The sequence below is a fragment of the Actinomadura sp. NAK00032 genome, assembly GCF_013364275.1.
Lineage (GTDB): Bacteria > Actinomycetota > Actinomycetes > Streptosporangiales > Streptosporangiaceae > Spirillospora.
Genome location: NZ_CP054932.1, coordinates 3,840,218 through 3,895,321, shown reverse-complemented (window position 1 = coordinate 3,895,321; position 55,104 = coordinate 3,840,218). Strand labels below are relative to the sequence as shown.

Genomic DNA, 55,104 nt, shown 5'->3' with positions numbered 1-55,104 from the left:
CGGGCTTTCGTACGGACATGCGGCGAGCATGTGACCTGGAGCACGGCGCCACAAGGAAGCCGTTTCACCCAGTGAAAACGCGCCCTTGCCGGGGTGCGCGGGGTGGCGCACGCTGCGCTGCATGACCGATACGCCGTTCATGAGCGGCCCGCCGTCCGGCGGCGCGTCCGGCGGCACGTCCGGAGCCGGGACGCGGCGGGTCGCGCTCGTCACCGGCGCGGCGGGCGGGCTGGGGCGGGAGTTCGCGGTCGCCCTCGCGGCCCGCGGGCACCGGATCGCGGGCCTCGACCTCGCCGACATGTCGGGCACCGGGGAGCTGGTCGGCGACGCCTTCCATCCCGTGCGGGCGGACGTCACCGACCCAGAGGAGGTCGAGGCGGCGGTGCAGGAGACCGCGGACCGGTTCGGCGGCCTGCACATCGTGGTGAACAACGCGGGCATCTACCCGCCGCTGGAGTTCGAGGACACCGCGCTGGAGGACTGGCGCCGGATCATGCGGGTGAACCTGGACGGCCCGTTCCTGGTGGCCCGCGCCGCGCTCCCCCACCTGAAGGCCGCCGGCTGGGGGCGGATCGTGAACATCGCGTCGGCCGTGGTGTTCCTCGGCCCGCCCGACCTGGTCGCCTACACCACGTCCAAGGCCGGGCTCGTCGGGTTCACCCGGGCGCTGGCGAGCGCGGTCGGCGCCCACGGGATCACGGTGAACGCGATCGCGCCCGGCCTCACCCGGACGGCGACCGCCGCCCGTACGACCGGCGCCGACGGCGGGTTCGAGCGGGTCCGCGACCTGCAGGTCGTCCGGGCCGTGGCCGAGCCCGGGGACCTCGTGTCCACGCTGCTGTACGTGTGCGGCGAGGGCAGCGGCTTCCTCACCGGGCAGACGATCAACGTCGACGGCGGGTCCGCCATGCACTGAACCTCCGAACCCCCGAACCTCTGGACGTCGAAGCGAAGGGCGGGACATGAGGCCGATCGAGGCGCTGCTGGAGATCGCCCGCGACGAGGGCGTGACGCGGATCTTCGGCAACCCCGGCACGACCGAGCTCCCCCTCATGGACGCGCTGGCGGAGGCTCCGGGCCTGCACTACGTGCTGGGCCTGCAGGAGGCGTCGGTGGTGGCGATGGCGGACGGGCACGCGCGCGCGTCCCGGCGGACGTCCCTGGTCAGCCTGCACGTGGCGGCGGGCGTGGCCAACGGGCTGATCGGGATGCTGAACGCGCTGCGCTCCCGGACGCCGATGGTGGTCGTGGCGGGCCAGCAGGACCGGCGGCACCTCGTCCAGGACCCGATGCTGTCGGGCGACCTGGTCGGGCTCGCGTCGGCGGCGGTGAAGCGGGCGGTCGAGGTGCAGCACGCCCGCGACCTGCCGATCGTGCTGCGCCGCGCGTTCGCGCTGGCGGCGCGTCCCCCGGCGGGCCCGGTGCTGGTGTCGGTGCCCATGGACCTGCTCGCCGAGGACGCCGGCGTCGCGGTGCCGGCCCGGTCCCCGGTGACGGGCCCCGGCCCGGCCGACGCCGGGGAGGCGGCGGCGCTGCTGGCGAACGCGGACCGGCCCGTGGTGATCGCCGGCGACGGCGTCGGGCGGGCGGGTGCGGTCGCGGAGCTGGTGGCGGTGGCCGAGCGGCTCGGCGCGGCCGTCCACCACCAGCCGATGAACGACGGGATCGACTTCCCCACCGGGCATCCGCTGTACGCGGGGATGCTCGCGCCGCGCAACGCGGCCGTCCGGGAGGTGCTCGCCGGGCATGACGCGGCGCTCATCGCGGGCTGCCACGCGTTCATGCCGCACCACTACACGCCCGGCCCCGCCGTCCCGGACGGGCTGGCGGTCGTGCAGGTGGACGAGGACCCCGCCGAGATCGGGCGCAACTTCGCCGTCCGGCACGGGCTGACCGGAGACCTGGCCGGGACGCTGCGGGCGCTGGCCGAGCATCTGGACGGGCGCATTCCGGCGGCGCGGGAGCGGGCCGAGCGGCTCGGGGCCGCGCACGCCCGCGCGCGCAAAGCGACTGAGGCGGCCGCGCGGGCCGCCTACGGGCCCGCCCCGCTCGATCCGCGGGCCGCCGCGCACGCCGTCGCGGCGGGCCTGCCGGACGGGGCGGTGGTGGTCGAGGAGGCGATCACCGCCGGCCTGCTGCTGCGGGCCGTGCTGCGGCAGGACCTGCCCGGCTCGTACGTCCACACGGTCGGCGGCGGTCTCGGCTGGGGCATCGGCGCGGCGATCGGCACCCGGATGGCCGACCCGGACCGCCCGGTCGTCGCGGTGCTCGGCGACGGGTGCGCCATGTTCGGCGTCCAGGGCCTGTGGAGCGCGGCCCGGTACGAGGTCCCGGTCGCGTTCGTGGTGATGAACAACGGGGAGTACCGGACGCTCAAGGACACCCTGGACGAAGGCGGCGGGCCGTCCGCGCGGCACGGCCGCTACGTCGGGATGGACCTCGGTCCCCCGGCGATCGACTGGCGGAGCGCGGCCGGGGCGTTCGGCATCGGCGCGGTGCGCGCCGGTTCCGCGGACGAGCTGCGGGACGCGGTCGCCGGCGTCAAGGACCTGGCCGCGCCCCTGCTCATCGAGGCCCCCATCACCGGGCACGCCGCGGATCGCCGGGCGGCGCGCGGGGCGGGCCGGTGACGGGGGCCGTGACCCCGCCGCCGGCCCTTGCCGACCGGGGCGGGGGCGGACACCATCGGGACATGGACGGTCGTGCCGCGGGCGGGGAGCCGCCGAGGTCGGTGATGGCGCGCGGGCTCAGCCTGCTGGACGCCTTCGGCTCCGCCGACACCGAGCTGACCCTCACCGAGCTCGCCGCCCGCACCGGGCTGCCGAAGCCGACCGCGCACCGCCTGCTCGGCGAGCTGGTGCGCTGGGGCGGCGTCGAGCGGACGGACGCCGGCTACCGGCTGAGCATGCGGCTGTTCGTGCTGGGCCAGCGCGCGCCCCGGCCGCGGGGCCTGCGCGAGGCGGCGCTGCCCTACCTGGAGGACCTGTACGAGGCGACGCACGAGAACATCCACCTGGCCGTCCTGGACGGGACGGACACGCTGTTCCTGGAGAAGGTCAGCGGGCGGCGGTCGATGCCGATCGTGTCGCGGGTGGGCGGCCGCCTGCCCGCGTACTGCACGGCGACCGGGAAGCTGTTCCTCGCGCTCGGGCGGCCGGAGCGGCTGGACGACGTCCTGGCGGCCGGCCTCGCCCGGCACACCCCGCACACGATCGTCATGCCGGGGCTGCTGCGGCGCGAGCTGGCGCGGACCGCCGACCGCGGCTACGCCGTCAACCGCGAGGAGTCCGAGGCCGGGGTGTCCGCAGTGGCGGCGCCGATCCTCGACCGGCGGCGGCGCGCCATCGCCGCGATCTCGATCACCGGGCACGTGTGCCGGCTGGACCTGGACCGGCTCGCGCCGGCCGTCCGCACCGCGGCGCGGGCGCTGTCGAGGGAGCTGGCGCGGGAGGGCCCCGGAGAGCTGAAAACGGGGATTCCCCGGTGATCTCGCGATACCGGGGAATCCCCGTCCTCCATGCACCGGCAGCCCTGTGCCGGGTCTATGTGCGGCCGGACGAACGGAAGTGAGCGGGCTCACGACCCGGCCGCGGCCTTTTCCTTGTGTGAGCCGCTTCACGCATTACCGCGAAGCGGTTTCAATGCCTTCGGGTCAGGAGCCGAAAGGCCGGGGGGCGCCCTTCTTGCCGGCACCGTCGCCCCAGGAGAGGACCTCCCACTTGACGCCCTTCAGGTGGCCTTCACCCGTGCCGGCGTTGTACTTGCTCTTGGGCTTCTCGCCGTCCAGCAGGTAGCGGAAGGTGTAGGTGTCGAGGTCGAGCATGACGCCCCGGTGCGAGGGCTTGCCCGGCCCGCGGTCGCCGACGAAGCCGGTGACGCTGCGGTCCTTGTAGGTGACCTTGACCTTGGTGTGCATGGGCCAGCTCGGGCTGGCGAACAGGCCCTTCTGCATCGGCTTGCCGCCGGCCGGGGCGCCGGTGTCGCCGTTGACGCCCGACCCGTCGTCCCAGAAGTAGGACGCGGTGGTCTTGCCGCTCAGCAGCGCCTTGGGGCCGGTCTTCTCGCGCTTGGCGTCCGGCTTGGCCGCGGCCTTGGAACCGGCCTCGGAGCCGGCCTTGGCCTCGCCCTTCTCGCTGCTGTCGAAGGTCTTCTTCGGGGAGGTCTTGTGCTCCTGCGAGGCCACGGCCTGCTGCGACAGGAACTGCTTGTCCGGAGCGGAGTCATCACTGGCCGCTGCGACGCCGGCCACCAGCATGCCCGCGAGGGCGGTGCCGGTCACGCCGGTCAGGACGACGTTGATCGCTCGCTGCTGCATTGATTTCCTTCGTTCGGGGTACAGGGCTGCCGCTCCGCGCCGGGGGGCGCTCCGCCGGGTGGCGTCGCGCCCGTTTCCGGGCAGGGGGAAGCGGCTCCGAGACTCGGGACTCGGGAGGTGCCGCCGCGGTGAAGGACCCGCTTGGAACGATCCACGGGCATGGTGGACCGCGCCCGCGCTCAGATGCGCACGACCGTTCTCGGGCATGCGTGGACACGGGCTTGGATCAAACGGAAGGAACGCCGGGCCGGGGGCTCATGGGCACATCCCGGGTACGCGCGGCCGGTGCATGGGACGACCGCGGTTCGGCGCGAGGATTCCCGCCTGGCGGGCGGGAGGCGACGGCTATGCGATTGGCCAGGTCAAGGGTTCTTTGGCCTGACCTGCGGTTGACTATATACGGCATTACCGTACTTTCGCCAAACCGCCGTTTTCTTTACCTTTGCCCAGGTAGATCGTTTTCCCGGGAACTGGACCGGAGCCCCTTTGCCATCGGGCTTGCGAGGCGTCCGCCCCGCAAAGAACGATCTTTATGGTCCCGGATCGCGGCCGGCGCGAGCGCGCCGCACCGCCTCAGAGACCGGGCAGAGGGCCGAGGAGAACGCTGTAGCCGACTGCCACAGCATCACCGCGACACCCTAAAGAACACCCCCACCGCAACGGGCATTCCAAGCATCCCCCCAGCGCAGGTAAAGCCTGAGTGAGGTGGCCTGGAACGCCTGCGGGGCCGGGCGTCCGCGACGGCACCGGCCTGGTCGAGCCATGGCCGGGCACACGACGAACGCCGCGGGCGAGCCCGCGGCGTCGGAGGGACCGGCTGGATCAGTGCGTCGGGTAGACCGTCGGCACGAGCGGCGTCGGCCCGGTGCCGCCGGTGAAGACCGGAGCCCCCGGCTGCGGCGGGACGAACGGCCCCTCCGTGTAGACGGGCTCCGGGTAAGCGGGTGCGGGGTACGCCGTCTCCGTGTACGCCGGCTCCGGATAGGCGGGCTCGGGGTACGCCGGCTGCGGATACCCGGCGCCCGGGTAGGGGGCACCCTGGTGAGCGCCCTCACCGTAGGGGCCGGCCGCCGCCACGATGGGCCCCTGCGCCGCCGGGACGGCCTGGGCCGGAGGTGGCGGTACGTGGGAGCCGTCGGCTCGGCGCGGTTCGGGCGCCGGCAGGCCCTGCTGCCCCGCACGGCGCTCGGCCAGCAGGGCCATGAGCGCGTGGGCGGTCTCCGCGTCCATCTTCAGCAGGACGCTCGGCATCCCGGACTGGTCGACGAACGGGGAGACCGAGGGGGCGGCCGGCAGCTGCGGAAGCGCGGCCCGCATCTCCTCGCGGAGATCCTGGGCCAGCCGCAGCGCCTGTCGGTCACTGTCGCTCAAGTGTGCGTTCATCGCGATCTCCGGGGAGTTCACGTGCGGGGGTCCGGGATCATCCTGCTAGGGATGGCGTGCAGGTGCAAGGGCTGATGCACGTGCATTTCAAGAAATATCCCCCCGTAACCCCCGCCCCTGTCGATCGTTCCAGCGTCACTCCATCCCGCGCTTGCCGGGCGTCCAGAACGGCTTGACCAGCACGGATCCGCGGGGCCAGCCGCGGTCGCCGACGAGATGGGCGCTGACCGCCTGCACGGTGCGTGCCTCCCCGGCCACGTAGGCGATTCCCGGCTCGGCCGGGAGGTCGAGGTCCCGCACGGCCGCCACGAGCGTCGCGGAGGAGGCGGCCGAGGCGCCCCCGCGATGGCGCCAGGTCAGCTCGCCGGCGCGCGGCAGCGGCAGCCGGTCCGCCGGCCCGGAGACCTCGATCACACCGTGGACGGCCGCGTCCGGCGGAGTGGCCCGCAGCATGGCGCCGAACGGGACGGACGCCGTCTCCTCGCCGGCGAACAGGTGGAAGGCGGCGCCGGGGCGGAGGCCGAAGGCCCCTTCCGGCCGGCCGAAGACGACCTCCTGCCCCGGCCGCGCGGCCCGCGCCCAGCGCGCCCCCGGCCCGCCCTCGCCGTGGTCCATGACACAGAGTTCCAGCACGCCGGCGGAGGCGTCGTACTCCCACACCGAGTAGGTGCGCAGCGCGTTGCGGACGGCCCCGCTGACCCAGGTCCGGGCGGAGGTGATGTCCGCCACGTGCACCCGGACCTGCTGGCCGGGCGTCCAGTCGAGGCCGGGTACGCCGCCGACCCGGATCCAGCGCATGCGGCCGGGCGCGGGCCGGACGTCCTCGATCCGGCCGCGCACGAACATCAGGTCGAGCAGCCGCTCCCGGACCCGGCGGCCCTGCGCGCGTTGTTCCGCGGACATCATCGATCCTTCCCACTCGCGATATGTCGCGAAGTCACGATATATCTCTAGTGCGCGGCGAATCCAGCGGTTCCGTGATCGAGTTCGGGGCGGCGGGGCGCGGCGGCGGGGGCGGGTTCGGGGGCCGGTGCGCGCGGCCCGGGGATCCCGGCATGCTGGACGGGTGACGGAGACACTGAGCATCCGGGCCCTGAACCGGGCGACACTGGCGCGGCAGATGCTGCTCGCACGGGAGGCGGTCCCGGTCACCGAGGCGGTGGCGCGGCTGGGCGGCATGCAGGCGCAGGAGCCCAAGCCGCCGTTCCTGGGGTTGTGGTCGCGCCTGGACGGTTTCCAGGCGTCCGATGTCCATACGGCCTTGCACGAGCGTGCGCTCGTCCGGGCCACCATGATGCGGGCCACACTGCATCTGGTTACAGGCGACGACTACACGGCGTTCCGTACGACCCTCCAGCCGATGTTGGACGGCGCCCTGCGCGTCCTGGGCGACCGCGCCAAGGGGCTGAATCTGGACGAGGTCGTGCCCGCCGCGGGCGCGCTGCTCACGGACGGCCCTCGGACCTTCAACGAGGTCCGTGCGCTGCTCCAGGAGCAGTTCCCGGACGTCAACGACCGCGCCCTCGGCTACGCCGTCCGGCTGTGCGTGCCGCTGGTGATGGTCCCCACACAGGACAGATGGGGGTTTCCGCGTACGGCGCAGTTCACACTCGCGGGCGGCTGGCTGGGATCCGAGCCGTCCGCGGAGACGGCGCTCGACGCGTTGATGCTCCGGTACCTGGCGGCCTACGGGCCGGCCTCCGCCGCCGACGCCCAGACGTGGTCGGGCCTGGCGTCCGCCGGTGCGGCCCTTGAGCGCCTGCGGCCCGGCCTCCGCATCTTCGCCGACGACAAGGGCCGGGAGCTGTTCGACCTGCCGGACGCGCCGCGTCCCGGAGAGGACGTGCCGGCACCGGCGCGGTTCCTGCCCGAGTTCGACAGCCTCGTCCTGGCGCACGCGGATCGCAGACGCGTCATCTCCGACGCCGACCGGCCCATGCTCACCACCAAGAACCTGCGCGTCCGCGCCGTCTTCCTCTGGGACGGCTTCGCTCGCGGCATCTGGGACACCGAATACAAGCGAAAGGTCGCCACCCTGACGATGCGGCCTTTCGAGCGCCTCCCCCAGGCGGCCGTCAAGGCGCTGACCAAGGAAGGGGAGGCGCTCCTACGCTTCCTGGAGCCCGACGCCAAGGAGACTGTCGTCACCGTCGAGGCGTAGGCGGGCCAGGGGGCCGGGGCGGGCCGGGGCGGCGTTCAGGCGATCGTGCGGCCCAGCCCGTCCCAGTAGGGCGCGCGGAGGTCCTTCTTGAGGATCTTGCCGCTGGGGTTGCGCGGCAGCGCGTCCACGAAGTCGACCGAGCGCGGGCGCTTGAAGCCCGCGAGCCGCTCGCGCGCGTAGGCGAGCACCTCGTCCCCGGTCAGCGCGGCGCCCGGCGCGAGCACGACGACGGCCTTGACGGTCTCGCCCCAGCGCTCGTCCGGGACGCCGATGACCGCCACGTCCGCGATCGCCGGATGGGCCGCGAGGACCTCCTCGACCTCGATCGGGTACACGTTCTCCGCGCCGGTGACGATCATGTCCTTGATCCGGTCGGTGAGGAACAGGTAGCCCTCGGCGTCGAGGTAGCCGGCGTCGCCCGTGCGGAGCCAGCCGTCCCCGGCCCGCAGCCGGGCCGTCTCCTCCGGGCGGTTCCAGTATCCCGGGGTGTTCTGCGGGGAGCGCGTCAGCACCTCGCCGACCTCGCCGGGCGCGCGCTCGGCGTCCCCGCCCGGCTCGACGATCTTCACCTCGACCCAGTCGTAGGGGCGTCCGGCCGAGCGCATCAGCTGCGCGCGCGGGCCCTCGGGGTCGTGGTCCTCGGGTTCGAGCTGGACGATCGCGCCGGTCGTCTCCGTCATCCCGTAGAGCTGGAACAGCGGCGCCTTGAACGTGTCGAGCGCGCGGCGCAGCACCTCCGAGGTGATCGGGGACGCGCCGTAGGTGATCGCGCGCAGCGCCGAGTAGTCGCGTCCCGCCGCACCCGGCACCTGGCACATGAACTGCAGGACGGCCGGGACGATGAACGCGTTCGTGATCCGCTCCCGCTCGAAGGTGTCGACCAGCGCGGCCGGGTCGATGTCGCGGACGAGCACCTGCCGGCAGCCCGCGTACAGCCCGGCCAGCGCCCAGCCCGAGCCGCCGATGTGGAACAGCGGCATCGGGACGAGGCTCGCCGACGAGCCGTCCAGCCGCCAGCGGCGGGCCATCCGCTCGCCCACCTCGAAGTTGGCGTTGCTGAGCTGGACGCCCTTCGGAACCCCGGTCGTGCCGGAGGTGTAGAGCTGCACGACGATGTCGTCCGGCTCGCCCGTGAACCCGGGGTCGTCGGCCGGCTGCCCGGCCAGCCAGCGCTCGTGCTCGCCGCCGGTCAGGACGACGCGGCCGGGCAGCGCGTCCGCGAGGTCCGCGAACTCGGCGTCCAGCACGGTCACCGGCGCGCCCGCGTCCGCGACGATCGCCGCGATCTCGGCGGGGGTCAGCCGCCAGTTCACGGGGACCGTCACGGCGCCGATCTTCGCCGCGCCGAACAGCAGGTCGAAGAACTCCGGCGCGTTCTTGCCGACGTAGGCGGCCCGCGACCCGGGGGCGAGCCCCGCCGCCCGCAGGGCCTGCGCGGCCCGGCTGGAGCGCTCGTCGAGTTCGGCGTAGCTCACGGTCCGCCCGTCCCCAGTGACGGCGGGCGCCGTGCCCCGCTCGCGGGCGTGGTCTCGGACGATGGACACGACCCGGTACTCCACCCCGACCCCTTCCGAATCTCATTCGGTAACGTGCCGCCGACCTTATCGATCGGGACGCCGCCCGGGGAACCACTGGTCCGCCGCCAGATGCGGACATGACGCTGTGAGCCCGGACAACTTCGAATGGTGATCAATCCGATACCTGAACTGATTGAAAGATCCACCAATGGGGCGCAAGCTGTCTCCGACGTCTGGAATGCCCCGCCCGTTCCTTCCGACCGACCGCCGACAGGACACGATCAATGTTCGAGATCTGGGAGACGAGCGAGCCGGCCCGGCTCATCAGCGACGCGGGGAGCCTGAAGGTGGCGCTGGAGAAGGTCGACACGATGTGCCGCCTCCGGCACGACCAGGCCGTGGCGCACGTCGGCGACGCCGGCCGGGGCTACCACTTCGAGATCAGGGATCCCGAGGGCAAGGCCCTGGCACGGCTCAGCTACGTGCCCGACACCTCCCGCGCGTACCAGAGCGTCGTGGTGGAGGAGATGCGCGGCGACAAGCACGGCGGCCCGTAGCCGTCCAGCCGGAAGAGGCGGCCCCGGCCCCGGCGGCCGGGGCCCTCTCATGCCGTCTACGCTCCAGGCCGCCTCCGGTCTCCGCTCAATGCCGCGATTCGTCCCACTGGCGGCCGAGCGGGGCCGGCGCGGATGGCAGGATGCTGTGTGCCCGTGCAGTCAGACCGTGGGAGTGGCGGTGTGGAAGTCGTGGCGGCGGGGTGGTCCCGGATCGCCGGAGTCGTCCTCGGAGCCCGTTTCGGACTCGGCGGCCGAAGCCGCCGGCGCCGGTGCTCTGGTGACCGAGGCGGTCACCGCGCTGGCGCGGGGTGACGGCGCGGCCTTCCAAGACCTCGTGGCCGAGCTGGAGCACGGGCCCGGCACACCGCGGTGGACGCTCAGCGCCGACCGCCACCTGGCCGGCCGCCTGCGGCAGGGCGTCAGCACGGCGTGGAACCGGGGCTGGCAGCCCGCCGACGTGGTCAGGTTCGCCTCCCGCCGGTGCACCGCCCTGCACGCGGGGCTCGCGGCGGACGCGATCGCCGGTGAGATGCGCGCCTACTCCGCCACCACCGTGGACGCCCTCTGGCACGAGCAGCTCGCCTCCCTCGACGCCACCGTCTGGTGGACGGACGACGACGCGCACCCGGCCGAATGGTGCGACCGCGAAGGCGTGGAACGCGCCGACTACATCGCGACGGCGATCGAGCTCGTCCACCTACTGGAGACGCTGCCGAAGCTCCCGCCCCTGGCACCGCCGCCCGGCTCGGGCTCCTCCGGGACGGGCGCGCCCCCGTCGGAGCCGATGCGGGACGTCGACCAGCGGATGCTCGGCAAGGTCCGCGCCCTGCTCGCCAAGGCCGAGTCGACCGAGTTCCCCGAGGAGGCCGAGGCGCTCAGCGCGCGCGCACAGGAGCTCATCGCGCGGCACAGCATCGACCATGTGCTGCTGGCCGCGGAGACGGGCGACATGGGCGGGCCCGCCGGGCGTCGCATCGCGGTGGACAACCCCTACGAGGCGCCGAAGGCCGTCCTGCTGACGGTCGTGGCCGACGCGAACCGCTGCCGCGCGGTCTGGCATCGGGAGCTGGGGTTCTCCACGGTCCTGGGCTTCCCGGCCGACCTGGCCGCGGTGGAGATGCTGTTCACGTCGCTGCTCGTCCAGGCGACGTCCGCCATGGTGCACGCGGGTCCGCGGCGCGACGCGCGGGGACGCTCACGCACGCGGTCGTTCCGGCACGCCTTCCTCAACGCGTACGCGTCCCGCATCGGGGAGCGCCTCCGCGAGGCCGCCGACGGGGCCGCGGACCGGGCGGCCGCGGGCGCCGGCGGGAAGGATCTTCTTCCCGTACTGGCGGCGCGCGACCGGGCCGTCGAGCAGGCCGTCGACACGATGTTCCCGAACCTCGCCCAAGGGCGGGCGGGTTCCGTCTCCAACTACGAGGGCTGGGTGGCCGGGCGCGCCGCCGCGGACCTCGCCAGCCTGAACGGGCGCTCCGAGGTCACCGGGGCGTTCCGCCGTCCTTAGCGCACGGGGTCCCCCCGGGGGGCGAGGGGGACGTCCGTCCATGTGCTCTTTCCTTCTCGGCCTATCTTGTCTTGCCTGGTCTTTCCTGGTCTTCGGGAGCGGGTCAGGCCTTCTTGCGCCGGGTGTTGCCGCCGCGCCCGCGCAGCGGCACTCCCGCCTCCTTCAGCACGTTGTAGATGAACCCGTACGACCGGCCGGTCTCGGCCGCCAGGTCGCGGATGCTCTCACCGGCCGCGTAGCGCGGGGCGAGCTCGGCGGCGAGCTGCGTGCGTTCGGCACCGGTGACACGGGTGCCCCTCGACAGTGTTCGAGCCACGGGGACCTCCTGTTTCCAAGGCTGGGCGGCGGGGCCCGTCCCCGCAGCTCACAGCAGTGTTGATCTCCCCAACGTACACATTCCCCCTGATTACGCCGTCGATGCCGCGCGAATCACCGCGAATTCGGCCGAAGCTGGTCTTATCCGTGGTGAACGGCGTGTCGGAGCTAGACAGACGGGTCCGGAACCGCTGGCGGCCGCCCGTTCCGCACGATCACCGCCTGCAGCGGCACCCGGACCGGAACCCGCTCCAGTCGCGGCACGGGCGGTTCCGCGCCCTGGACCCGCGCCACGGCGGCCGTCGGGGAGGCGGCGGCCTGGGAGGCGGCGGTGGTCTGGGAGGCGGCCTCGCGGACGGACAGGTCCGAGCGGCGCAGCGGATGCCGCGGCGGCGCGAACGGGAAGAGCGACTCCTCGGCGAGCCCGTCGACCACCAGCAGCTCACCGGGCTCCAGGAGCCGCCAGCCGGGATCGTCGTCCATCGGCTCACTGGCGATGACGACGGCGGGCACGGGGCCGCCCTCCGCCGGGCCGGGGCCGCCGGAGGGGCGTCCGGGCTCGCTCACCCCGCCTCGCCCGGGGGAGAGCACCCACAGCTCGTTGCTCTCCGGGTAGCGCAGCGCCCACAGGCGGCCGGACTCGGCGACGAGCAGGTTGAGCGCGAACACCGGCAGCTCCGCGCCGATCCGGCGCACCGCCTCGACGATCCCGGCCGTCGTGTCGCCGCGGCGCCGGATCTCGGCCGTCAGGTAGGCGAACACCAGCTCCGAATCGGTCTCCCCGGCGACGTGGGCGTGCTCGACCTCGGTCAGCCACGTCCGGAGCACGTCCAGCCCCTTCACCACGCCGTTGTGGGCGAACAGCCGGTCGCTCATCACGAAGGGGTGGCAGTTGCGCACGGTCAGCCCGCCCACGGACGCGTCCCGCACGTGCGACACGAACGTGTGGGACGGGACGTTGCGCGCGTGCAGGTCGAAGTCGGCGTTCTCGAACGCGGCCACGGGCGCGCGGTCGCGGACGGGCTCGCCGCCCAGCGAGAACCAGCCGAGGCCCGCGCCGTGCTGCATGCGGTGGCTCTGGGCGCGCAGGCTCCGCGGCGCGTCCAGCAGCCAGTGCGCCGCCCTGACGCGGGGGCCTCCCGTACTCATCCCGAAAAGCCGGCACATGTCGTCACCTCTTGATGATCTTAACTGCGGGTGACGAGGATTTTACCGAACGTCGCGGCGGGCCGTCCGGTGAATCGCCGGTGTCCCGGCCAGGCAACGCCGGACGTCCGGCAGCGGGAAGACACGGCCGGACCTGCGCGGTTCACTGCCGACCAACGGACCGACGCAACTGGAGGAAGCCATGCCGGAGGACGCGACCACCGAGTTCTGGAAGAGCCTGAAGCCGATCCAGAACTCCCAGAAGCCGGACGCCCTGCCCGAGGTGTACCTGCCGAAGGTCGCCACCGACGACGACCGCTACTACGTGCCGTTCACCGAGACCGTCGGCTCGCGCCCGCTCTGGATCAACGTCAAGGACAACTCCTGGGCGGACATCCTGCGCGCCACCAGCGCCGGCCTGGTGAACAGGCACTACCACCCGCACGAGGTGTTCGCGTACACCATCTCCGGCAAGTGGGGCTACCTCGAACGCCCGTGGACGGCGACGGCCGGTGACTTCATCTACGAGGCCCCAGGCGAAGGCCACACGCTCGTCGCCTACGAGAGCGGCGAGCCGATGAAGACGATGTTCATCGTGAAGGGCCCGCTCATCTGGCTCGACGAGAACGGTGACACGGAAGGCTACTTCGACGTCCACGACTACATCGCGATGTGCCGCGAGCACTACGACAAGGTCGGCCTTGGCTCCGACTACGTCGACTCACTCTTCCGCTAAGGGACGCTGGCTAGACTCGACCTCCCACCTGCGAGGGAGGTCGGGATGGCCGCTTCCGTACTGGAGTCGCGCGTATCGACCGAGGACGTCCCGCCGGGCGACCGGGTCTCCTACTGGGAGCAGTACAACGCGCGTGCGCTGGTCGGGCTCACCTGCTCGTCCTACGCCGAGGGCGGCCTGCTCGCCCGGCAGACGAACCTGCGCGTCGGCGGGCTGCGCCTGGCCGACATCCGGGGGAACGAGCACGTCATCGAACGGACGCCCGGCATCTGCCGCGACTTCCCCAAGGACTCGGTGTTCGCGAGCCTCGTCCTCAAGGGCGAGGCCGTCTTCTTCCACTCCGGCGGTTGCCTGACGGTCGGCGCGGGGAGACATCGTCCTCTACGACACGGCCCGTCCGTACCTGTTCGGTTTCTCCACCCCGATGCGGAAACTCCTCCTGGACGTCCCGCGCGAGGTGTTCGCGGAGCACTTCCGCGCGCCGGCTCTGCCCGCTCCGATCGCTCTCAACGCATCGCGCCCCTCCCCCGCCTCCCGCACACTGCGGTCGCTTCTCCTGGGCCTGACGACGGGCAAGGGGCCCGGCCACGCCGACGACCTGGCCCTCGAACTCCTCGGCCTGCTCACCGCTGAGCACGCCGGTGACCGCCCCGCGTCCCCCACCCGCCTACTCCACCTCCTTGTGGCCAAGGACTACATCGACCGGCATCTCCACGATCCCGGGCTGAGCACCCGGCGCGTCGCGTCCGCTCTGGGCATCTCCGTCCGCCACCTCAGCCGCGTCTTCGAACCGGAGGGCCTCACACCGGTCCGCTACGTCATGGACCGTCGGCTGGCGAAGGCCAAGGCGGACCTGGCAGACCCGGCATCGTCCGCGGCGACCGTCGCGGAGATCGCGCACCGCCACGGTTTCGCCAGTCAGGCCCACTTCACCCGCGTGTTCCGCGAGCGCTTCGGCACCACCCCCGGCGCGATCCGGCCGCGCTGACCGCGGAGTTATCCCCAGAACCGGATTCTGGTGCTCCTTCCCGGGGCGGGCGCGCAAGCTGGCGATGTCCCCTCCCGGAAGGAGCGGCCCGATGGCCACGATCACGTTCCCGGTCCCCGCCACCACGACCTCGCGGTTCGCCGTCGCCACCGACGGCATCCCGCCCGATCTCCCGGGCCTTCTCCGCGAAGCGGCGGCCGGCCCCTTCCACGCCCACATCGCCGGCCGGCTCGGCTCGCCGCAGCTGCGGCTCACCCGGGAGGGCTCCGCCACCCTCCGCTGGGACCCGGGCGAGATCCGCGCGGCCGTCCCGGAGGACCGGCCGGCCGCTCACGCCTTCCGCGACGCCTCCGAGTTCGCCGTCATCACCGCCTACGCGCCGATCACCGACCAGCCCCGCAGCGCCCAGGTGGCCCGCGCCGCCGCGTACGCCATCGCCAGGGCCACCGGAGGCGTCCCCGCCGATCTCGTCACCGGCCACGTCCTCGCCCCGCCCAACGCCGAACGCACGCGCTTCGTCCTCGCCGACCGCTGGCTGGGCGACGCCCTCCCGCCGTTCCGCGCCAACGGCCGCTGCACGGCCGCCGACCCCGACCTGGACCCCGAGGGCGTCAACGGGTGCGCCTGCGTCCGCCTGCGCACCCGCGGCCTCCGCCGCTTCGGCCTCCCCGAACTCCAGATCACCGACGTCGCCTGCCCGCACGACCTGGCCGCCCTGAACGTCCTGCGCACCGCGGCGCGCCGCCTCCTGACCGACCACTGGTCCTGGCTCGCCACCGGCCCCGCCGGACGCGACCGCACGATCCCCGCCGCGCTCGACCTCACCCAGCGCGACTTCAACGACTTCTGGGGAACCACCCGCCGCGTCCCGCTCACCCCGCCGAGCCCGTTCCAGCTCACCCTCGCCCCGCTGACCGCACGCCTCCTCACCGTCGCCCCGCCCGCCGACTTCGACGGCACGATCAACGACTGGCTCTGGGGCGACACCCTTCCCATGGGCATGTACGACATCCTGAAGTCCCCCGCAGACCCCCCACAAGCCGCCTGACATCCCCCCAGCGGTATCTGGCGGCGCGCGGGTCGCCACGACGGAGCAGTCCAACGACGGCGCCGGCCGCGCCCGGCGCCAAGACCGTCCAACACCCTCACCACGCTCAACAGGCAGGAGGCTCAGCGAGCGCCGCTCCGGGGCCCAACCGGCCTTGAGGGCAAGCCCGCCATGCATCGCTGAGCCCGTCATGCAGTGGCAAGCCCGCCCCACCACAATGAGCCCACCCCGTCGCAGTGAGCCCGTCGTACGGCCGTGAGCCCGTCGCACGGCGGTGACGTGCGGCAGTGAATGCGTGGACGCACACCCTGTCCGCAACCGCGCTCACCACACCGGTGCGGGCCGGTGCGGGCCGGTGCGGGCCGGTGCGGGCCGGTGCGGGCCGGTGCGGGCCGGTGCGGGCCGGTGCGGGCCGGTGCGGGCCGGTGCGGTGGGCAACGGCGCGCGGCCGCCCCGTCGTCCCACGCATCGGCTTCCAGGTGCACCCCAGGAGGAGGCCGAACCGGCACTCACCACGCAACTCACAGAGGATGGGCGGCGCGCCTCGGGAGGCGAAATCACGGCCCACACCGACATCCGCCTTCTGCTCGCACCCGTCCGCCACCGAGCCTGCGCTCACGATTCCACCCTGCCGCCATGCCACACCACCGACCACCCTGGGCAGGGCATATGCCCTGGTCATCCGGCCGGTACAGACAACTCACGAACCGCACCTATCAGACACGTGCCCCCGAAGGGCAAATCACCCACGAGGGACAATCCGCCAAAGATCATTCCGTGTGCGCATTCCGTGACCCGATAACACCGAGTGAGACTTATAACACCGCGCGGTCACCCATGAATACCAGCTCGCCGCCTTCCGGAAGAGTCGACCTCTGGCACATCATCTGCGAACCCATCCCCGCGAAGTCCCGCCCCACGGCCAGAAAAGGCGCCCAGCAGGCCGAACCACCGAGGGTTCCCGCCATTTACGGCGCGCCGCCACGTCCTCTCGGCCACATCGCCTCTCTCACTTACATCCAGGACATAACGCGCATTTCCTCCACCATCCCGTTACCAAGGATCGTTCAGTCGAGTGTGAGCAATGTTCAACGCTCCGTAGCCAAATTGACTACGATCGGCATTCTCACGGTGACCGACGCGATCCCCCGGGGCGAAGATGAACCGCTTTCTGGCCCATCCCAGGCTGGCCGTCCTGCTCGGCGACTGGCTTCGCTGCACCTGCGGCGTGCTGGGCTGTACCGCGATGGCCGGCGCGATCTCCATCGGAGCCACCGCGTCTTCGGAGGCCGCCGCGCATCCCGAACCCGGGGCGCGCAGATCCGTGCCGCCGATCTGCCGTCACACCGTGAGCATGGGCGACTGGAAAAAGTGCAAGGAGGCATGGCGGTCGATGTACGAGAAGAGGTCTCGCAGAGGTCCGGGCCGCGGCCGGGACCTCCCCCGCTGGGCGGACCGGCGCTCCTGGAAGCCCGAGCCCGAGTCCAAGCCGCCCTCCCCCGTACCGCTCGAGAAGCCGAGCCCCCGCAGCACCCCTCCGAATCCCCCGCGCAGTGAATCCCCCGCCCCTGACCGGAAGTTCCCTCCTCCTCCCGCGGTCTCCGCCCCCAAGCCGACACGCACGCGTGGGCAGGCGGACGAGATGGACTCGCGTCCCCCCTCCCTGCAGCCCGTACTGCTGCTGAGCCTGCTCATCCCCGCCGCGGCCGCGATCTGCTACCCCTTCCGGCACCGGCTCTACGCCGTCGCCGCCGCGGGCATGCCCGCCCTCGGCCTCCCCGAGGAGGAGCCGCTTCACGCCTGCTTCGACTACCGCCCCGCCATCGACCCGTTCGCCGCCCCGGCCACGGGGTTGAGCGGCCCGGGCGCGGTCTCCACCGCGCGAGTCCTCGCTCTGGCCGCCCTCGACGAGCACGGCGACGACTCCCTGGTCGTGATTCCGCGTCCCGACGCGACCACCCTTTTCGGGCTGGCCGAAGACGAACTGCTCGACGACGACACGGCCGGCCTCTTCATCCCGGGCAACCTCGACGCCGCCCTCGCCTACCTGGAGACCGAACTCGCCATCCGCGAGAGCAACGGCGTGACGCAGGCGCGCCGGCTCCTCCTGGTGGCCGACTGCACCCAGGAGCCCGACCGGATCCAGGCGCTCCTCACCCGGCACCCCGGCGGCGCCTCCGCGATCCTCCTCGGCCCCTGGACGGGCGACCGGGCGACGATCGACGACACCGGCCTGGTCACCGCCCCGTCCAGCCTGGTCTCCGGCCTGCCCAACCACGTTCCGGCGCTCTCCCGCACCGAGGCGCGCGACCGCCTCCTCGCCGCCCTGGCACGCCACAAGAAGCTCGAAAAGCCCTCCTCCAAACGCCGCTCCTCCCCCCGCCGCTCCTAACCATGACCACCCCAGCCCCACCACACCAATACCCATCAAGCGCACCCACCTCAGGCCGCCGCCGACGCTCCCAGCCTGCACCCGCACCCACCAACGCCCCACAAGCACACCGTCGAACGGGCGATCCGAGCCTGGTACCTCGAGCTGCTCAGGCCCCGGGGGGACGGGTGTTCCACATGTGAAGGTGCCCTCCATTGCGCCGCGCCCCCACCAGGGCGAGCGACAGGGCCTGTCCCATCGTTTGGACCGGCTGCCGGACGCGGGTGACGTGCGGCGGGCAGGGTTCTTTGGGTGCCCAAGGGCACTTCCTTCATTCGGGCAGGCGCGGCAGGTGTCAGGAGGCGGCTCGTTCGTGGGTTGCCAGTTCGGCTCTGAGCGTGCCGAGGCTTCGCAGGGCCCGGCTCAGGAGGGCGATGTCGGGCGGCTGGTCGGCGTCGCCGTCCACGTAGGCGAAGCAGCGCAGCATCCAGCCGCGGACGACGTCCTCGACATGGGCCTCGGACTCTCGCTTCTTGACGAGGGTCAGGTGCCGTTTCTCCTCGGCGATCTCGCGTGCCAGGCCGTCGTCCGTCCTCAGTGCCTGGATGTCGGAGAGGGCGTACCGGCCGAGCCGGTCCGTCGTGAGGTCGCGTTCGCTCGCGACGCGGTCGAACGTCCGGCGGGGCCAGCCGAGAATCGCCATCGCGCCGCCCGCGTCGACGGAGTCCATGAGGGGACCCTTCCTCGTCGAGACGACGGCGCGGACGGTCTCCGGGTCGAGCCGGTCGAGGTCGCGCATGAGGTACACCGGATACCCGCGGAAGGTGCTGACGACGTTGAGGGCGCCCTGGGCGACCAGGACCTCGATGTCCCGCCGTTCCACGTCGAGGCTCACCCGGGCGGCCAGGCGGGCCGCCGCACGGGAGGAGCCGACCGGCGGTTCGTCGCCGAACCTGGCGATCACCTCCTTGCCGGCCTCCCCGGCCTTCTCGGCCAGGTCGGCGGACCACCGGCCGCCGTCCAGATCCGGGGCGGGCAGGACGCCGTGCTCCAGGCCCACGCGCAACTGCCACCGAGTGAGCCCCAGGCGACCGGCGAACTGGTGGGCGCCGTACTGTGTGCGGTCGATCTGCGCAGCCATTGCCGTGCCTTTCGTCGCGGGTTCGACTTGACGCCACTCAGCCTCGCGGACGCGAACTTCCGAGAGCCACGGAACGCGATTCTGTGGACAACCCCTGAGCACGAGGCGGATTTATCGGATAACTCGGACAATCGACCCGGTCTTCAAGAGAGAGCGCGGCATGCGAGGCTTGATCCATGGAGCGCTTGGGAATCGGGCTCGCGGCCTTGGGGCGGCCCGCTTACATCAACGTGGGCCGGGCCGGCGAACTGCCGCCGGAGCGGAGCGTGGACCTGATGCGCGAAGCGACCTGGGACGTCCTCGATGACGCCTACGCGGCCGGTATCCGATGGGTGGACACGGCACGCTCGTACGGGAGGGCGGAGGAGTTCCTCGGAGGCTGGCTCAGCGCACGCGAACCTGAAGACGTGACCGTGTCCAGCAAGTGGGGTTACACCTACGTCGGCGGGTGGAAGACCGATGCTGCGGTGCACGAGGTCAAGGAGCACTCTCTCGGCCGCTATCGCGCTCAGTACAGGGAGACTCGCGAACTGCTGGACGGGCACCTTTCGGTCTACCAGGTCCACTCTCTGACGGAGGGGAGCCCACTGTTCCAGGACATCCGCCTACAGGAGGCCCTGGCTGAGCTCAGCGCCGAGGGCGTCCGCGTCGGTTTCTCCACCTCGGGCCCTGGGCAGGCCGACACGATCCGCCGTGCGATGGCGCTGAACGTCTCCGGCCAGAGGCTCTTCACTTCCGTCCAGTCGACCTGGAACGTCCTGGAGACTTCGGCCGAGGACGCTCTGCGCGACGCGCATGACGCAGGGCTGCATGTCTTGCTCAAAGAGGTGCTGGCCAATGGGAGGCTCGCCGTCCAGCCGCCCGGCGCCATGCTGGCCATCGCGTCCGAGAACGACGTGCAGCCGGACGCGGTCGCGTTGGCGGCGGCACTCAGCCGGCCTTGGGCCGGCACGGTCCTGATCGGCGCGGTCAGCCCAGCCCAACTGGAGTCGAACCTGGCGGCGTCGGAGCTGTCCCTTGGTGAAGAGGAGCTGCGGGCGTTGGCGGAACTACGCGTCTCCCCGGAGCGCTACTGGGCCGAACGCAGCGCGCTGCCCTGGACCTGAACGCCTCGCACTGCCGGACGAGCGTCCGCCCATGGCACGATTGAGCGCGGCCCACCATGATCGGATCCTCCCCTTGTCCATGCAGTCAGAACTTCCAGATGTGATCGGCCCGTACCGCGTGGTCGCCCGGCTCGGTGCCGGTGGGATGGGCGAGGTGTTCCTCGGCGCGTCGCCCAGCAGGCGACTCGTCGCCGTGAAGGTGATCCGCCCGGAGTTGCTGGACGATCCGCGGTGGCGGGAGCGGTTCCGCCGTGAGGTGACGTCCGCGCGGTCGGTCAGCGGCTTCTACACGGCGCCCGTCGTCGACGCCGACCCTGACGCGGACCGGCCGTGGCTGGCGACCCAGTACATCCGCGGTGTGAGCCTGGCCAGGGTCGTCCGGGAGAAGGGTCCGCTTCGCGAGCGGGCGGCGTGCCGGCTGGGGGCGGGGCTCGCCGAGGCGCTGATCGCGATCCACCGAGCGGGCATCGTGCACCGGGACTTGAAGCCATCGAACGTCCTGCTGGCGTCCGATGGGCCGAGGGTCATCGACTTCGGTATCGCGAGGCCGCTGGACGCGCTGCCCCTGTCGCGTACCGAGATCCTCGGGACACCCGCCTATATGTCACCTGAGCAGGCCCTCGGCGACCCGGTCCACCCGGAGAGCGACGTGTTCTCCCTTGGCTCGACGCTCGTCTTCGCGGCCACGGGAGCCGCACCGTTCGGCACCGGCCACAAGGTCCGCGGGCGCATCGTGTACGGCGAACCGGACCTCACCCGCCTGCCCGCGCCCATGCTCGGGCTCGTGAGCCGCTGCCTGGGCAAGGACGCCGGGGAGCGTCCCACACCGGAGCAGATCCTCGTCGCCTTGTCCACGCTGCTGGACGCGCACTACGGCGAGGAGTGGCCGCCCGTGGACGTCGAACAGCTCATCGGCGTGCAGGAGCGGACCCTGGTCGACATCACCGCCGAGTTGCCCACGCTCAAGGAGTAGCTGGACGCCCTGTCACGGCAAGTCCTGCGCGAGTACGTCCCAGAAGGCGGTCTCGTAGGCGTGCAGGAGGCGGGCTGCGCGAGCGGCCTCGACCGGGTCGTCACCCGCCGCCAGCCCGGACGCGATCACATCCAGGGCCTGCTCTTCGAAGCCGGGCGGGGACTCGGCGAAGAAGTCAAAGAATCCGACCGCGTCCTCAGCAAAGCCGTACTGCGTCTGGAGGGCCCGCGCAGTGCGCGCACAGTACGAGCCCCACTCCTCGAGGTTGGCCAGCATGGCCAAGGCGACCTCGCTGGCCGTCCCGAACGCCGCCTTCTGCGCGAGAAAGGCCGGGTATGCCTGCGCCCAAGGTTTCGGCTCGTACGCCATGAGATTCTTCTCACTCTGTCCGAGTTCTGCGGCGAACTGCCGGAGCAGGCCCAGGGCCTGCGCCTCGCCCTGGGCGAGCCCCAGGAAGAGCTCACCGGACGACGAATCCGGAAACCGTGCTGCCAGCAGGGCGAAACTCCGCCGATCGCTACCAACGATCCGATACTCCTCCCCGGCCAGCCAGATCAGGCGTTCCCGGGGCATCTCGCCCGTCTCCAGCATGTCGACGAAGCGGTTGGCGCGCGCCGCGGCCGCGAGCTCCGCGCGAGTGCCCGCGACGAGCTCCGCGGCCCCGTGATCGGTCATGACTCCACCGGAACACCCGAGCCTCGCTTCCGTCAACCGGGACGGGCCGGATTAGCGTTGGTGATCACGTGGATACGATGAAGAGAAGAACGTCTACGCAGGTGTGGACCCAGTTGGGAGTGAGCGAGTATGTCGGATTTCGAGCTCGACCACGCGAGCGGCCGGATGCCTCTGGAGGTCGCCGAGGCGACCGAAGGGCCGTCAGGGCTGGTCGTAGGCAGCCTCATGAAAGAGACGGGGCACGTCACGCTCGATCCCGGCTTCACCAACACCGCGTCCACCACGTCGGCGATCACCTACATCGACGGTGAGGCGGGCATCCTCCGCTACCGGGGCTACCCCATTGAGGAGCTGGCGGAGAAATCGTCCTTCCTCGAGGTCGCCTACCTGCTGATCTACGGCGAGCTCCCGACGACCGACCAGCTCGACGTGTTCACCGACAAGGTGCGCAACCATACGCTGCTGGACGAGAAGTTCCGCGCGTTCTTCTCCGCCTTCCCGCGCCGGGCCCACCCCATGGCCGTGCTGTCCTCCGCGGTCAGCGCCCTGTCGACGTTCTACCAGGACAGCCTCGACCCGTTCGACCCCGAGCAGGTCGACCAGTCGAGCGTCCGGCTCATCGCCAAGCTGCCCACCATCGCGGCGTACGCCTACAAGACCTCCAACGGGCAGCCCCTGCTGTACCCGGACAACTCCCTCGGCTACGTGGAGAACTTCCTCCGCATGATGTTCGGCCTGCCCACGCAGGACTACGACGTCGACCCCGAGATCGCCCGCGTCCTCGACATGCTGTTCGTCCTGCACGCCGACCACGAGCAGAACTGCTCGACCTCGACCGTGCGGCTGGTGGGCTCCAGCCAGGCCAACCTGTTCTCGTCGGTGTCGGCGGGCGTGGACGCGCTGTTCGGTCCGCTGCACGGCGGCGCCAACCAGGCCGTCCTCGAAATGCTGGAGCGCATCCACGAGGACGGCGACGACATCGAGTCCTTCGTGGCGCGCGTCAAGAAGAAGGAGCCCGGCGTCAAGCTGATGGGCTTCGGCCACCGCGTCTACCGCAACTACGACCCGCGCGCCGCCGTCGTGAAGAAGGCCACGGGCAAGGTCCTGGACGCGCTCGGCAAATCCGACCCTCTCCTGGACCTGGCCATGCGCCTCGAAGAGGTCGCGCTCAGCGACGACTACTTCATCGAGCGCAAGCTGTACCCGAACGTGGACTTCTACACGGGCGTCATCTACAAGGCGATGGGCTTCCCGACCAACGCGTTCACCGTCCTGTTCGCGCTCGGCCGGCTGCCCGGCTGGATCGCGCAGTGGCGCGAGATGATGAACGACCCGGCCACCAAGATCGGACGTCCGCGCCAGGTGTACGTGGGCCCGGGCGAGCGCCACTACGTGGCCCCCTCCGACCGCTAGCGGCTCGCCCGGTCCGTCCGACCGCCCTCGGCGGCCGGACGATCCTCTATCCACAGAACGACGTTCTAGTGAAGGTGCGCGGCGGCCTCCTCGAAGCTGGACAGCGAACGCCGGTCCAGGCCACGAGGAGGCTGCAATGCGCGTCACCATCACGGTTCCCGAAGAGACGACCACCGGCTTCGTCATCGCGGCCGACAGGGACCCCGGCGACATCGCGTCCGCGCTCAGCCGGCATCTCCCGGTCCCGTTGGGCGCGGCGGCGGCGGTGCGCCTCGGCACGCCGCACCTCATGATCGCCTGTCATCCCGCCAAGGACTCCCCCTGGGACCTGAGCGACGTGGTCGGCGACGACGAGGACGACGCGGAGAGGCTCCTCCACGCCGCACGGCACATCGGTGTCACCTCCGTCCTACCGGTCGGTGACGTGCCGTCCGGGCCTCACGTCGCGCGGGCTACGGCCTGCGCGATCGCGGAATCGCTCTGCGGAGTGCTCGTGGACCTCGCCACCGGCCGGACACTGCCCGTGGCATCCCGCCGTCGCTTGGACGGCTTCGCCCTCGCCGACGAATGGCTCGGCACCGGCCTGCCGCCCTACCGGAACTCCGGCCGCTGCACCGCCGACGAGGACGACATCGACGGCTGCGCCTGCGTCACGCTTCAGACCTGCGGGCTGCGCCGCTTCGGCATCCCCGAACTGGAGATCACGGAAGTGGCGTGCCCACACGACCTGGCCGCGCTCAATCTCCTCCGCACGACCGCGCAACGGCTGCTCCCCCTGGGGCGGCACCCCGGCGAACACACGCTGCCGAGTGAACTCCTGCTGACGAGCGCCGACTTCTCCGCTTTCTGGGGCAATCAAGACCCCATGTGGGACGACGGCCCCATCGCGGTGCAGCTGGCCGAAGTCGCCCCCGACCGCCTGAGCGTCCGGCCGCCCAGCGGGTTCCCGGGCACGCTCAACGAATGGCTCTGGGACGATCTCCCTCCCGTCCTGCACGAACTCGTCACCTGTGAGCCGGACCGCACGACCACACCAGGCTGACCACCCGCGGAAAACCCCAGCACCACCACGAAATCCGAAACCGGGGAGTCGGACGGATAAGGCATGGGGGCGTGGATGGCTAACGTCATCAGGCATGGACGATGTTGAGGCGCCGGGGGCGCTGGAGAGCGTGCTGGCCGATGTCAGAAGCGAACGCCACGCCCAGGACCGCATGTGGGGAGTCCAAGAGTTCCCTGATGGCAGTGGCCCCGGGTTCAGCGACGAGGCGGAGCAGGCGAAGCGCGAATGTGCCGCCGCATGGACGCGCGGGGAACTGACCTGGCGGCACATCCTGGCCGAGGAGTTCTTCGAAGCCCTCGCCGAATCGGACCCGGTCGCCCTTCGGACCGAGCTGGTGCAGACCGCTGCCGTCGCCGTCAAATGGATCCAGTCGCTGGATCGGCGGCACGGCGCGATGGTCCATTCGGTCAAGGAGGGAGGCGCCGCCGAGAAGCTGGTCCGAGACCGGATACCCGAGATCATCCAAGCGTCCGGCGGCGAGCCGGAGACCCGTGTCGCCGCCGCGGGAGAACACGTCGCGTGGCTGCGCGCCAAGCTCCTAGAGGAAGTCGGCGAGTACATCGCGAGCGGCGACCCGGACGAACTCGCCGACGTTCTGGAGGTCGTCCACGCTCTCGCCGCAACCCACGGAATCACGCCTGCGGACTTGGAACGGCACCGTTCCGCCAAGGCGGCCGAGCGAGGCACCTTCAACGATCGGCTGGTCCTGCGCCTCCAGATCTGACGCCCCGGCCGGGAAGCGGCCGACGGTCTCCTTGACGGCCGAGCGCCAGGGCACCTCGGGACCGGGCAGCACTGCGGCCGCCTCGGTCAGGATCTCGTCCACGGCCAGGTCGTCTCGCGTGAGAAACGTCGCCGCACAGGTTCACCAACCGTACGGCCAGACCCTAACGCGACGTCCACGCGGCGAGTCGGCTGTGAACTGATCTGCCCCACGAACCCGAATGACGCCCTGACAAACCAGCAAACACCCGTAGAAGTGCGCGGTGACGGTGCCTCGTTGTGCGGGCAGTTCAGTCCGGTCTGCACGGTTCGGGGGTAACTCCGGCTAGGGGCCCGAAGCGTCGTCCGTGGTTTCTTTGTGAACGTTGCCGTGCTGGGTGTGGAGGATCCGGGCGGTCTGGCGTGTGCTGGTGGGTGGTATCCGGTCGGCGGTCGCGTGTCGCGGGCCTCGCTCGAACACTTGTTCGGGTAGCGTGGTGTCTCGTGCTGATTGATGAACCTGTTTCCGCGGAGATCACGTCCACCGGCCGTCCGGCCTGCATTACCGGGCGGCGAGGGCGTTACCGGGTGCGCCGGGTCTTGGAGGAGTGGCAGGCGCCCGGTCAGGCGAGGTACTACCGCCTCCAGGTCACCACGCCTGACGGGCTCGCCATCGCCGAGGTGCTCAGGCCGAGCGGCACGGCCCCGTGGACGCTTCAGCGGATCTGGTCTTGATCCTCCCGGTGACGGTGATGACGGCGGCGCGAACATCGGGGCCCAGACGGGGGTTCTAGGGCATTCCCAGGCGGGTGGCCAGGGGTGGGGGGACGGGGTACGGGCGTTCTCTGGGGAGGAGGGCCTTCGCCTGGGCGGTACGGCCCGCTTTGAGGAGGTCGTGAATCTTTCGGGCTAGCGGGGTGCGGTCCTCGATGCCGAGGATCCAGTCGTCGACGTAGCGGTCGACGATGTGGCGGCTCAGGCCGATCTGGATGCTGCGCGTCTGGAGTTTCTCGCCGCGGAGTGAGCGTTCGGGGTCCCACTGGACGTGGACGGCGGCGCCCGCGAACTGGCGGCGCCATTCGTCGGAGCTGCGGAAGACGCGGCGGTCCGGGTCCGTCGGGACGGCCAGGCTCAGGGCCTGCTCCCAGCCCGTCCGGCTGATCCGGACGGCGAGGATCGTCTCCTGGCCCGGTTTGCGCGCCCAGCCGCTGCGCGCCATGAGCCACAGGAACGACGGTTTGATCCACGTCATCCGCCGGCGGGAGAAGGGCGGGAGGAAGGTGCCGTGCTCGGCCGCGGGCAGGCCGATCCCGGGAGCGTACGCCTGGTACACCGTGATCGAGTCGCGGTCGTGGCAGGCCCGGATTTCGCGTGTGCCCATGGTCCGGTCAGGGTGCCCGAGGGGGTGGTGGGGCTCAACTGGTTTTCGGGGGGGTCCGCTTGCGCCGGTGGGCCTTCTGGCGGCAGGCGGCGCTGCAGAAGCGGGCGGGGCGGCCGGTCGGAGCCGGTGTGAGGGGGGCCGCGCAGAGTTCACAGCGGGCGAAGTTTGTTTCGTTTCGTTTCGTTACTTCGGGGCGGAGCGCGTCGTACGCGAGGGACGCCAGGCGGCCGTCGCCTCCGTGCCGGCGCTCCATGTACATCGCGGCCGTCATGAGTGCGCGCACGTCCTGGACGTCGACGTCGGCGCGCACGGCGCCGGCGGCCTGGGCCCTTCGCAGCAGGACGTCGACGGCCGCGGTGAACTGGGCGTCCATGCCGCACGCGTCGAAACTGCCGATATCGGCCGCCAGCGCCTCGCTCAGTGCGTGGTTGAACATGGCCCGCTGGACGACCTCCGTAACGAAACCATAGAAGGCCTCGCCCGGCTCCGCCGCGTCCCCGAGCGCCTTCGCCTCGGTCACGATCTGTTCGACGCGGTCGGTGACCACGGCCGCGAACAGGGCCTCCTTGGTGGCGAAGTTGCGGTACACCGTGCCGGCCCCCACGCCGGCGCGGCGGGCGATGTCGTCGAGCGGGACGAGGTGGCCCTCGGCGGCGAACGCCTCGAACGCCGCCCGCAGGATGCGCTCGCGGTTCCGGCGGGCGTCGGCGCGCCTGGGCGGGGTGCTCACGCCGTCCTCCTTCGGTGCGTTGACAAGCGGGGCGGTCGTTCCGGTAACGTCCTAAGCGGGTTGTACGTTCCGATTATAGGAGGACCGATGACGGCGGTACGGCTGATGCGGGAGCGGCTCGGCAGGGTCGGCACGGGGCTGATGACGCCGCTCGCCCCCGCCGAGGAGTGGCGGCGGGCGGCCCGGCGCATCGAGGACGCGGGCTACGGGTCGCTCTGGACGAACGAGGCCATCGGGGGCCGCGAGGTCTTCGCGCAGCTGGGCGTGCTGCTCGGGGCGACGGAGCGGATCGTCCTCGGGTCGGGGGTGGCGAACCTGTGGGCGCGGCATCCCGCCGCCATGCAGGGCGCGGCGTCGGTCCTCGCCGACGCCCATCCGGGCCGGCTCGCGCTCGGCGTGGGCGTCAGCATGGCCGCGTCCGTCGAGCGGAGCGGTCAGAAGTGGACGAGCCCGCTGGCCCGGATGCGGGAGTACCTTGACGGGATGGACGCGGCGGTCGCCGCAGCGCCGGTGCCCGAGGTTCCGTTCCCCCGGCTGCTGGCGGCGCTCGGCCCGAAGATGCAGGGCCTCGCGCGCGAGCGGGCGGACGGGGCGCTGCCCGCGGCGATGCCCGTCGAGCACACCAGGGCGGCGAGGGAGCGGCTGGGCCCGGACAAGCTCCTGGTCGTCACGCTGACCACGATCCTGGAGACCGACCCCGGGAAGGCGCGCGCCACCGCCCGGCAGATGCCGCTGCTCAGCCTTCCGGGCTCGCCCTACGCACGCGTGCTGCGGGAGCTGGGCTACCCGGACGAGGCACTGGCCGGCGGCGGTTCGGACGAGGTCGTCGACGCGTGCTTCGCCTGGGGCGATGAGGCCGCGATCGGCAAGCGGGTCCAGGACCATCTGGACGCCGGCGCCGACCATGTGGTCATCGCGGCCCTCGCCCCGGATCTGGCCTCGTCCGCCGATCTGTACGAGCGGCTCGCCCCGGCGCTGGTCTGACCGCTAGCCGGGCTGGACCAGGCGCGTCTCGTAGGCGGCGATCACCAGCTGCGCCCGGTCGCGGGCCTGCAGCTTGGAGAGCAGGTGGCCGATGTGGGTCTTCACCGTGGCGGGGCTGAGGTGCAGGTGCTCGGCCAGCTCGGTGTTGGACAGGCCCCGGGCGATGAGCGTGAGGACCTCCCGCTCCCGGTCGGTCAGCGCGTCCAGCGCGGCGGGCGGCTGCTGGACGGGGGCGGGGCGGCGGACGAACTCGGCGATCAGGCGGCGGGTCACCGTGGGGGCGAGCAGCGCCTCGCCGGCCGCGACGGCGCGGACGGCGGACAGCAGGTCGGCGGGCGGGGTGTCCTTCAGCAGGAAGCCGCTCGCCCCCGCCTTGAGCGCCGAGTACACGTAGGCGTCCAGGTCGAAGGTCGTGAGGATCAGCACGCGCACGTCCGGGAGGTCGGCGCAGATCCGCCGGGTCGCCTCGATGCCGTCCATCTCCGGCATGCGGACGTCCATGAGGACGACGTCGGGGCGCTCGCGCGCGGCCAGTTCGACGGCCTCGGCACCGGTGCCGGCCTCGCCGACGGCGCGGAGGCCGGGCGCGGTGTCGATGAGGACGCGAAAGCTGCCGCGCAGCAGGGCCTGGTCGTCGGCGACGAGGACGCGCAGTTCCAACGGTCTTCCTAGGGTTCGTACGGGAAGTCGGCGGACACGGCGAATCCGCCGCCCCGCCGGGGCCCGGCGGTGAAGTCGCCGCCGTACATCATGACGCGTTCGCGCATGCCGATGAGCCCGTGGCCCCCGTCGCCGCCCGGCAGGACGCGGACGCCGGGCCCGTCGTCGGTGACGTCGACGCGCACGCGCTCCCCGTCGGCCCTGACGCGGACGCGGCACCGGGCGGGCGCGGCGTGCTTGACGACGTTCGTGACCGCCTCCTGGACGATGCGGTAGGTGGAGAGGGCGACGCCTTCGGGGAGGACGGGGGCGTCCACGTCCAGGTCGACGTGGACGCCGGCCATCGCGGCGCGCTCCGCGAGGGCGGTGAGGTCGGCGAGGCCGGGGGCCGGGCCGAGGTCGGCGTCGGTGCGCAGGACGCCGAGGAGGTGGCGCATCTCCGCGAGGGAGCCGCGGCTGGTGGTCTCGATGACGCGCAGGGCGTCGAGGCCCTCCTCGGGGCGGGCCTCCGCGACGTGGACGGCCACCCCGGCCTTCACGGCGATCAGGCTCATGCTGTGCGCGACCACGTCGTGGAGTTCGCGGGCGATGCGGAGCCGCTCGTCCGAGACGGCCTGGTCGACGAGCCGGCGGGCGGACCGGTCGGCCTCGGCGCGACGCTCGCGGACGACGCGGCCGAGCGTCCAGGACGCCCCGAGGACGGCGAGCCCGAGCACGGCCTCCCCGGCCTTCCCGGCGTGCCAGTCGGCGGGGCCCAGGATGGCGCCGCCGAAGATCACGACGGCGCTGGCGACGCCGATCAGCGGGGTGGGGATCCAGCGGCGCCGCCGCCGGGCCAGCGCGACCGGGTAGAGCGCGTACGCGGCGGCGGCGTAGGAGTCGAACGGCAGCCCGAGGACGAGGGCGGCGGTGGACGCGGCCAGGACGGCGGCGAAGACGGGGACGGGCCACAGCCGCCGCACCGCGAGGGGCAGGCCCGCGGCGGCGGCGACCGGGACGGCGGCGAGCGCGGAGGCCTCCGGGGCGGCGGAGAGCGTCAGCATCAGGAGCGTGTAGACGACCGCTGCCCCGGCATCCAGCCAGATGAGGGCGCGCCGGCCGAACCGCATGAAGAACGGCGAGCGCAGTTCGGATTCGTCCACGTCACGACGGTAGCGGGCGGAGCGGGATGGCGCCTCCGACCGCCGGCCGTCATACCGGGGTCGGATGCGGGGCCCGTGCTCCGCGCACGGTCGGACGGGCGGGTCCCGCCCGCGCTCCGATGCGCGGCGGGCACGTCCGGCGGGAGCGTTGACGGCATGATCGAGGTACGCGAGCTGACCAAGCGCTACGGCGGGACGACCGCGGTGGACCGCCTGTCCTTCGTGGTGCGGCCGGGGACGGTGACCGGCTTCCTCGGCCCGAACGGCGCCGGGAAGTCGACGACGATGCGCGTCCTGCTGGGGCTGGACAGGGCGGAGTCCGGCGAGGCGCTGGTGAACGGGGGCCGGTACGCGGCGCTGCGGCGGCCGATGCGGGACGTGGGCGCCCTGCTGGACGCGGGCGCCGTGCACGGCGGCCGCCGCGCGTTCGACCACCTCGGGTGGCTGGCGCGCAGCAACGGGATCGGGACGCGCCGGGTGGCGGAGGTACTGGAGCAGGTGGGCCTGGCCGGGGTGGCGCGCCGGCGGGTCGGCGGGTTCTCGCTCGGCATGCGGCAGCGGCTCGGCATCGCGGCGGCGCTGCTCGGCGACCCGGGCGTGCTGATGTTCGACGAGCCGGTGAACGGCCTGGACCCGGACGGCGTCCGCTGGATCCGCGAGCTGATGCGGTCACTGGCCGCCGAGGGGCGGACGGTGCTGATCTCCAGCCATCTGATGAGCGAGATGGAGCTGACCGCCGACCGCCTGGTCGTCATCGGGCGGGGCCGGCTGATCGCGGACACGTCGGTGCGGGAGCTGGCCGACCGGTTCGGGCGCGGCGTCCTGGTCCGCTCGCCGCGTCCCGCCGAGCTGTCCGCCGTGCTGGCCCGCGCCGGCGGCGGCGTCGAGTCCGCGCGGGACGGGGCGCTCACCGTGACCGGGCTGGACGTCGCCGCGATCGGCGACACGGCCGCGGCGAACGGGATCCCGCTGTACGAGGTGACGCCGCGCAGCGCGTCCCTGGAGGAGGCCTACATGCGGCTGACCGCGGACAGCACCGAGTTCGGGGCGGTGGCGCGATGACCGGGCCGGGCGACGCGATCGCGGCGGAGTGGTACAAGCTGCGGACCGTCCGCTCGACGGCCGCCGTCCTCGGCACGGTCGCCGCGTTCATGCTGCTGTGCGTGCTGTGGTCGTGGTACGTGACCCGGTACTGGGACGGGCTCTCGGCGGAGCGCCGGGCGACGGCGAAGGCGGCGCCCGCGGAGCAGCCGCTCGCGCTCGCACTGCCGGTGTGCGCGGTGGTGCTGGGGGCGCTGACAGTGACGTCGGAGTACTCGTCCGGGATGATCCGGACGACGCTGGCCGCGATGCCGCGCCGGATCGCGCCGTTCCTGGCGAAGGCGGGCGTCGCGGCGGCCCTCATGGCCGCGGCCGCCTGGGTCGCGCTGGCCGCCGGCACCGTCGCGGGTGACGTCATCGTCGGCGACCGGGCGGTGCCCGCGTTCCAGGGGCGGGCGGCCGACGTCGCGGCGCATCTGCTGTGGGTCGGGCTGGAGACGGCGGCGATCACCCTGGTGGCGTTCGGGCTCGGCGCGGTGCTGCGCTCGACCGCGGCGACGATCACGGGCGGCATGGCGGTGCTGTTCGTGCTGCCCCCGCTGGTCCGGCTGCTGCCGTCCCCGTGGGACGAGCGGATCTGGTCGGCGCTGCCGGGCGGGCTGGCGAACCAGATCGCGGCGGCGCCGGGCTCGTCCGGCGACCCCGGGTCCCTGCCGGCGGGGGCGGCGGTGGCGCTGCTGGCGGCCTATGTCGTCGTCGCGCTGGGAGCCGGCGCGTACGTGTTCACGCGGAGGGACGCGTGATGGCGGACGCCCTCGCGGCCGAGTGGTGGAAGCTCCGCTCGATCCGCTCGACCTCTGTGGTGCTCGCGGTGACGGCCGCGTTCACCGGGATCGTCGTGCTGCTGGCGTTCCAGATGGCGCACGTCTGGGACGGGCTGGAGGCCGACCGCCGCGACGACCTGCTGCTGCGTCCTTTGCAGGAGATCGCGAGCTGGGTGGCGTCGCTGTGCCTCGGCGTGCTCGGCGTGCTGTCCGCCTCGTCCGAGTACCGGACGGGCATGATCCGCACGAGCCTGGCCGCCGTTCCGAGGCGCGCGACGCTGCTGGCGGCCAAGGCCGCGGTGGTCGGGGCGGTCGCCGCCGTCGCCGGGCAGGCGGTGGCGGTCGGCGCGTTCCTCGGCACCCGGCTCGTGATCGGGGACCGGCCCTTCGCCGACCAGCAGGCGTCCATCGCGCACGACCTGCCGGGCATCGTCCTCGCCGGGACGGTGGTGCCGGTGCTCGCGCTGCTCGGCCTGTCGCTCGGCGTCCTGCTGCGCTCAGCGGCGGGACCGATCGTGGTGGTCGTCCTCGTGTGGCACGTCCTGCCGACGCTCGTCCAGCACCTGCCCGGCCCGTGGGGAGAGCGTGCCGCGTCGGTGATGCTCGGGGGCCTTCCCCGCCAGATGGCGGGGCTCAGCGCGGACAACTCCATCTACGGCGATCTGCTGTCGCCGGTGCAGGCGACGACCGTATTGGTCGGGTATGCACTCGTCCCGCTCGGTTTCGCGGCATTCGTCCTGAGCCGGCGCGACGCCTGAGCGCGGCGCGGTGGGTCAGAACCGGCCCGCCTGGAGCGAGGTCGCCCGGACCGCCAGGCGCTCGCGGAGCATGTCGATGGCCTCGTCGATGCGCGGCGCGGCGGCCTGGGCGCGGACGCGCCGGCCGTTCAGGTCGACGACGGCCTGCGCCAGCGCCGGGCGCGGCAGCGACGGGTCGTTGACGACGCTCAGCGTGACCTGGACGGAGCCGACGCCGTGGGCGCCGCCGAGCGCCGTGCGGACGGCGCGCTCCGCCGCCGCGCGCTCGTGCGCCGAGACATCGCCCGAGGTCAGGAACCGGATCTCCGGTCGCTCACGGGTCGCGTTCATGTTTCCCCCAGATGGACGGTGGTGGCCGGCCGATCGGCCGCGCGGCGGGCCCGGCCGCCGCCTCACCCTGATCAACGCCCGGCGGCCCGAGATCTTGCCCGCGCGGGACGAGAGCTTCGTCACGCGGACCGGCCGCCGGGCCGCGCCGGCCGCCCGAAGATTCACCAAAACACGCGACGCACGACATTCACGCGTCGTACGACGCATGTGGGAATGGCCTGTCAGGATTAGCCGCGGCAATGCCGAGAACGGCGCCTAATTGGTCCGCCAACGGCGCCGCGACCACTGGTGAAATGACCCGCGCGCCGACCGCAGCGGCGCACCGGTACCACGTTCCGCAGCCGGACCACCACCGACAGCACTGGTCGCCGGGTGCCCCCACCTGCCCCTCCGCATGCCCGCCCCGTGGCGCGCCCGGCGGCGGGCGCGTTTTCCATACCTCCCAAAAAGGCGTCCGCATCCTCTAACATAGGGCGGTGCCGTGCGGCCCACACGCAGACCCGTCGACTGGCTGGTGACCCCTTGTCCCAGGATTCAGCTGCCCCAACACCTCCGTCCGAAGGTGATCCGGCCGGACGGCTGATCGATTATCCCCGGCGCGGCGGGCCCACCGTCCTGCGGATTCTCCTCGGCGCGCAGCTGCGCCGGCTGCGCGAGGCACGCGGCATCTCCACCGAGCAGGCGGGCTACGAGATCCGCGGCTCCCACTCCAAGATCAGCCGGATGGAGCTCGGCCGGGTCGGCTTCAAGGAGCGCGACGTCGCCGACCTGCTCACGCTCTACGGCGTCTCCGAGCCCGACGAGCGCGCGCCGCTGCTGGCACTGGCCAAGGAGGCCAACAACCCCGGCTGGTGGCACCGCTACGGCGACATCCTGCCGAGCTGGTTCGAGGTGTACCTCGGCCTGGAGGAGGCGGCCTCGCTGCTGCGCACCTACGAGCTGCAGTTCGTCCCCGGGCTGCTGCAGACCGAGGACTACGCGCGCGCGGTCGTCCGGCTCGGCTACTCCGACGCCTCGGAGGAGGAGGTCGAGCGGCGCGTCCAGGTCCGCACGACGCGGCAGGAGCGGTTCACCTCCCCCGACGCGCCGACGCTGTGGGCCGTGCTGGACGAGGCGGTCGTGCGCCGCCCGCTCGGCGGCCGCGAGGTGATGCGGGCCCAGATCAGGCACCTGATCGAGGTGTCGGAGCTGTCCCACGTGACGCTGCAGATCGTGCCGTTCGGGGCGGGCGGGCACGCGGCGGCGGGCGGCCCGTTCACGATCCTGCGCTTCGCCGAGCCCGGCCTGTCCGACGTCGTCTACCTGGAGCAGCTCACCAGCGCGCTCTACCTGGACAAGCCGACCGACGTCGACACCTACATGCGCGCGATGAACAATCTGTGCATCACGGCGGCGCGTCCCGACGACACCGCCCGGTTCCTCGCCGGCATCCTGAAGGAGCTCTGAGCCGGGCGGCTCGAAGGAGAACCCGGCTAGAGGGCGTCGCCGCCGATGACGGGTGCGCCCCGGCTGCGGCTGCCGCCCCGGAACTCCGCGATGACGTCCCCGTCCGGGACGCGGCGGACCGTCACGTCGTAGATGCCGCTGCGGCCGAAGCGGACCCGTTCGGACGCGGACGCCTCCAAGACGTCCCCGGCGCGCGCACTCGCCACGAACACCACGTCCGCTGACGCGGCGACCGTCACGGCGTCATGGGTGTTGCACGCGTAGGCGAACGCGGAGTCGGCGAGCAGGAACACGTAGCCGCCGTGGGCGATCCCGAAGCCGTTCACCATCGTCTCGGCGACCGCCATGCGCAGGCGCGCCCGGCCCGGCGCGACCTCCACGACCTCCATGGCGAGGTCCTGCGCCACCTTGTCCCGTGCGTACATCGTCTCGGCGCATCGCCGCGCCACCTCCGCCGCGTCGTCCACCGGCCCAGCGTAATGACCGGCGCGCCCGCCGGGCAGCCGCGAAGCCGCGGCTTGAGAGGCGCGCCCCTGGGAAGGTCATCGGGAGTCCGGGGGTTACACCGGTGGCCGCACAACGGCCGGAGCCATGAGGAGGTACGGAACCATGCTGTACGGCGAGGAACACGTCCGGCGCTACCAGGAGACCGACGGCGCGGAAGGGCACGACTGGCAGGGCACGACGACGCTGCTGCTCACCACGACGGGCCGCAAGACCGGCAAGGAGCGCACGACGCCGCTCATCTACCAGCCCGACGGCGACGCCTACCTCATCGTCGCGTCCAAGGGCGGCGCCGACGAGCCGCCGCTCTGGTTCCGGAACCTGGAGGCGGACCCGGAGGTGAAGGTGCAGGTGAAGGGCGACAAGTTCACGGCTCGCGCCCGCACCGCGACGCCGGAGGAGAAGCCGGCGATGTGGCGGAAGATGGCCGCGGTCTGGCCCGACTACGACGAGTACCAGAAGAAGACGAGCCGCGAGATCCCCGTGGTGGTGCTGGAGCGCGTCTGACCGCCGGACGCGGGTTCGCCGCGGCGGCGCGTGCGGGTTCACTTTCGCGGCGCGGGCGGGGCGTGTAGCGTCGTCGTAGAACATCCATTCGACCGCCGTCCGCCGACGCAGCCGAGGTGCCGAGGTGCCCACGTCGCAGAGCACTGAGACCCGCCCGAGTGCCGACACCGATCCGGTGCCGCCGCGGCTGCTGCGGCGCTGGGACGCCGGCGCCGGGGCGGTGACCCCCGTGCCCGCCGGGTCCGGCCGCCGGTGCTGGCGGGTCGACGCCGACGCGGGGGCGTTCTTCCTCCGCGAGTACGCCGAGCCCGACCGGCGCCGCATCCGCTTCCAGCACACCGTCACCGCCGCGCTGGACGCGGCGGGGCTGCCGGTGCTCGCGCCGCTGCCGGCGCGCGGCGGCCGGACGCTGGTCACCGCCGCCGGCCGCGGCTACGTCCTGTACCCGTGGGTCGGCGGCCGGGGGCGCGGCGGGCTGGAGCTGACGTTCGCGGGCTGCGAGGCGCTCGGCGCGCTGCTCGGCCGGCTGCACGCGGCACTGGACGAGCTGACCGCGCCCGTCCAGCAGAGCATGCTGGTGCCGACGCCGCGCGCCGACGCCGCGGCCGCCGCCGTCGCGCGGATGCTGGCGGACGTCCCCGGCGACGGCGACGGCACCGACTTCGACGCGCTGACCGCGCGCCGGCTGCGCGAGCGCCGCGACCTGCTCGCCGAGTTCGCCGGGCACCAGCCGCCCGACATCGAGGTGAGCACGGTCGGGCACCTGCACGGCTCGTTCCACGCCGGGCACCTGCGCTACGGCGGGTCGGGCAACGTGACGGCCGTCCTCGGCTGGGACGGGCTGACGACGGGCCCGGTCGCGGGCGAGGTCGTCCGCTCGGCGGCGCGGCTGTTCGCCTGCGACGACGAGCGCGGTCTCGACCTCGACCGCGTGCAGGCGTTCGTGCGCGGGCACCGGTCCGCGTACCCGCTGGACGCGGGGCAGATCCAGGCCGCCGTGCACCGCGAGTGGTGGGAGCGGCTCTGCGACGTCGCGCCCCTGCGGCACCGGTACCTGGGCGAGAACGGCGCGGGCGGCCGCGGCGCCGCGGCGCTGGTGGCGTGGTGGTCGGCGCAGCTCGACCGCACCCTCGACGCGTTCGCCGCGCCGTACACCGACGCGTACGCCGACGCGCCGGACGACGGCCACGCCTACGGCTGACCGGCCCGCCGCTCGTCCGCCCACCGCTGGGTAGGTCCTTCATGATGCGCGACGCGCAGCCGTGTGCCAGGATTGCCACCGCACGGTTATGAACTGAACAGTCCAAAATTGGGAGGGCGAGATGACGCAGATCGCGATGCTCGGCACGGGGATCATGGGCGCGGCGATGGCCCGGAACCTGCTCCGCGACGGCCACCGGGTCGCCGCCTGGAACCGGACGCCCGCGCGGGCCGAGCCGCTCGCCGCCGACGGCGCCACCGTGGCGGGCTCACCCGCCGAGGCCGTGGCGGGCGCCGAGGTCGTCATCACCATGCTGAAGGACGGCGAGACCGCCCTGTCGGTGATGGCCGACGCCGAGCCCTCGCTGCGGCGGGGCCAGGTCTGGGCGCAGATGGGCACGGTCGGCCTCGCGTCGCTGGAGCGGCTCGCCGCGTTCGCCGCCGAGCGGGGCATGACGTTCGTCGACGCGCCCGTCCAGGGCACGAAGCAGCCCGCCGAGCAGGGCAGGCTCATGGTGCTCGCCGCCGGACCGCAGGACGCGCGCGGCGTCCTCGACCCGGTGTTCGACGCGGTCGGCTCCCGGACGCTGTGGCTGGACGAGAGCGGCGCCGGCGGCGCGGGCACCCGGCTGAAGCTCGCCGCGGTCAGCTACGCCATCTCGCTCACCTCGGTCGTGGCCGAGTCCGTCGCGCTGACCAAGGGCCTCGGGCTGGACCCGGCGCTGCTCGGCGAGGTCCTCACCGGCGGCCCGCTCGACAGCGTCTACCTGCAGGCGAAGATGAAGGCCATGGTCACCGGCGACTTCGAGCCGAGCTTCGCCGTCCGCAACGCCGAGACCAACACCCGGCTCATCCACGAGGCGGCGGAGGCGGCGAAGATCCGGGTGGACGTCAACGACGCCTCCGGCGAGCGGTTCCGGCGCGCCATCGAGCAGGGCCACGGCGACGAGGACATGGCCGCCACCTACCGCGCGAGCTTCCCGGCCTGACTCCGGCCCGCCCGCCGCCGGGCTCCGCGCGGGCGTGGCGGTGCGCCGGGGCCCGGCGGTGGCGGGCGAGGATGGGGCCATGGACGTTCTGAGCAGCCGCATCCTGCTGCGCCCGCCCGACCCGGCGCGCACCCAAGCCTTCTACCGCGACGTGCTCGGCCTCGCCGTGCACCGGGAGTTCGGCCCGGCCGACTCCCCCGGCGTCGTGTTCTTCCTCGGCCCCGGTTTCCTGGAGGTGTCGGGGCACGGCGCGGGCGAGACCGGGGCGTCCCCGCTGATCTGGCTCCAGGTCCGGGACGTGCGCGCCGAGCACGAGCGGCTCGCCGCGGCAGGCGCGCGCGTCGCCCGGGAGCCGCGGGAGGAGCCGTGGGGCCTGGTCGAGATGTGGATCGAGGACCCCGACGGCGTCAAGATCGTTATCGTGGAGGTCCCGGCGGGGCATCCCCTGCGCCGCGACCCGCGCTCCTGACCCGGCGGTGACCATGACCCGCGACCACGCGAACCCCGACTACTGGAACCACAACGTCCACTACCACGGCCTCGTCCTGCGCAACGTGCCGCGCGGCTGCGGCGAGGCCCTCGACGTCGGCTGCGGGGACGGGCTGCTCGTGCGGCGCCTCGCGCCCCGCGCAGCCCGCGTCACCGGGCTGGACCGGTCGGCGGAGATGATCGCCACGGCGCGGCGGCTGAGCGAGGGCGCCGGCAACGCCCGCTTCGTCGAGGCCGGCCTCCTGGAGCACGACCTGCCGGAGGGCCACTACGACTTCGTGTGCAGCGTCGCCGCCATCCACCACATGGACTTCGTGAAGGGCCTGACCGCGATGCGCGACGCCGTCCGGCCGGGCGGAAGCCTGGTCGTCATCGGCCTGGCGAACAACCGCGGCGCGCGCGACTGGACGTTCTCGGCGCTCGGCCTCCCGGCGCACCACGTCCTGCGGCTGCGCAACCGGCGGCGCGCGGGCGATCCGGGCGCACCGGTCCTCGACCCGGCGATGACCTGGGACGAGGTGCGCGACGAGGCGCTGCGGCTGCTGCCCGGCGCCGCCTTCCGCCGGCACCTGCTGTGGCGGTACTCCATCGTGTGGCGCAGGCCGCGCTGACCCCGCTCCGCCGCCGCAAACTGGAAAACACTGGAATTGTCCGGAAGTACCTGTACTGTCTGCGCCATGTCCCCGCCCCCCGGCGGCCCGGCCTCCGGCGCCCCGACCCCCGACGAGCTGGAGGCGCGCATCACCGAGCTGCGCGCCGCCGTCCGGCGCGCCGTGGCCACCGGCGACCGGCGGGAGGCGCGCGGCCTGCGCGCCCGGCTCCGCGAGGCCGAGCAGGCATGGGACGAGGCCGTCCTCGGCGACGGCGGCACCGACCCGGAGCCCCGCCGCGGCGACCGCGACGACCGCGAACCCGACCACCGCGGACGCGGCGACCGTGAGCGCGGCGGGCGCGGGCTGCTGCCCGTCCGCGACCAGGTCCACCAGGCGCTGACGCTGCTCGGCGCGCCGGCGGCGCCGAAGCTGATCGGGTCGGTGTACGCGGCGTTCTTCCCCGGCGAGATCGCGGGGTCCCGGCTGACGAGCCTGCGCCGCGACGAGGAGCGCTCGTTCCGCACCGCGCCGTACGCGCGGCCGTACTACCTGTGCGCCGCGCTGACCGCCGACCTGCTCGCCCCCGCGCGCGGGCTGCTCACCGTGAGCACCTGGCCGCTGGAGCGGCGGATCGTCGGCCCGCTGAGCCCGCGCACCGACTTCCTCACCGCCGCGGTGCGCCTCGCCGAGCACGCCGGGCGCGGGACGCCGTCCCCGGACGTGCAGCGGCTGCTGTGGCGTTTCGCGTCCAACATTCCCGGCGCGGTCACCGGTACGGTCGGTACGGCCGATCCGGAGGCGCTCGCCGCCGCCGCCCGGGCCGAACTGGACGTGCACCGCGAACCGGACCTGCGGCGCCGCGGGTCCGCCGCGGCCCGCGCCCGGGAGCGGCTCGACGACGCGGAGCGGCTGTTCGGCAGCCGGCTGCGCGCCGTGCGGGCCTCCGGGCGGCGCCCTGCCCTCAACGGAGAGACGGACCGATGACCGACACCGCACCGGACCTGGACCGGCTGCGCGGCGGCACTCCCCCGCGCAACCACGACGCCCGCACGATCGCCGCGCTGACGTCCAACCCGGGCTGCGCCCGGCGCGGGCTGATGGACGCGGCGGGCGTCGACAAGGACGCGGTGGCGCGGGCCCTGGGGTTCCCCGCGCCGTTCGGCCAGTCGCAGTTCGCGATCACGCGCGGGAACGCGTTCGAGGCGCAGGTGAAGGCGGACGGGTGCGCGGAGCTGCTGACGCTGCTGCGCGAGCGGCTCGGCCTCGACGTGCCGGAGGTCGCCTACGACGACCTGGAGGTGGTCGCGGGCAACGAGGGCCGGGAGCTGCGGCACTCGCGGACGCGGCGGCTGCTCGCCCGCGCGCTGGAGTCGGGCGAGGGCACGCTGTTCGACCATCCGCTGCTGCGGCTGGAGATCGCCGGGTCCCCGGCCTACCTGGAGCCGGACGTCATCGCGTTCCAGCTCGCGGGCCGGCTGCACGTCATCGAGATCAAGTCGTTCGCCGTCGTGGACGGGCAGGCCGAGCCGGAGCAGGTCGCGGCGGCGGCTCGCCAGTCGGCGGTGTACGTGCTGGCGCTGCGCCGGCTGGTGGCCGAGCTCGGGCACGACCCGGCGCGGGTGTCGCACGAGGTGTTCCTGGTCTGCCCGGAGAACTTCTCCAACCGCCCGACGGCGACGCCGCTGGACGTGCGGCCGCAGCTCGCCGTCCTCGAACGGCAGCTCGCGCGGCTCACCCGCGTCGACGCGCTGCTGGCCGAGCTGCCCGACGGGCTGACGTTCGAGGACGGCGAGGAGCTGGCCGCGTCGGTCCAGGCGGTGGAGGCCCGGTACTCGCCCGAGTGCATGGCGGGCTGCGAGATGGCGCTGTTCTGCCGGGACGAGGCGCGCGCGTGCGGCGCGACGGGCGCGCTCGGCCGGTCCGTGCGCGACGACCTCGGCGGTGTCGACACGATCGGCACGGCGCTGGCGCTGGCGGACGGCTCGCTGACGCCGTCCGACGACCTGGCCGAGACCGCCGAGCAGCTGCGCGCCGCCGCGCGGCTGCGCGCCGAGGCCCTGCACGGGGCGGCGTGACCCGTCGATGAGCGCACTGTCCTCGCTCGCGCAGTTGCAGGCGGCGGCCGCGGGGGTCGCGCAGCCGCTCGCGACCGTGCGGCACTGCCGGGTGTCCGACGCGCCGCTGGTGCTGGTCCCGCTGAAGCTGGCCGGGGAGGCGGCGGCGCCGCTCGCCGTGATGGCCGGGAGCGCGCCGGACGCTCCGACGCTGCTGGTCGTGCCGCAGCCGCGCAACCGCGACCTGCGGTTCGGGTTCGCCGCCGCGCTCGGCCGGCTCGTCCTGAACCACATCGAGACCAGCCGGGGCGAGGTGGAGCAGCTCCCGCCGGGCAAGGAGGGCGAGGAGCGGATCCGGTACGGGGACGCGCCGCAGCTGCTCGTCCCGAACCGGGGCGGGGTCGCGTTCCTGCGGCTGATGGGCCGGTCCACGCGGTTTCGCAGCACGGAGGGCCCGTACGCCGTCGATCCGGCGGTGCCGGTGCTCGGCCGGTGGCTGACGTGGTTCGCCGAGCGGTTCGACCACCCCGGGTCGTCGCTGCTGATGGCGATGACGGAGGCGCTGCGGCTGCACTGGGCGACGGGCCAGAGCTCGCTGGAGGACGGCAACCTCGCGGCGCTGGCGGGCTGGATCGCCCCGCCGGACGGCATGGACGGCCCGGCCGCCGCGGCCCGCGCCGAGGACCCCGTCCTGTGCCCGCCCGCGGGGCCGACCACCGACCCGACGTTCGACAACGAGGTCCTCGCACCCGCGATCGCCGCCTACGACCGGGCCGGCCCGCGCTCGCGCGCCGAGGAGCGGCTGCGGGACGTCCTCGCCGGGCAGCTCACCCCGACATGGGAGCTGATGTGGCGGGGCGTCGAGCTGCTCCGTGCGCTGCCGGAGGGCGCGAGCGTGCCGCGCCGCTGGGAGCGCGACCGGGACGCCTTCACCTATTACCACCAGACGTTCGGCGAGGCGTATCCTCAGGCGCGCCGCGACCCGCCCGTCCGCGCGGCCCGGCGGCTGCACGACCTCGAGCGGGCGCAGGACGCCTACGACGCGCAGCGGGCGTTCGACGACCCGCTGGTCATGGCCGAGCACCGGCTGGCCGGCGCGGCGTTCGGCGGGACGGTCACCGAGTGCGACCCGGCCCGGCTCGACGAGACGGGCAAGCGCCCCAAGCTGCGCCCGCTGCTGCGGGTCGGCACGGCGGACCCGGTGCGGCTCGACGTCGGGACGACCGTGTGCAGCGCGGCGCGGCCCGCGCTCAAGGGGAGGATCGTGGAGATCGCAGACGGCTCCGTGCTGCTGGAGCTGACCGGCGGGATGGGCCGCAAGCTCACGCCGGAGCCGGGCGCCGTCCCGGCGGCGGGCGCGCGGGTCTGCTTCACCTCGCTGTCGGAGGGCTCGTTCGGCGCGGCGAAGTTCCCCGACCGCGAGGACACGCCGTGGACGCACGGCGGGCCGCCCGGCGAGTACACGCCGACCGGCGAGGACGCGGAGGAGGAATGGGCGTGAGCGGGCACGCGGGCCGCCGGCTGCTCCCGGTGAACGCGGGCGACCTGGATCCGTCGGTGGCCGCGGGACGGGTCGTCGACGCCGTCCTCGCCGACCTCGCGGGCGGCCACCGCGGCGTGGTGGTCGACTCGCCGCCCGGCGCGGGCAAGTCGACGCTCGTGGTCCGCGCCGCCGCGCACCTGGCCGAGGCCGGCGAGCGGCTGATGATCGTGGCGCAGACCAACGAGCAGGTCGACGACCTCATCGAGCGGATCGCGGGCAAGCACCCCGCGATCACGCTGGGGCGGCTGTCGGCGTCGGGCTACGCGCCGTCCGAGCGGGTCCTGGCGCATCCGCAGGTGCGGGTGGCGCAGAAGGCCGGCGACCTCGCCGAGCACACCGTGGTGATCGCGACGGCGGCGAAGTGGGCGACGCTGTCGGACGGGACGTGGCCGTGGGCGATCGTCGACGAGGCGTACCAGATGCGCTCGGACATGCTGCTGCGCATCGCCGGCCGGTTCGAGCGGGCGCTGTTCGTCGGCGACCCCGGCCAGCTCGACCCGTTCTCCACGGTCGAGGTCGAACGCTGGACCGGCCTCACCTGGGACCCGATGCGCAGCGCCGTCTCGGTGCTGCTGGCGCACAACCCGGGCCTGCCCGTCCACCGGCTGCCGGTGTCGTGGCGGCTGCCCGCGTCGGCGGCGCCCGTCGTGTCGCGGGCGTTCTACCCCTTCACCGGGTTCCGCGCCGGGACGGGGCCGGGCGACCGGCGGCTGGAGTTCGGCGCGCGCGGCATGGGCACCACCTACGACCACGCGCTCGAAGAGGCCGCGGCGACGGGCTGGGCGCTGTACGAGCTGCCGGCGCGGCACACGCTGCGCACCGACGCCGAGGCGGTCCGCGCGACGGCGGCGCTCGCCGTCCGGCTGCTGCAGCGCGGCCCGGTCGCGCACTCCGAGCAGGGGTCGGCGCCGGTGGACGCCGCGCGCGTCGCGATCGGCGCCGCGCACCGCGACCAGGTGACGGCGATCCGCGCCGCGCTCGGGCCGCACGGCGAGGGCATCACCGTCGACACCGCGAACCGGCTGCAGGGCCGCGAGTACGACGTGACGGTCGTGCTGCACCCGCTGTCGGGGCGGCGCGACGCGACCGCGTTCCACCTGGAGTCGGGGCGGCTGTGCGTGCTCACGTCCCGGCACCGGCACGCGTGCGTGGTGGTGGCGCGGGCGGGCATCCCCGAGCTGCTGGACGCGCACCCGTCGTCCGAGCCGGTGCACCTGGGCGTCCCGGTGAAGTTCCCGGACGGGTGGGAGGCGAACCAGTCGGTCCTCGCCCACCTGGCCGGCCACCGCGTCGCGGGCGGCTGAGCCGCCCGGCCGGCCGGGGCCGGCTAGGCGGGCCCGGCGGTCGCGGCCCAGCGGCCGTTGTGGCGGGTGATCGCGATCGGGTGGTCGAAGCAGGCGCTGACCAGCTCGGTCGTCAGCACCTCGCCGGCCGGGCCGGAGGCGAGCACCTGGCCCTCGCGCAGCAGCAGCGCGTGGCTGGTGCTGATCGGCAGCTCCTCCAGGTGGTGCGTGACGAGCACGGTGGTCAGGTCGGGGCGCTCGGCGCGCAGCTGGTCGATGCTCTGCAGCAGCCGCTCCCGCGCGGCGACGTCGAGGCCGGTGGCGGGCTCGTCGAGCAGCAGCAGCGGCGGGTCGGGCATCAGCGCCCGCGCGATCAGCGTCCGGCCGCGCTCGCCCTGCGACAGGGTCGGCCAGCGGGCGTCCGCGCGCGCCGAGAGGCCCATCAGGCCGATCAGCTCGCCGGCGCGGCGCACCTCGGCGTCGGTGGGCGTCCAGCGCGGGACGAGCTCGATGGTGCCGGTCACGCCGGTCAGGACGATCTCCAGGACGGTCCGCGCCGACTCCAGGGGGTGCCGCGGGTTGACCTGCCCGATCAGCTTGCGCAGGTCGTGCACGTCGACCCGGCCGAGCCTGCGCCCGAGGATCTCCGCCGTCCCGCGCGTCGGGTGCGTGTAGGCGCCGAGAATGCCGAGCAGCGTGCTCTTCCCCGCGCCGTTCGGGCCGATCAGCGCCCAGTGCTCGCCGCGCAGCACGGTCATCGTGACGCGGTCGAGCAGCAGCCGCCGCTCGCGGACCAGATCGATCTTGTCGGCGTTCAGCACGACGTCGGACACGGGGACCTCCCGATTCGATGACTCGGCATGGGGCACGCGGGGAGTGTGCGGCGCGCGGGGACGCGGAGGCCGGGATCGCCGGGGCGGGCGCGTCGGTGAGGATCTTCAACGTACCCGAGCGGCGCCGCCGGTACGACGGAGGCGTCCGGCCGGATACTGTGAGATCCGGTGCCTCAGCGATCAGGGGAGGGACATGGAGGACATCGGCCTCATGTGCGCCCGCTGCGGCGGCGAGGTGCACGACGTGACGCACAACCGCGAGGGCTCGCTGGACGGCGTCGGCTACCGCCACAACCGGCGGGTCGAGCCGTGGGACCACGAGCTGGAGCTGGCGGTCGGCGAGGCCCTCCCGCGCGAGCCGGGCTGCGACTTCTGCGGCGCGTCCGGGCCGAGCTGGCTCTACTACCCCACGCTCGACCCCGACGACACCGACATGTTCGAGGTCGAGCTCGACACCACCGACCTGTCCGACGACGACACCGCCGTGGCCGTCCTCAACATGCTGTATCCGTGGTACGCGTGCGACACGTGCTCGGTGCTGGTCGCCGACCGCAACATCGACCTGCTCATCGCCCGCGCCCTCGACCACACCCCCGTCCCGGCGGACGGGCCCGTCGACGAGGACACCGTCCGCGCCCGGCTCCAGGCGTCCCTCTCGGTCTTCTTCACCACGCGCCCCGGCCGCCCCCAGCCGTCCCGCGCCGTCTAGCGCCGGGCGGGGGCGCGGCAGGCGGTGTGCGGCAGGCGGGGCACGGCGGCCGCCGCACCCCAGCGGGGCGGATGTCGGTGGGGGACATTAAGCTCTATGCCGTTTTGGTGAGATGAGCACGGGCACGGGGGCGGACATGATCATTGACCGGCGATTCCATGGGCCGGACGGGTCGGGGAACGGCGGATACGTCGCGGGGCGGCTGGCGGGCCGGGTCCCGGTCGACACGGTGACGGTGACGCTGCGGCAGCCGCCGCCGCTCGGCACCGAGCTGGCCGTGACGGCGGAGGACGAGCGGGGGCACAGCGTCCGGCTGTGGGACGGGGAGCGGCTGATCGCGGAGGCGCTCGCGGGGGCGATCGTCGTGCCGCCGATCGCGGCGGTCCCGTTCGAGCGGGCGCTGGAGGCGGCGGAGAAGTTCCGCACGCAGGAGAACCACCCGTTCCCGCGCTGCTTCGTGTGCGGGCCGGAGCGCGAGCCCGGCGACGGGCTGCGGCTGGAGCCGGGGCCGGTCGGCGAGGGGAGCGTCGCGGCGCCGTGGGTGCCCGAGCGCGTCCCCGAGCGGGAGCTGGTGTGGGCGGCGCTCGACTGCCCGGGCGGCTGGTCGTTCGACGTGGCGGGCCGCCCGGCGGTGCTCGGCACCATGACCGCGCAGGTCATGGACGTGCCCGCGGCCGGTGAGCAGTGCGTCGTGGTGGGGCTCGCGCGCAGCCGCGAGGGCCGCAAGATGCACGCGGCGACCGCGCTGTACGGGGCGGACGGGCGGCTGCTGGGCCGCGCCGAGCAGATCTGGATCGAGATCGACCCCGAGGCCTTCGGACGCTGAGCCGGCCCGCCGGCCGATGATCCGCAGCCGGCCGATCCCTGCCGGTTCCGCATGGATCGCGGAAATGTGTCGCCGGGCACTGTCGCCCCGGCCGGTTCCGCTGTTCAATCTGAGCTGCCGCGGATACGGAGGCGGAGCTCATGAGCGGAGACGCGTTACTCATCCTGGGGCTGGCGGCCCTCGCGATCTACACGGGCGTCCACTGGGAGCGGGCGCGCCGCAGCGTGACCGACCTGCGGTCCAGCCGCCGGCGGATCGCCACCCTGCGGCGGACGGCGGCGCGCGAGCGCGGCCACGTCGTGCTGATCAGCGCCGTGGCGGTGGCCGCGTTCTTCCTGGCGGTCCGGTACGGCTGAGCCCGGGCGGCGGTCCGCCCGGGCAGGGCCCGGTTCAGGGGCCGGCGAAGAGGGGGTCCTCGCGGTCGACGCCGTTCAGCGGGCGGCCGTGGTTCTGCGCGTCGGCGCCCGGCACCTGGTGGCCGCCGGTGCCCGAGCCCGGCGTCCCGTTCGGCGCGGGGGCCGGGTAGGGCAGCGGCGCGCCCAGCGGCGCCATGGCGCCGTTCGGCGCCGCATTGCCCGGCGTGCCGTTCGGGACCGGGCCGCCGATCGGGGGCGGGCCGGGCGGCAGGCCGGCGGGCTGCGCGCCGGGGCCGTTCGGAACGCCCTGCCCGTTCGGGACGCCCTGCCCGTTCGGGACCCCTTGGCCGTTCGGGGCGCCCGGCGGGGGCACCGGGGTGCCGCCGCCCGGCATCCGGCCGCCCGGCGGGACGCTGGACGACAGCGTGCCCTGGGTGAACTGGTCGACCTGGCGGCGGGCGCGGTCGGCCTCGGCGCGGGCGGCGTCGCGCTCCTCGGCGAGGGCGGTGAGCGCGGCCTGCTGGTCGGCGACCGACTGCGACAGCTGGCGCAGCTGCACGGCCTGCTCGTTGGTCCTGCCGGTCAGCTCGTCCCGCTCCGTCGCGGCGGCGGCGGCCTGGGCCTGCGCGGCGTCGCGCTCCTTGGCGGCCTCGTCGGCGCGCGCGTTGGCGCGGACGACCTCCGCCTCGGCCTCGGACTGCGCGCGCAGCGCGGTGGTGCGCTCGGCCTCGGCCTTGCTGGCGGCCTGCATGGCGCGCTGCCGCTGCGCCTCGGTGTCGCGCATGGCGTTGCGCAGGTCCTCGGCGCCCTGCTTGGCGACGGCGGCCTCCACCCGCTGCGCCTCGGCGGCGCCCTCGGCCTCGGCGAGCTTGGCGTGCAGGCCGACGAGCTCGGCCCGCGCCGCCTCCAGCGCGGCGAGCAGCTCGGTCTCGCGGGCGGCGACCCGGTCGCGCTCGCTCTCGGCGGCGAGCTTGGCCGTCACCGACTGCTGCGCGATCTGGTGCGCCTCCTCCCAGGCCTGCTGGGCGGCGTCGCGCTTGGCGGTCGCGAGCCTGGCCTCCTCGCGGGCGCGCCCGGCGTCCTGCTCGGCCGTCCCGGCGCGCTTGCGGGCGGTGGACGCCTCCTGCCACGCCTCCTCCGCCTTGCGCTGGGAGGCGTCCCGCTCGCTCTGCGCGATGGCGAGCTCGCGGGCGGCCTCGGCCCGCACCTCGGCGACCCGCCGCTCGACGCCGGCGACGCTCAGCTCGGAGGTCAGCGAGTCGGCGAGCAGGTCGGCGGCCTTCTCCAGCCGCTCGACCATCTCCCATGCCGACGCGACCTGCCCGGTGAGGCCGGGGGCGTCCCGGCCGCGGTCGCGGCGCTCGCGGGCCTCGCGGGCGCAGGCGCCCTCATTGTCCTGGCAGTACCGCACGGCGCGGACCGCGCCCACCGGCTGCGGGACGGGGCGTCCGCAGTTGGCGCACGGCCAGACCGCGACCGGGTCCCCCACGCGGGCGACCGCCGTCTCGGTGCTCTCCCCCGCGCCTTCGGAGACCGCGCCGCCCTGGGGAGCCGCGGCCGTCCCCTCGGGGCCGCTATTGTCGCGCTCTTCGCTGTTAGGCATGGAATGAACCATACGCACTGATGCAAGTCACCGCAGTGACTTGTGAGGCGGATGTGGGAGTGCCCACGTCGTCGAAAAGTGAGCGGCGAAGGCGTCGGTGGCCGTGATGAGGCGGTCGCGCGTGCCGGGCTCGCCGCCGCCGTGCCCGGCGTCCTCCACGATGTGGAACTCCGCCTCCGGCCAGGCGCGATGCAGATCCCACGCCTGGTCCAGGGGCGTCTTCATGTCGTAGCGGCCGTTGACGATCACCGCCGGGAGGTGCCGGATCCGGTCGACGCCGGCGAGCAGGCCCTCCGCCGGGAGGAAGCCGCCGCCCGCGATGTAGTGGTGCAGGATGCGGGCGAACGCCAGCACGATGCCGTCGTCCAGGTCCGGCGGCGGGACGGGCAGCAGTGTGTTCGCCGCCAGCTCCCAGTCCATCAGCGCGCGGGCGGCCGGCATGTGCACCGCCGGGTCGGGGTCGCCGAGGCGGCGGCCGTAGGCGGCGAGCAGGTCGTCCCGCTCGGCGGGCGGCATCGCGTCCCGGAACGCCGCCCACTCGGCCGGGAACAGGTGCGCCGCGCCGGTCGGGGTGAACGCCCACGCCTCGTCGGACGGGCGGATGAGCCAGACGCCGCGCAGCACGATCGCGGCGACCCGGTCCGGATGCGCCTGCGCGTAGGCGAGGGCGAGGGTGCTCCCCCAGCTCCCGCCGAACACGAGCCAGCGCTCGATGCCGAGGTGCTCGCGCAGCCGCTCGATGTCGGCGACCAGGTACGGCGTGGTGTTGCGCTCCAGCGAGACCGCGTGGTCGCCCGCGTGCGGGACGCTGCGGCCGCAGCCCCGCTGGTCGAACAGCACGACCCGGTACTTCGCGGGATCGAAGAACCGCCGGTTGTCGGGCAGCAGCCCGCCGCCGGGCCCGCCGTGCAGGAACACCGCGGGCGCGCCGTCCGGGTTCCCGCAGGTCTCCCAGTGGATCCGCTCGCCGTCGCCGACGTCGAGCAGCCCCGTCTCATACGGTTCTATCGGCGGATAGAACTCTCGCAACATGATGTCCCCCGGTCATACGCCGCGATTGATCATCTTTCGCGCAGACTACCCTCTCGGCATGACGCAGCCGAGGTGCACGCAGTGCGGGGCAGAAGACCTGGAGCCGGGCTTCATCGAGGACGCGGGCGACCATTCGCGCGGCTACGCGCGCTGGATCGCCGGGCCGCTGGAGCGCGGCGTCTTCGGGGGAGCCAGGCGGCTGGGGCGGCAGCGCTGGCAGATCGACGCCTGGCGGTGCCGGCAGTGCGGGCACCTGGAGCTGTGGGCCGCCACCCCCGTCTGAGCCGGCCCCTGAGCTAGAGCTGGGCCATCGCCTTGCGGATGCGCTTGTCGGAGACCGGGAAGCGCGTCCCGAGCTGCTGCGCGAAGAGGCTGACGCGCAGCTCCTCCAGCATCCACCGGATCTGCCGGGCGGGCTCCTCGTCGCGGCGGGACGGGTGCAGCCGCCGCAACGCCTGCTCGTACTCCTGCGCCAGGACGTCGGCCTGGTGCGCGAGCAGCCGGTCGCGCCCGGGGTTCTCGGGGAGCTTGTCGAGCCGGACCTGGAGCGCGCGCAGGTAGCGGGGCACGTCGGGCAGCCGCGCCCAGCCCGTCTCGGTGACGAAGCCGGGGTGGATCAGCGCCGCGAGCCGGCCGCGGATGTCGGTCAGCGCCGGGACGAGCGTGAGGCTCGCGGTGCCGCGCACCCGCCGGTCCACCTCGTGGGCCTCGGCGAGGATCCGCTCCACCAGGGCGACGACCTGCGCGGTCGCGTCGTGCAGGTCGGCGCGGACGCGGTCGTACAGGGCGCGGAAGCCGTCCTCGTCCCACGCGGGCCCGCCCGCCTCGGCGATCAGCCGGTCGGCGGCGGCGGTGACGCAGTCGTCGAACAGCGCCGCGACCGAGCCGTGCGGGTTGTGGCTCAGCGCGAGCTTGCCCTGGTTGGTCAGGCGGCTCTGGACGAGCTTCACCGGGGACGGCGCGTTCAGCAGGATCAGGCGGCGGGTGCCGAGCCACATGGCGCGGCGCTGCTCGGCCTCCGTCTCGTACATGCGGACGGCGACGCCGTCGCCCTCGTCGGTGAGCGCCGGGTACGCCTTGACGTCGTAGCCGTTCTGCTTGCGCTCGTAGGTGCGGGGCAGCTCCCCGATCGTCCACTCGGTGAGGCCGGAGCGCTCGACGGTGGACGCCGCCTTCGACAGCGTCCCGCGCACCTTACCGGCGAGGCGGCGCTTCAGCTCGTCGAGGTCGGTGCCCTCGCCGAGGGTGCGGCGCCTCTCGTCGACGACGCGGAAGGTGATGCGCAGGTGGGCGGGCAGCCGGGACGGGTCCCACGCCTCGCGGGCGACGGGCACGCTCGTCATCGCGGTCAGCTCGCGCTCCAGCGCGTCCAGCAGGGGCTCGGTGCGCGGCGCGACGCGGTCGAGGACCTTGCGGGCGTAGTCGGGCGCCGGGACGAAGTTGACCCGCAGCTGCTTCGGCAGCGACCGGATCAGCTCGGTCACCAGCTCCGTCCGCAGCCCCGGGACCTGCCATTCGAACCCGTCCGGGCGCACCTGGTTGAGCACCTGGACGGGGATGTGCACGGTGACGCCGTCGGCGTCGGTGCCGGGCTCGAACTGGTAGGTGAGGCGCAGCCGCAGCGGGCCCTGCTTCCACACGTCGGGGTAGTCGGCCTCGCTGACCCCGCCCGCGGTCTCGTTGATCAGCATCGACTTCTCGAACCCGAGCAGGTCGGGGTCGGTGCGCCGGGCCGCCTTCCACCAGGCGTCGAAGTGCCGCCCGGACACGACGTCCTCGGGGATCCGCGCGTCGTAGAAGTCGAAGAGGGTCTCGTCGTCGACGAGGATGTCGCGGCGCCGGGCGCGGTGCTCCAGCTCCTCCACCTCGTCCAGCAGGGCGCGGTTGTCGTGGAAGAACCGGTGGTGGGTGTCCCAGTCGCCCTCGACGAGCGCGTGCCGGATGAACAGCTCGCGCGACAGCGCCGGGTCGATGCGGCCGTAGTTGACGCGGCGGTCGGCGACGATCGGCACCCCGTAGAGGGTGACCTTCTCGTGCGCCATGACGGCCGCCTGCTTCTTCGACCAGTGCGGCTCGCTGTAGTTGCGCTTGACCAGGTGCTCGGCGAGCGGCTCGATCCAGTCCGGCTCGATCTTGGCGTTGACGCGCCCCCACAGCCGGGACGTCTCGACCAGCTCCGCCGACATCACCCAGCGCGGCGGCTTCTTGAACAGCGCCGACCCGGGGAACACGGCGAACTTCGCGCCGCGCGCGCCGAGGTACTCCTGGCCGCGGCGCTGCCTGCCGTCCTTCTTCTCGGCGTCGATCAGCCCGATGTGGGAGAGCAGGCCGGCGAGCAGCGAGGTGTGGACGCGGTCGGGCGGCGCGTCGGCGGTGTTGAGCGTGACGCCGAGCGCCTTGGCGACCTGCTTGAGCTGGCCGTGCAGGTCCTGCCATTCGCGGACGCGCAGGAAGTGCAGGAACTCGTTCTTGCACATGCGGCGGAACGCGCTGCCCGACAGCTCCTGCTGCCGCTCGCGCAGGTAGTTCCACAGGTTCAGGTAGGCCAGGAAGTCGGACGTCGGGTCGGCGAACCGGCGGTGCCTCTCGTCGGCGGCCTGCTGGTGCTCGGCCGGGCGCTCGCGCGGGTCCTGGATGGACAGCGCGGACGCGATGACCAAAACCTCCCGCACGCAGCCGTTCTTGTCGGCCTCCAGCACCATGCGGGCCAGCCGCGGGTCGACGGGCAGCTGGGCGAGGCGGCGGCCGAGCGGGGTGAGCCGCTTGCGCGGGTCCTTCTCGGCCGGGTCGACGGCGCCGAGCTCGTGCAGCAGGTCGACGCCGGCCTTGACGTTGCGGCGGTCCGGCGGCTCGACGAACGGGAACGCGGCGATGTCGCCGAGGCCGAGCGAGGTCATCTGCAGGATGACCGACGCGAGGTTGGTGCGCAGGATCTCCGGGTCGGTGAACTCGGGGCGGGACTCGAAGTCCTCCTCGGAGTACAGCCGGATGCAGACGCCCTCGGACACGCGCCCGCAGCGGCCCTTGCGCTGGTTCGCCGACGCCTGCGACACCGGCTCGATCGGGAGCCGCTGCACCTTCAGCCGGTGGCTGTAGCGGGAGATGCGGGCGGTGCCGGGGTCGACGACGTACTTGATGCCGGGGACGGTCAGCGACGTCTCGGCGACGTTGGTCGCGAGGACGACGCGCCGCCCGCGGTGCGGCTGGAACACCCGGTGCTGCTCGGCCGCGGACAGCCGCGCGTACAGCGGCAGCACCTCAGTGGCGCCCTTCCGCCGCGTGAAGTGCTTGGTCAGCGCGTCGGCGGTGTCGCGGATCTCCCGCTCGCCGCTGAGGAACACCAGCACGTCGCCGGGGGCCTCGCGGCCCAGCTCGTCGACCGCGTCCACGATCGCCTGGATCTGGTCGCGGTCGGGGTCGGCGGACGGGTCCTCGGGGTCGATGACGGGCCGGTAGCGCACCTCGACCGGATACGTGCGCCCCGACACCTCCACGATCGGCGCGTCCCCGAAGTGCGCGGAGAAGCGCTCGGGGTCGATGGTCGCCGAGGTGATGATCACCTTGAGGTCCGGCCGGCGGGGCAGGATCTCCTTGACGTAGCCGAGCAGGAAGTCGATGTTGAGGCTGCGCTCGTGCGCCTCGTCGATGATCAGGGTGTCGTACTGGCGGAGCAGCCGGTCGGTCTGGATCTCGGCGAGCAGGATGCCGTCGGTCATCAGCTTGACGAGCGTGTCGTCACTGGAGCGGTCGGTGAACCGCACCTTGTAGCCGACGGTGTCGCCGAGCTCGGTGCCGAGCTCGTCGGCGATGCGGTCGGCGACCGTCCGGGCGGCCAGCCTGCGCGGCTGGGTGTGCCCGATCGAGCCGAGCACGCCGCGGCCGAGCTCCAGGCAGATCTTGGGAATCTGGGTGGTCTTGCCGGACCCGGTCTCGCCCGCGACGATCACGACCTGGTGGTCGCGGACCGCGGCGAGGATGTCGTCCTTCTTCTGGGCCACCGGCAGCTCGGCCGGGTAGGTGATCGCGGGCACGGCGGCGCGGCGCCGCTCGACCCGCCGCGCGGCGGCCTCGACGTCGGCGGCGATCTCCTCGGCGACCTTCGCGCGGCGCGCGGCGTCCCGCATCTTCTGGACGCCGTCGATCCGGCGGCGCAGCCGGTGCTGGTCGCGGAGCATCAGCTCCGGCAGGCGCGCGCGCAGACCGGCGAGCGGCGATTTCACACTCGTCCCCATAACCATCGACAAGGATAGGGTTCCAGGCTCCCCGGCCTCGCTGACCCCACAACCTTCGCACCGTAGCCGGATCACCCCACGCTGGGCGATCCATTTTCCCGCCCGTACAACACCGCCGCCCGGAACCGCATTCCGGACGGGCACGCAGTGTCGTCATTCGTTTACGGAAAGTCTTCTCGCCGGGGGGCCGGGTCCGTCATCATGGGTGAAGTGGAACCCCCGACCACGGCGGGCCGCCACCGGATCGACCGCCTGCTCGGCTCGGGCGGGTTCGCCTCGGTCTGGCTCGGCCACGACCCGGACCTCGACGCGCCCGTCGCGATCAAGATCCTCGGCGAGCACTGGACGCTCCGCGCCGACGTGCGGGAGCGGTTCGTGCAGGAGGCGCGGCTGCTGCGCCGCGCCGACTCGCACCGGCTGGTGCAGGTCTTCGACATCGGCGAGCTGCCGGACGGGCGGCCCTACTTCGTGATGACCCACGCCGACCGGGGCACGCTCGCCGACCGGCTGGCCGGCGGCCCGCTCCCGGCGGACGAGGCGCTGCGCGCCGCGCGGGAGATCGCCCGCGGCGTGCAGGACCTGCACGACCTCGGCATCGTGCACCGCGACCTGAAGCCGTCCAACGTGCTGCTGCGGTCGGCGCCGGGCGGCGGCGAGCGGCTCATGATCGCCGACCTCGGGATCGCGCGCAGCGGCGACCACCTGTCCTGCCTGACGCTGCCGGCCGGCTCCCCCGGCTACATGGCCCCGGAGCAGGCGCAGGTCGACGGCGCCCCCGACCACCGCGCCGACGTCTACGGCCTCGGCGCGCTCACCCACCACCTGCTGACCGGGGAGCCGCCCGCGGTGCCGGCGCGGCCGCCGAGCGCGGCGCGGCCCGGCGTCCCGCCCGCCGTGGACGCGGTCGTGCTGCGCGCGCTGGACCCCGACCGCGAGCGGCGCTGGCCGTCGGCCGCCGGGTTCGGGGCCGCGCTCGCGGGTGCCGCCGCGACCGGGACCGGCGGCACCGCCACCGCCCCGGCCGGGCCGGGCGGGCGGCGCGTCCGGCACCGGTCGCTGGCCGCCGCGACCGCGCTGGCCGCCGTGGTGACCGCCGCCGCCGGGACCTACTGGGCGGTCGCCGGGCCGGCGGGCGGCGCGCACCACCGCCCGGCGGACCGGTGGCTGCGGGCCGGCTCCGACGTCCCCGGCCGGTACCGCGGCCTGATCGTCCAGGCGGGGACGTGGTGCCGGATGCCGGGGCTGAGCCCGGCGCTGATCGCGGCGATGCTGAAGGCGGAGAGCGGCTTCGACCCGCACCTGTCCGACCCGGCGAAGGACGAGTACGGCATCGCCCGCTGGACGCCGCGGGTCCTGGTGTTCTGGCAGCCGGGCGGGCTCGACAACCCCGAGCCCGCCCCGGGCCGGATCACGCCGGAGCTCTCGATCCCGGCGATGGGCCGCTTCCTGTGCTTCTGGGGCAAGGACTTGAAGAACGTGCCGGGCGACCCGGCGCTGAACCTCGCCGCCACCTACCGGACGTCGTCCAAGACGGTGGTGAAGGCGGGCGGTGTGCCCGCCAGGGTCAAGCCCTACACCGACCTGGTGCGCCGCTACATGGACGACTACCGGCCGCGCTGACGACGCGGCCGGCCGCGTCGGCTCAGCCGGCGCCGTAGACGGGCTCGGGCGCCGAGGCCTTGGCCAGGAGGTCCTTGACGACGTCGCCGACCTCGGCCGGGTCCCAGCGGGCGCCCTTGTCGGCCGTGGGGCCGTGCCGGAAGGCGTCCATCACGCAGATCTTGCCGCCCTCGGCCTCGAAGACCCGACCCGTGACGCCGCGGGACCCGGCGGAGCCGAGCCAGACGACGAGCGGCGAGACGTTCTCGGGGGCCATCGCGTCGAACTCGCCCTCGGCCGGGGCGGCCATCGTCTGCGCGAAGACCTCCTCGGTCATCC

55 protein-coding genes and 1 pseudogene (2 of these 56 only partly in view) are annotated in these 55,104 nt (G+C 73.4%); 36 read left to right on the top strand and 20 right to left on the bottom strand.

The features are described from left to right. On the bottom strand, nucleotides 1–19 hold the 5' portion of the coding sequence (locus HUT06_RS18200) for an ABC transporter permease (RefSeq protein ID WP_176196833.1). Its footprint begins 1,064 nt before the window's first position; only the first 19 of its 1,083 coding nucleotides appear in the window; its start codon is at nucleotides 17–19; its stop codon lies off the left edge, out of view. Between the two features lie 102 nt (nucleotides 20–121). Here HUT06_RS18200 and HUT06_RS18195 point away from each other — a divergent pair, with 102 nt between their 5' ends. From HUT06_RS18195 to HUT06_RS18185, 3 genes are all read left to right on the top strand, one after another. Further along, on the top strand, nucleotides 122–916 hold the full coding sequence (locus tag HUT06_RS18195; RefSeq protein ID WP_217711340.1) for an SDR family NAD(P)-dependent oxidoreductase: 795 nt from the start codon (nucleotides 122–124) through the stop codon (nucleotides 914–916). 46 nt (nucleotides 917–962) lie between these two features. After that, on the top strand, nucleotides 963–2,630 hold the full coding sequence (locus HUT06_RS18190; RefSeq protein WP_176196832.1) for a thiamine pyrophosphate-binding protein: 1,668 nt from the start codon (nucleotides 963–965) through the stop codon (nucleotides 2,628–2,630). Between the two features lie 62 nt (nucleotides 2,631–2,692). Further along, complete coding sequence (locus HUT06_RS18185) at nucleotides 2,693–3,487, top strand: IclR family transcriptional regulator (protein WP_176196831.1); 795 nt, start codon at nucleotides 2,693–2,695, stop codon at nucleotides 3,485–3,487. Between the two features lie 165 nt (nucleotides 3,488–3,652). Here the strand turns inward: HUT06_RS18185 and HUT06_RS18180 are convergent, their stop codons facing one another. The 3 genes from HUT06_RS18180 to HUT06_RS44610 all read right to left on the bottom strand — a co-directional run bounded on the left by HUT06_RS18180 (nucleotide 3,653) and on the right by HUT06_RS44610 (nucleotide 6,604). Next, complete coding sequence (locus HUT06_RS18180) at nucleotides 3,653–4,315, bottom strand: hypothetical protein (protein ID WP_176196830.1); 663 nt, start codon at nucleotides 4,313–4,315, stop codon at nucleotides 3,653–3,655. 822 nt (nucleotides 4,316–5,137) lie between these two features. Beyond that, a complete protein-coding gene (locus HUT06_RS18175; protein ID WP_176196829.1) occupies nucleotides 5,138–5,686 on the bottom strand; it encodes a hypothetical protein in 549 nt (182 codons plus the stop codon). Between the two features lie 147 nt (nucleotides 5,687–5,833). Continuing rightward, a complete protein-coding gene (locus tag HUT06_RS44610; RefSeq protein ID WP_254715246.1) occupies nucleotides 5,834–6,604 on the bottom strand; it encodes a siderophore-interacting protein in 771 nt (256 codons plus the stop codon). A 160-nt stretch (nucleotides 6,605–6,764) separates the two neighbouring features. Between HUT06_RS44610 and HUT06_RS18165 the strand changes: the two genes are divergently transcribed. Continuing rightward, nucleotides 6,765–7,859: a winged helix DNA-binding domain-containing protein gene (locus HUT06_RS18165; protein ID WP_254715245.1), complete on the top strand. Its 1,095-nt coding sequence runs from the start codon at nucleotides 6,765–6,767 to the stop codon at nucleotides 7,857–7,859. Nucleotides 7,860–7,894: 35 nt separating this feature from the next. Here HUT06_RS18165 and HUT06_RS18160 read toward each other — a convergent pair whose 3' ends face one another. Then, nucleotides 7,895–9,418: a long-chain-fatty-acid--CoA ligase gene (locus HUT06_RS18160; RefSeq protein WP_176196827.1), complete on the bottom strand. Its 1,524-nt coding sequence runs from the start codon at nucleotides 9,416–9,418 to the stop codon at nucleotides 7,895–7,897. A gap of 242 nt (nucleotides 9,419–9,660) precedes the next feature. Here HUT06_RS18160 and HUT06_RS18155 point away from each other — a divergent pair, with 242 nt between their 5' ends. Together HUT06_RS18155 and HUT06_RS18150 are read left to right on the top strand one after the other, a co-directional pair. After that, nucleotides 9,661–9,933, top strand: a complete 273-nt coding sequence (locus HUT06_RS18155; protein WP_138640786.1) for a hypothetical protein — start codon at nucleotides 9,661–9,663, stop codon at nucleotides 9,931–9,933. A 277-nt stretch (nucleotides 9,934–10,210) separates the two neighbouring features. Beyond that, a complete protein-coding gene (locus HUT06_RS18150; RefSeq protein WP_176196826.1) occupies nucleotides 10,211–11,440 on the top strand; it encodes a DUF2786 domain-containing protein in 1,230 nt (409 codons plus the stop codon). 103 nt (nucleotides 11,441–11,543) lie between these two features. On the opposite strand, the gene HUT06_RS18145 is transcribed toward HUT06_RS18150, so the two are convergent. Both HUT06_RS18145 and HUT06_RS18140 read right to left on the bottom strand, forming a co-directional pair. Then, nucleotides 11,544–11,756, bottom strand: coding sequence for a helix-turn-helix domain-containing protein (locus HUT06_RS18145; protein WP_176196825.1), 213 nt, complete (start codon nucleotides 11,754–11,756; stop codon nucleotides 11,544–11,546). Nucleotides 11,757–11,923: 167 nt separating this feature from the next. Next, nucleotides 11,924–12,922 (bottom strand): class II glutamine amidotransferase, encoded by a 999-nt coding sequence (locus HUT06_RS18140; protein WP_217711339.1) that lies wholly within the window; start codon nucleotides 12,920–12,922, stop codon nucleotides 11,924–11,926. A gap of 181 nt (nucleotides 12,923–13,103) precedes the next feature. Between HUT06_RS18140 and HUT06_RS18135 the strand changes: the two genes are divergently transcribed. The 5 genes and pseudogenes from HUT06_RS18135 to HUT06_RS18120 all read left to right on the top strand — a co-directional run bounded on the left by HUT06_RS18135 (nucleotide 13,104) and on the right by HUT06_RS18120 (nucleotide 18,065). After that, entirely contained in the window at nucleotides 13,104–13,637 is a 534-nt protein-coding gene (locus HUT06_RS18135; RefSeq protein WP_176196824.1) for a 2,4'-dihydroxyacetophenone dioxygenase family protein, read from the top strand. A gap of 370 nt (nucleotides 13,638–14,007) precedes the next feature. Continuing rightward, a pseudogene (locus HUT06_RS45610) lies at nucleotides 14,008–14,214 on the top strand (hypothetical protein); the annotation flags it as partial. A gap of 105 nt (nucleotides 14,215–14,319) precedes the next feature. Beyond that, the gene (locus HUT06_RS45605; protein WP_368407030.1) at nucleotides 14,320–14,625 is read left to right on the top strand and encodes a helix-turn-helix transcriptional regulator; all 306 of its coding nucleotides are present in this window, start codon (nucleotides 14,320–14,322) and stop codon (nucleotides 14,623–14,625) included. Nucleotides 14,626–14,716: 91 nt separating this feature from the next. Beyond that, a complete protein-coding gene (locus tag HUT06_RS18125; protein ID WP_176196823.1) occupies nucleotides 14,717–15,673 on the top strand; it encodes a hypothetical protein in 957 nt (318 codons plus the stop codon). A gap of 1,642 nt (nucleotides 15,674–17,315) precedes the next feature. Next, on the top strand, nucleotides 17,316–18,065 hold the full coding sequence (locus HUT06_RS18120) for a hypothetical protein (RefSeq protein WP_176196822.1): 750 nt from the start codon (nucleotides 17,316–17,318) through the stop codon (nucleotides 18,063–18,065). 334 nt (nucleotides 18,066–18,399) lie between these two features. On the opposite strand, the gene HUT06_RS18115 is transcribed toward HUT06_RS18120, so the two are convergent. Further along, a complete protein-coding gene (locus tag HUT06_RS18115) occupies nucleotides 18,400–19,185 on the bottom strand; it encodes a hypothetical protein (protein ID WP_176196821.1) in 786 nt (261 codons plus the stop codon). 176 nt (nucleotides 19,186–19,361) lie between these two features. Between HUT06_RS18115 and HUT06_RS18110 the strand changes: the two genes are divergently transcribed. Further along, a complete protein-coding gene (locus HUT06_RS18110) occupies nucleotides 19,362–20,291 on the top strand; it encodes an aldo/keto reductase (protein WP_176196820.1) in 930 nt (309 codons plus the stop codon). Nucleotides 20,292–20,370: 79 nt separating this feature from the next. Continuing rightward, entirely contained in the window at nucleotides 20,371–21,264 is an 894-nt protein-coding gene (locus HUT06_RS18105) for a serine/threonine-protein kinase (protein WP_217711337.1), read from the top strand. A gap of 12 nt (nucleotides 21,265–21,276) precedes the next feature. Here the strand turns inward: HUT06_RS18105 and HUT06_RS18100 are convergent, their stop codons facing one another. Next, nucleotides 21,277–21,939: a transcriptional regulator gene (locus tag HUT06_RS18100; RefSeq protein ID WP_176196818.1), complete on the bottom strand. Its 663-nt coding sequence runs from the start codon at nucleotides 21,937–21,939 to the stop codon at nucleotides 21,277–21,279. Nucleotides 21,940–22,068: 129 nt separating this feature from the next. Here HUT06_RS18100 and HUT06_RS18095 point away from each other — a divergent pair, with 129 nt between their 5' ends. From HUT06_RS18095 to HUT06_RS18080, 4 genes are all read left to right on the top strand, one after another. Further along, nucleotides 22,069–23,352: a citrate synthase gene (locus HUT06_RS18095; protein ID WP_176196817.1), complete on the top strand. Its 1,284-nt coding sequence runs from the start codon at nucleotides 22,069–22,071 to the stop codon at nucleotides 23,350–23,352. Between the two features lie 136 nt (nucleotides 23,353–23,488). Beyond that, entirely contained in the window at nucleotides 23,489–24,394 is a 906-nt protein-coding gene (locus HUT06_RS18090; protein WP_176196816.1) for a hypothetical protein, read from the top strand. Between the two features lie 94 nt (nucleotides 24,395–24,488). Further along, the gene (locus tag HUT06_RS44605) at nucleotides 24,489–25,139 is read left to right on the top strand and encodes a nucleoside triphosphate pyrophosphohydrolase (RefSeq protein ID WP_254715243.1); all 651 of its coding nucleotides are present in this window, start codon (nucleotides 24,489–24,491) and stop codon (nucleotides 25,137–25,139) included. A gap of 482 nt (nucleotides 25,140–25,621) precedes the next feature. Further along, nucleotides 25,622–25,852: a hypothetical protein gene (locus HUT06_RS18080; RefSeq protein ID WP_176196815.1), complete on the top strand. Its 231-nt coding sequence runs from the start codon at nucleotides 25,622–25,624 to the stop codon at nucleotides 25,850–25,852. 55 nt (nucleotides 25,853–25,907) lie between these two features. On the opposite strand, the gene HUT06_RS18075 is transcribed toward HUT06_RS18080, so the two are convergent. Both HUT06_RS18075 and HUT06_RS18070 read right to left on the bottom strand, forming a co-directional pair. Beyond that, nucleotides 25,908–26,498 carry a DUF4291 domain-containing protein gene (locus tag HUT06_RS18075; protein ID WP_176196814.1) on the bottom strand — a complete coding sequence of 197 codons (591 nt, stop codon included), beginning with the start codon at nucleotides 26,496–26,498 and terminating at the stop codon, nucleotides 25,908–25,910. A gap of 34 nt (nucleotides 26,499–26,532) precedes the next feature. After that, a complete protein-coding gene (locus tag HUT06_RS18070) occupies nucleotides 26,533–27,228 on the bottom strand; it encodes a TetR/AcrR family transcriptional regulator (protein ID WP_176196813.1) in 696 nt (231 codons plus the stop codon). An 87-nt stretch (nucleotides 27,229–27,315) separates the two neighbouring features. On the opposite strand from HUT06_RS18070, the gene HUT06_RS18065 reads away from it, so the two are divergent. Beyond that, nucleotides 27,316–28,212 carry a TIGR03620 family F420-dependent LLM class oxidoreductase gene (locus HUT06_RS18065; protein ID WP_176196812.1) on the top strand — a complete coding sequence of 299 codons (897 nt, stop codon included), beginning with the start codon at nucleotides 27,316–27,318 and terminating at the stop codon, nucleotides 28,210–28,212. A 3-nt stretch (nucleotides 28,213–28,215) separates the two neighbouring features. On the opposite strand, the gene HUT06_RS18060 is transcribed toward HUT06_RS18065, so the two are convergent. Beyond that, nucleotides 28,216–28,872: a response regulator transcription factor gene (locus tag HUT06_RS18060; protein WP_176196811.1), complete on the bottom strand. Its 657-nt coding sequence runs from the start codon at nucleotides 28,870–28,872 to the stop codon at nucleotides 28,216–28,218. A gap of 8 nt (nucleotides 28,873–28,880) precedes the next feature. Next, nucleotides 28,881–30,014 (bottom strand): sensor histidine kinase, encoded by a 1,134-nt coding sequence (locus HUT06_RS18055; RefSeq protein ID WP_217711336.1) that lies wholly within the window; start codon nucleotides 30,012–30,014, stop codon nucleotides 28,881–28,883. Nucleotides 30,015–30,170: 156 nt separating this feature from the next. On the opposite strand from HUT06_RS18055, the gene HUT06_RS18050 reads away from it, so the two are divergent. Genes HUT06_RS18050 through HUT06_RS18040 form a run of 3 tightly spaced genes read left to right on the top strand, consistent with a single transcriptional unit; the run spans nucleotide 30,171 to nucleotide 32,637 of the window. Further along, the gene (locus HUT06_RS18050) at nucleotides 30,171–31,076 is read left to right on the top strand and encodes an ATP-binding cassette domain-containing protein (RefSeq protein ID WP_176196810.1); all 906 of its coding nucleotides are present in this window, start codon (nucleotides 30,171–30,173) and stop codon (nucleotides 31,074–31,076) included. Then, nucleotides 31,073–31,858: an ABC transporter permease gene (locus HUT06_RS18045; RefSeq protein ID WP_176196809.1), complete on the top strand. Its 786-nt coding sequence runs from the start codon at nucleotides 31,073–31,075 to the stop codon at nucleotides 31,856–31,858. The genes HUT06_RS18050 and HUT06_RS18045 overlap by 4 nt, the downstream gene beginning before the upstream one ends. Beyond that, on the top strand, nucleotides 31,858–32,637 hold the full coding sequence (locus tag HUT06_RS18040) for an ABC transporter permease (RefSeq protein ID WP_176196808.1): 780 nt from the start codon (nucleotides 31,858–31,860) through the stop codon (nucleotides 32,635–32,637). Before HUT06_RS18045 ends, HUT06_RS18040 begins: the two co-directional genes overlap by 1 nt. Nucleotides 32,638–32,652: 15 nt before the next feature. On the opposite strand, the gene HUT06_RS18035 is transcribed toward HUT06_RS18040, so the two are convergent. Beyond that, complete coding sequence (locus HUT06_RS18035; RefSeq protein ID WP_176196807.1) at nucleotides 32,653–32,967, bottom strand: hypothetical protein; 315 nt, start codon at nucleotides 32,965–32,967, stop codon at nucleotides 32,653–32,655. 579 nt (nucleotides 32,968–33,546) lie between these two features. Here HUT06_RS18035 and HUT06_RS18030 point away from each other — a divergent pair. Beyond that, the gene (locus tag HUT06_RS18030; protein ID WP_176201439.1) at nucleotides 33,547–34,413 is read left to right on the top strand and encodes a helix-turn-helix transcriptional regulator; all 867 of its coding nucleotides are present in this window, start codon (nucleotides 33,547–33,549) and stop codon (nucleotides 34,411–34,413) included. A 26-nt stretch (nucleotides 34,414–34,439) separates the two neighbouring features. Here HUT06_RS18030 and paaI read toward each other — a convergent pair whose 3' ends face one another. Next, nucleotides 34,440–34,880, bottom strand: coding sequence for a hydroxyphenylacetyl-CoA thioesterase PaaI (gene paaI / locus HUT06_RS18025; RefSeq protein ID WP_368406975.1), 441 nt, complete (start codon nucleotides 34,878–34,880; stop codon nucleotides 34,440–34,442). A 142-nt stretch (nucleotides 34,881–35,022) separates the two neighbouring features. On the opposite strand from paaI, the gene HUT06_RS18020 reads away from it, so the two are divergent. From HUT06_RS18020 to HUT06_RS17980, 9 genes are all read left to right on the top strand, one after another. Next, complete coding sequence (locus HUT06_RS18020) at nucleotides 35,023–35,424, top strand: nitroreductase family deazaflavin-dependent oxidoreductase (RefSeq protein ID WP_176201437.1); 402 nt, start codon at nucleotides 35,023–35,025, stop codon at nucleotides 35,422–35,424. A 124-nt stretch (nucleotides 35,425–35,548) separates the two neighbouring features. Further along, nucleotides 35,549–36,625, top strand: a complete 1,077-nt coding sequence (locus HUT06_RS18015; RefSeq protein WP_176196806.1) for a phosphotransferase enzyme family protein — start codon at nucleotides 35,549–35,551, stop codon at nucleotides 36,623–36,625. Nucleotides 36,626–36,746: 121 nt separating this feature from the next. Continuing rightward, the gene (locus HUT06_RS18010) at nucleotides 36,747–37,613 is read left to right on the top strand and encodes an NAD(P)-dependent oxidoreductase (RefSeq protein ID WP_176196805.1); all 867 of its coding nucleotides are present in this window, start codon (nucleotides 36,747–36,749) and stop codon (nucleotides 37,611–37,613) included. 79 nt (nucleotides 37,614–37,692) lie between these two features. Further along, the gene (locus tag HUT06_RS18005) at nucleotides 37,693–38,082 is read left to right on the top strand and encodes a VOC family protein (protein WP_176196804.1); all 390 of its coding nucleotides are present in this window, start codon (nucleotides 37,693–37,695) and stop codon (nucleotides 38,080–38,082) included. Between the two features lie 13 nt (nucleotides 38,083–38,095). Then, on the top strand, nucleotides 38,096–38,713 hold the full coding sequence (locus HUT06_RS18000; RefSeq protein ID WP_176196803.1) for a bifunctional 2-polyprenyl-6-hydroxyphenol methylase/3-demethylubiquinol 3-O-methyltransferase UbiG: 618 nt from the start codon (nucleotides 38,096–38,098) through the stop codon (nucleotides 38,711–38,713). Nucleotides 38,714–38,779: 66 nt separating this feature from the next. Continuing rightward, nucleotides 38,780–39,679, top strand: a complete 900-nt coding sequence (locus tag HUT06_RS17995) for a hypothetical protein (RefSeq protein ID WP_176196802.1) — start codon at nucleotides 38,780–38,782, stop codon at nucleotides 39,677–39,679. Continuing rightward, nucleotides 39,676–40,770, top strand: a complete 1,095-nt coding sequence (locus tag HUT06_RS17990; protein WP_176196801.1) for a hypothetical protein — start codon at nucleotides 39,676–39,678, stop codon at nucleotides 40,768–40,770. The genes HUT06_RS17995 and HUT06_RS17990 overlap by 4 nt, the downstream gene beginning before the upstream one ends. A gap of 7 nt (nucleotides 40,771–40,777) precedes the next feature. Next, nucleotides 40,778–42,250, top strand: a complete 1,473-nt coding sequence (locus tag HUT06_RS17985) for a hypothetical protein (RefSeq protein WP_176196800.1) — start codon at nucleotides 40,778–40,780, stop codon at nucleotides 42,248–42,250. Further along, a complete protein-coding gene (locus tag HUT06_RS17980; protein ID WP_254715242.1) occupies nucleotides 42,247–43,596 on the top strand; it encodes an AAA family ATPase in 1,350 nt (449 codons plus the stop codon). Before HUT06_RS17985 ends, HUT06_RS17980 begins: the two co-directional genes overlap by 4 nt. Nucleotides 43,597–43,619: 23 nt before the next feature. Here the strand turns inward: HUT06_RS17980 and HUT06_RS17975 are convergent, their stop codons facing one another. Next, nucleotides 43,620–44,408, bottom strand: a complete 789-nt coding sequence (locus HUT06_RS17975; protein WP_217711335.1) for an ABC transporter ATP-binding protein — start codon at nucleotides 44,406–44,408, stop codon at nucleotides 43,620–43,622. Between the two features lie 193 nt (nucleotides 44,409–44,601). Here HUT06_RS17975 and HUT06_RS17970 point away from each other — a divergent pair, with 193 nt between their 5' ends. The 3 genes from HUT06_RS17970 to HUT06_RS17960 all read left to right on the top strand — a co-directional run bounded on the left by HUT06_RS17970 (nucleotide 44,602) and on the right by HUT06_RS17960 (nucleotide 46,299). Next, complete coding sequence (locus HUT06_RS17970; protein WP_138641169.1) at nucleotides 44,602–45,117, top strand: hypothetical protein; 516 nt, start codon at nucleotides 44,602–44,604, stop codon at nucleotides 45,115–45,117. A 136-nt stretch (nucleotides 45,118–45,253) separates the two neighbouring features. After that, a complete protein-coding gene (locus HUT06_RS17965) occupies nucleotides 45,254–45,943 on the top strand; it encodes a hypothetical protein (protein WP_176196797.1) in 690 nt (229 codons plus the stop codon). A 140-nt stretch (nucleotides 45,944–46,083) separates the two neighbouring features. Continuing rightward, nucleotides 46,084–46,299 carry a hypothetical protein gene (locus HUT06_RS17960; protein ID WP_176196796.1) on the top strand — a complete coding sequence of 72 codons (216 nt, stop codon included), beginning with the start codon at nucleotides 46,084–46,086 and terminating at the stop codon, nucleotides 46,297–46,299. Nucleotides 46,300–46,333: 34 nt separating this feature from the next. Here the strand turns inward: HUT06_RS17960 and HUT06_RS17955 are convergent, their stop codons facing one another. Continuing rightward, a complete protein-coding gene (locus HUT06_RS17955) occupies nucleotides 46,334–47,902 on the bottom strand; it encodes a chromosome segregation ATPase (RefSeq protein ID WP_254715241.1) in 1,569 nt (522 codons plus the stop codon). A gap of 27 nt (nucleotides 47,903–47,929) precedes the next feature. Then, entirely contained in the window at nucleotides 47,930–48,931 is a 1,002-nt protein-coding gene (pip, locus tag HUT06_RS17950) for a prolyl aminopeptidase (RefSeq protein WP_217711768.1), read from the bottom strand. A 61-nt stretch (nucleotides 48,932–48,992) separates the two neighbouring features. Here pip and HUT06_RS17945 point away from each other — a divergent pair, with 61 nt between their 5' ends. Continuing rightward, on the top strand, nucleotides 48,993–49,217 hold the full coding sequence (locus HUT06_RS17945; RefSeq protein WP_176196794.1) for a hypothetical protein: 225 nt from the start codon (nucleotides 48,993–48,995) through the stop codon (nucleotides 49,215–49,217). 13 nt (nucleotides 49,218–49,230) lie between these two features. Here the strand turns inward: HUT06_RS17945 and hrpA are convergent, their stop codons facing one another. Continuing rightward, complete coding sequence (hrpA, locus tag HUT06_RS17940; RefSeq protein WP_176196793.1) at nucleotides 49,231–53,166, bottom strand: ATP-dependent RNA helicase HrpA; 3,936 nt, start codon at nucleotides 53,164–53,166, stop codon at nucleotides 49,231–49,233. Nucleotides 53,167–53,376: 210 nt separating this feature from the next. Between hrpA and HUT06_RS17935 the strand changes: the two genes are divergently transcribed. Beyond that, a complete protein-coding gene (locus HUT06_RS17935) occupies nucleotides 53,377–54,786 on the top strand; it encodes a serine/threonine-protein kinase (protein ID WP_254715240.1) in 1,410 nt (469 codons plus the stop codon). Between the two features lie 22 nt (nucleotides 54,787–54,808). Here the strand turns inward: HUT06_RS17935 and HUT06_RS17930 are convergent, their stop codons facing one another. Continuing rightward, nucleotides 54,809–55,104, bottom strand: partial view of an SDR family oxidoreductase gene (locus HUT06_RS17930; RefSeq protein ID WP_176196791.1) — the 3' portion only. 613 nt of this gene lie beyond the right edge of the window; the window shows 296 of its 909 coding nt (coding positions 614–909); its start codon lies off the right edge, out of view; the stop codon is at nucleotides 54,809–54,811.

Excerpts from the sequence above, each read along its gene's own strand:
- HUT06_RS18195 (WP_217711340.1), top strand. The coding sequence starts at position 122 with ATGACCGATACGCCGTTCATGAGCGGCCCGCCGTCCGGCGGCGCGTCC.
- HUT06_RS18190 (WP_176196832.1), top strand. The coding sequence starts at position 963 with ATGAGGCCGATCGAGGCGCTGCTGGAGATCGCCCGCGACGAGGGCGTG.
- HUT06_RS18185 (WP_176196831.1), top strand. The coding sequence starts at position 2,693 with ATGGACGGTCGTGCCGCGGGCGGGGAGCCGCCGAGGTCGGTGATGGCG.
- HUT06_RS18180 (WP_176196830.1), bottom strand. The coding sequence starts at position 4,315 with ATGCAGCAGCGAGCGATCAACGTCGTCCTGACCGGCGTGACCGGCACC.
- HUT06_RS44610 (WP_254715246.1), bottom strand. The coding sequence starts at position 6,604 with ATGATGTCCGCGGAACAACGCGCGCAGGGCCGCCGGGTCCGGGAGCGG.
- HUT06_RS18155 (WP_138640786.1), top strand. The coding sequence starts at position 9,661 with ATGTTCGAGATCTGGGAGACGAGCGAGCCGGCCCGGCTCATCAGCGAC.
- HUT06_RS18140 (WP_217711339.1), bottom strand. The coding sequence starts at position 12,922 with ATGTGCCGGCTTTTCGGGATGAGTACGGGAGGCCCCCGCGTCAGGGCG.
- HUT06_RS18135 (WP_176196824.1), top strand. The coding sequence starts at position 13,104 with ATGCCGGAGGACGCGACCACCGAGTTCTGGAAGAGCCTGAAGCCGATC.
- HUT06_RS18125 (WP_176196823.1), top strand. The coding sequence starts at position 14,717 with ATGGCCACGATCACGTTCCCGGTCCCCGCCACCACGACCTCGCGGTTC.
- HUT06_RS18120 (WP_176196822.1), top strand. The coding sequence starts at position 17,316 with ATGGACTCGCGTCCCCCCTCCCTGCAGCCCGTACTGCTGCTGAGCCTG.
- HUT06_RS18115 (WP_176196821.1), bottom strand. The coding sequence starts at position 19,185 with ATGGCTGCGCAGATCGACCGCACACAGTACGGCGCCCACCAGTTCGCC.
- HUT06_RS18110 (WP_176196820.1), top strand. The coding sequence starts at position 19,362 with ATGGAGCGCTTGGGAATCGGGCTCGCGGCCTTGGGGCGGCCCGCTTAC.
- HUT06_RS18105 (WP_217711337.1), top strand. The coding sequence starts at position 20,371 with ATGCAGTCAGAACTTCCAGATGTGATCGGCCCGTACCGCGTGGTCGCC.
- HUT06_RS18100 (WP_176196818.1), bottom strand. The coding sequence starts at position 21,939 with ATGACCGATCACGGGGCCGCGGAGCTCGTCGCGGGCACTCGCGCGGAG.
- HUT06_RS18095 (WP_176196817.1), top strand. The coding sequence starts at position 22,069 with ATGTCGGATTTCGAGCTCGACCACGCGAGCGGCCGGATGCCTCTGGAG.
- HUT06_RS18090 (WP_176196816.1), top strand. The coding sequence starts at position 23,489 with ATGCGCGTCACCATCACGGTTCCCGAAGAGACGACCACCGGCTTCGTC.
- HUT06_RS44605 (WP_254715243.1), top strand. The coding sequence starts at position 24,489 with ATGGACGATGTTGAGGCGCCGGGGGCGCTGGAGAGCGTGCTGGCCGAT.
- HUT06_RS18075 (WP_176196814.1), bottom strand. The coding sequence starts at position 26,498 with ATGGGCACACGCGAAATCCGGGCCTGCCACGACCGCGACTCGATCACG.
- HUT06_RS18065 (WP_176196812.1), top strand. The coding sequence starts at position 27,316 with ATGACGGCGGTACGGCTGATGCGGGAGCGGCTCGGCAGGGTCGGCACG.
- HUT06_RS18050 (WP_176196810.1), top strand. The coding sequence starts at position 30,171 with ATGATCGAGGTACGCGAGCTGACCAAGCGCTACGGCGGGACGACCGCG.
- HUT06_RS18045 (WP_176196809.1), top strand. The coding sequence starts at position 31,073 with ATGACCGGGCCGGGCGACGCGATCGCGGCGGAGTGGTACAAGCTGCGG.
- HUT06_RS18040 (WP_176196808.1), top strand. The coding sequence starts at position 31,858 with ATGGCGGACGCCCTCGCGGCCGAGTGGTGGAAGCTCCGCTCGATCCGC.
- HUT06_RS18035 (WP_176196807.1), bottom strand. The coding sequence starts at position 32,967 with ATGAACGCGACCCGTGAGCGACCGGAGATCCGGTTCCTGACCTCGGGC.
- HUT06_RS18020 (WP_176201437.1), top strand. The coding sequence starts at position 35,023 with ATGCTGTACGGCGAGGAACACGTCCGGCGCTACCAGGAGACCGACGGC.
- HUT06_RS18010 (WP_176196805.1), top strand. The coding sequence starts at position 36,747 with ATGACGCAGATCGCGATGCTCGGCACGGGGATCATGGGCGCGGCGATG.
- HUT06_RS18005 (WP_176196804.1), top strand. The coding sequence starts at position 37,693 with ATGGACGTTCTGAGCAGCCGCATCCTGCTGCGCCCGCCCGACCCGGCG.
- HUT06_RS18000 (WP_176196803.1), top strand. The coding sequence starts at position 38,096 with ATGACCCGCGACCACGCGAACCCCGACTACTGGAACCACAACGTCCAC.
- HUT06_RS17995 (WP_176196802.1), top strand. The coding sequence starts at position 38,780 with ATGTCCCCGCCCCCCGGCGGCCCGGCCTCCGGCGCCCCGACCCCCGAC.
- HUT06_RS17990 (WP_176196801.1), top strand. The coding sequence starts at position 39,676 with ATGACCGACACCGCACCGGACCTGGACCGGCTGCGCGGCGGCACTCCC.
- HUT06_RS17985 (WP_176196800.1), top strand. The coding sequence starts at position 40,778 with ATGAGCGCACTGTCCTCGCTCGCGCAGTTGCAGGCGGCGGCCGCGGGG.
- HUT06_RS17970 (WP_138641169.1), top strand. The coding sequence starts at position 44,602 with ATGGAGGACATCGGCCTCATGTGCGCCCGCTGCGGCGGCGAGGTGCAC.
- HUT06_RS17965 (WP_176196797.1), top strand. The coding sequence starts at position 45,254 with ATGATCATTGACCGGCGATTCCATGGGCCGGACGGGTCGGGGAACGGC.
- HUT06_RS17960 (WP_176196796.1), top strand. The coding sequence starts at position 46,084 with ATGAGCGGAGACGCGTTACTCATCCTGGGGCTGGCGGCCCTCGCGATC.
- HUT06_RS17955 (WP_254715241.1), bottom strand. The coding sequence starts at position 47,902 with ATGCCTAACAGCGAAGAGCGCGACAATAGCGGCCCCGAGGGGACGGCC.
- HUT06_RS17945 (WP_176196794.1), top strand. The coding sequence starts at position 48,993 with ATGACGCAGCCGAGGTGCACGCAGTGCGGGGCAGAAGACCTGGAGCCG.
- hrpA (WP_176196793.1), bottom strand. The coding sequence starts at position 53,166 with ATGGGGACGAGTGTGAAATCGCCGCTCGCCGGTCTGCGCGCGCGCCTG.